Origin of the sequence: Bacillus paranthracis (assembly GCF_024296885.1) — a bacterium.
GTDB lineage: Bacteria > Bacillota > Bacilli > Bacillales > Bacillaceae_G > Bacillus_A > Bacillus_A paranthracis.
Genome location: NZ_CP101135.1, coordinates 5,151,544 through 5,209,214 on the forward strand (window position 1 = coordinate 5,151,544; position 57,671 = coordinate 5,209,214).

General features: G+C 34.4%; 47 protein-coding genes, 3 pseudogenes and 1 riboswitch (2 of these 51 only partly in view). Of the genes and pseudogenes, 19 read left to right on the plus strand and 31 right to left on the minus strand.

What is annotated here, in order from left to right; all coding sequences use genetic code 11:
* From metA to NLJ82_RS26675, 3 genes are all read right to left on the minus strand, one after another.
* Positions 1-899 carry the 5' portion of a homoserine O-acetyltransferase MetA gene (metA, locus tag NLJ82_RS26665; protein ID WP_001121520.1) on the minus strand. Its footprint begins 7 nt before the window's first position, so 899 of the gene's 906 nt are visible here — the first part of the coding sequence; the start codon lies at positions 897-899; its stop codon lies beyond the left edge, outside the window.
* Positions 883-2,181, minus strand: a complete 1,299-nt coding sequence (locus tag NLJ82_RS26670) for a bifunctional O-acetylhomoserine aminocarboxypropyltransferase/cysteine synthase (RefSeq protein WP_000504757.1) — start codon at positions 2,179-2,181, stop codon at positions 883-885. The genes metA and NLJ82_RS26670 overlap by 17 nt, the downstream gene beginning before the upstream one ends.
* A 91-nt stretch (positions 2,182-2,272) precedes the next feature.
* Positions 2,273-2,377: riboswitch (SAM riboswitch) on the minus strand.
* Between the two features lie 273 nt (positions 2,378-2,650).
* Positions 2,651-3,346, minus strand: a complete 696-nt coding sequence (locus tag NLJ82_RS26675; RefSeq protein WP_000760174.1) for a YjjG family noncanonical pyrimidine nucleotidase — start codon at positions 3,344-3,346, stop codon at positions 2,651-2,653.
* Between the two features lie 106 nt (positions 3,347-3,452).
* Here NLJ82_RS26675 and NLJ82_RS26680 point away from each other — a divergent pair, with 106 nt between their 5' ends.
* A complete protein-coding gene (locus NLJ82_RS26680) occupies positions 3,453-4,124 on the plus strand; it encodes a transcriptional regulator YeiL (RefSeq protein ID WP_000868836.1) in 672 nt (223 codons plus the stop codon).
* 61 nt (positions 4,125-4,185) lie between these two features.
* Here the strand turns inward: NLJ82_RS26680 and NLJ82_RS26685 are convergent, their stop codons facing one another.
* The 3 genes from NLJ82_RS26685 to NLJ82_RS26695 all read right to left on the minus strand — a co-directional run bounded on the left by NLJ82_RS26685 (position 4,186) and on the right by NLJ82_RS26695 (position 7,243).
* A complete protein-coding gene (locus NLJ82_RS26685) occupies positions 4,186-4,812 on the minus strand; it encodes an FMN-dependent NADH-azoreductase (protein WP_000170050.1) in 627 nt (208 codons plus the stop codon).
* A 191-nt stretch (positions 4,813-5,003) separates the two neighbouring features.
* Positions 5,004-5,651 (minus strand): response regulator, encoded by a 648-nt coding sequence (locus NLJ82_RS26690; protein WP_000695786.1) that lies wholly within the window; start codon positions 5,649-5,651, stop codon positions 5,004-5,006.
* Positions 5,652-5,671: 20 nt separating this feature from the next.
* Positions 5,672-7,243, minus strand: coding sequence for a GAF domain-containing sensor histidine kinase (locus NLJ82_RS26695; RefSeq protein WP_000485103.1), 1,572 nt, complete (start codon positions 7,241-7,243; stop codon positions 5,672-5,674).
* 135 nt (positions 7,244-7,378) lie between these two features.
* Between NLJ82_RS26695 and pdxK the strand changes: the two genes are divergently transcribed.
* Positions 7,379-8,203 (plus strand): pyridoxine/pyridoxal/pyridoxamine kinase, encoded by an 825-nt coding sequence (pdxK, locus tag NLJ82_RS26700; protein ID WP_000174249.1) that lies wholly within the window; start codon positions 7,379-7,381, stop codon positions 8,201-8,203.
* A gap of 84 nt (positions 8,204-8,287) precedes the next feature.
* On the opposite strand, the gene NLJ82_RS26705 is transcribed toward pdxK, so the two are convergent.
* The 8 genes from NLJ82_RS26705 to NLJ82_RS26740 all read right to left on the minus strand — a co-directional run bounded on the left by NLJ82_RS26705 (position 8,288) and on the right by NLJ82_RS26740 (position 17,796).
* Positions 8,288-9,343, minus strand: a complete 1,056-nt coding sequence (locus NLJ82_RS26705; protein WP_000942883.1) for a GGDEF domain-containing protein — start codon at positions 9,341-9,343, stop codon at positions 8,288-8,290.
* 146 nt (positions 9,344-9,489) lie between these two features.
* Positions 9,490-9,693 carry a YbdD/YjiX family protein gene (locus NLJ82_RS26710; RefSeq protein ID WP_000919887.1) on the minus strand — a complete coding sequence of 68 codons (204 nt, stop codon included), beginning with the start codon at positions 9,691-9,693 and terminating at the stop codon, positions 9,490-9,492.
* On the minus strand, positions 9,686-11,761 hold the full coding sequence (cstA, locus tag NLJ82_RS26715) for a carbon starvation protein CstA (protein WP_001259568.1): 2,076 nt from the start codon (positions 11,759-11,761) through the stop codon (positions 9,686-9,688). Before cstA ends, NLJ82_RS26710 begins: the two co-directional genes overlap by 8 nt.
* A 121-nt stretch (positions 11,762-11,882) precedes the next feature.
* Complete coding sequence (locus NLJ82_RS26720; protein WP_000698247.1) at positions 11,883-12,599, minus strand: LytR/AlgR family response regulator transcription factor; 717 nt, start codon at positions 12,597-12,599, stop codon at positions 11,883-11,885.
* A 265-nt stretch (positions 12,600-12,864) separates the two neighbouring features.
* Complete coding sequence (locus NLJ82_RS26725; RefSeq protein ID WP_000521096.1) at positions 12,865-14,064, minus strand: MFS transporter; 1,200 nt, start codon at positions 14,062-14,064, stop codon at positions 12,865-12,867.
* A 292-nt stretch (positions 14,065-14,356) separates the two neighbouring features.
* Positions 14,357-15,097 (minus strand): WecB/TagA/CpsF family glycosyltransferase, encoded by a 741-nt coding sequence (locus tag NLJ82_RS26730; RefSeq protein ID WP_000290759.1) that lies wholly within the window; start codon positions 15,095-15,097, stop codon positions 14,357-14,359.
* Between the two features lie 21 nt (positions 15,098-15,118).
* Positions 15,119-16,228 carry a glycosyltransferase family 4 protein gene (locus NLJ82_RS26735; protein ID WP_001221232.1) on the minus strand — a complete coding sequence of 370 codons (1,110 nt, stop codon included), beginning with the start codon at positions 16,226-16,228 and terminating at the stop codon, positions 15,119-15,121.
* Positions 16,229-16,323: 95 nt separating this feature from the next.
* Positions 16,324-17,796, minus strand: coding sequence for an O-antigen ligase family protein (locus NLJ82_RS26740; protein ID WP_000880771.1), 1,473 nt, complete (start codon positions 17,794-17,796; stop codon positions 16,324-16,326).
* Positions 17,797-18,290: 494 nt separating this feature from the next.
* On the opposite strand from NLJ82_RS26740, the gene NLJ82_RS26745 reads away from it, so the two are divergent.
* The 3 genes and pseudogenes from NLJ82_RS26745 (at position 18,291) to NLJ82_RS28960 (ending at position 20,355) form a co-directional block, all read left to right on the plus strand.
* Positions 18,291-18,923, plus strand: coding sequence for a trimeric intracellular cation channel family protein (locus NLJ82_RS26745; protein ID WP_000924376.1), 633 nt, complete (start codon positions 18,291-18,293; stop codon positions 18,921-18,923).
* Between the two features lie 250 nt (positions 18,924-19,173).
* Positions 19,174-19,551: pseudogene (locus NLJ82_RS28955) on the plus strand (protoglobin family protein); the annotation flags it as partial.
* Complete coding sequence (locus NLJ82_RS28960; RefSeq protein ID WP_370657705.1) at positions 19,549-20,355, plus strand: methyl-accepting chemotaxis protein; 807 nt, start codon at positions 19,549-19,551, stop codon at positions 20,353-20,355. The pseudogene NLJ82_RS28955 and the gene NLJ82_RS28960, both read left to right, overlap by 3 nt.
* A 92-nt stretch (positions 20,356-20,447) precedes the next feature.
* Here the strand turns inward: NLJ82_RS28960 and NLJ82_RS26755 are convergent, their stop codons facing one another.
* A complete protein-coding gene (locus tag NLJ82_RS26755) occupies positions 20,448-21,761 on the minus strand; it encodes an ArnT family glycosyltransferase (protein ID WP_001015647.1) in 1,314 nt (437 codons plus the stop codon).
* Positions 21,762-22,059: 298 nt separating this feature from the next.
* Here NLJ82_RS26755 and NLJ82_RS26760 point away from each other — a divergent pair, with 298 nt between their 5' ends.
* The 3 genes from NLJ82_RS26760 (at position 22,060) to NLJ82_RS26770 (ending at position 23,881) form a co-directional block, all read left to right on the plus strand.
* Entirely contained in the window at positions 22,060-22,572 is a 513-nt protein-coding gene (locus tag NLJ82_RS26760; RefSeq protein WP_000412125.1) for an acyl-CoA thioesterase, read from the plus strand.
* A gap of 211 nt (positions 22,573-22,783) precedes the next feature.
* Positions 22,784-23,512: a glycosyltransferase family 2 protein gene (locus NLJ82_RS26765; RefSeq protein ID WP_000110208.1), complete on the plus strand. Its 729-nt coding sequence runs from the start codon at positions 22,784-22,786 to the stop codon at positions 23,510-23,512.
* Positions 23,513-23,518: 6 nt separating this feature from the next.
* On the plus strand, positions 23,519-23,881 hold the full coding sequence (locus tag NLJ82_RS26770; protein WP_001121766.1) for a DUF2304 domain-containing protein: 363 nt from the start codon (positions 23,519-23,521) through the stop codon (positions 23,879-23,881).
* A gap of 93 nt (positions 23,882-23,974) precedes the next feature.
* Here the strand turns inward: NLJ82_RS26770 and NLJ82_RS26775 are convergent, their stop codons facing one another.
* Positions 23,975-25,246, minus strand: coding sequence for a glycosyltransferase family 39 protein (locus tag NLJ82_RS26775; RefSeq protein ID WP_000939654.1), 1,272 nt, complete (start codon positions 25,244-25,246; stop codon positions 23,975-23,977).
* A 209-nt stretch (positions 25,247-25,455) separates the two neighbouring features.
* On the opposite strand from NLJ82_RS26775, the gene NLJ82_RS26780 reads away from it, so the two are divergent.
* Together NLJ82_RS26780 and NLJ82_RS26785 are read left to right on the plus strand one after the other, a co-directional pair.
* Entirely contained in the window at positions 25,456-26,436 is a 981-nt protein-coding gene (locus NLJ82_RS26780) for a glycosyltransferase family 2 protein (RefSeq protein ID WP_000977628.1), read from the plus strand.
* 97 nt (positions 26,437-26,533) lie between these two features.
* The gene (locus NLJ82_RS26785) at positions 26,534-27,946 is read left to right on the plus strand and encodes an oligosaccharide flippase family protein (protein WP_000856141.1); all 1,413 of its coding nucleotides are present in this window, start codon (positions 26,534-26,536) and stop codon (positions 27,944-27,946) included.
* On the opposite strand, the pseudogene NLJ82_RS26790 reads toward NLJ82_RS26785, so the two are convergent.
* Positions 27,935-28,468 (minus strand): annotated as a pseudogene (locus tag NLJ82_RS26790) (Rossmann-fold NAD(P)-binding domain-containing protein); the annotation flags it as partial. The gene NLJ82_RS26785 and the pseudogene NLJ82_RS26790 overlap by 12 nt on opposite strands.
* A gap of 97 nt (positions 28,469-28,565) precedes the next feature.
* Here NLJ82_RS26790 and NLJ82_RS26795 point away from each other — a divergent pair.
* Positions 28,566-30,119, plus strand: coding sequence for an ABC-F family ATP-binding cassette domain-containing protein (locus NLJ82_RS26795; protein ID WP_000055410.1), 1,554 nt, complete (start codon positions 28,566-28,568; stop codon positions 30,117-30,119).
* 53 nt (positions 30,120-30,172) lie between these two features.
* Here NLJ82_RS26795 and NLJ82_RS26800 read toward each other — a convergent pair whose 3' ends face one another.
* Positions 30,173-31,048: a TetR/AcrR family transcriptional regulator gene (locus NLJ82_RS26800; RefSeq protein WP_000659611.1), complete on the minus strand. Its 876-nt coding sequence runs from the start codon at positions 31,046-31,048 to the stop codon at positions 30,173-30,175.
* Between the two features lie 142 nt (positions 31,049-31,190).
* Here NLJ82_RS26800 and NLJ82_RS26805 point away from each other — a divergent pair, with 142 nt between their 5' ends.
* Complete coding sequence (locus tag NLJ82_RS26805; RefSeq protein ID WP_001033532.1) at positions 31,191-34,307, plus strand: efflux RND transporter permease subunit; 3,117 nt, start codon at positions 31,191-31,193, stop codon at positions 34,305-34,307.
* Positions 34,308-34,335: 28 nt separating this feature from the next.
* Here NLJ82_RS26805 and msrB read toward each other — a convergent pair whose 3' ends face one another.
* The 6 genes from msrB to lytS all read right to left on the minus strand — a co-directional run bounded on the left by msrB (position 34,336) and on the right by lytS (position 40,527).
* Positions 34,336-35,301, minus strand: a complete 966-nt coding sequence (gene msrB, locus NLJ82_RS26810) for a peptide-methionine (R)-S-oxide reductase MsrB (RefSeq protein ID WP_000290164.1) — start codon at positions 35,299-35,301, stop codon at positions 34,336-34,338.
* Between the two features lie 99 nt (positions 35,302-35,400).
* The gene (locus NLJ82_RS26815) at positions 35,401-36,435 is read right to left on the minus strand and encodes an AI-2E family transporter (protein ID WP_001166015.1); all 1,035 of its coding nucleotides are present in this window, start codon (positions 36,433-36,435) and stop codon (positions 35,401-35,403) included.
* Between the two features lie 325 nt (positions 36,436-36,760).
* Positions 36,761-37,453, minus strand: coding sequence for an antiholin-like protein LrgB (gene lrgB, locus NLJ82_RS26820; protein WP_000168869.1), 693 nt, complete (start codon positions 37,451-37,453; stop codon positions 36,761-36,763).
* Positions 37,454-37,487: 34 nt separating this feature from the next.
* The gene (lrgA, locus tag NLJ82_RS26825) at positions 37,488-37,919 is read right to left on the minus strand and encodes an antiholin-like murein hydrolase modulator LrgA (RefSeq protein WP_000104902.1); all 432 of its coding nucleotides are present in this window, start codon (positions 37,917-37,919) and stop codon (positions 37,488-37,490) included.
* A gap of 132 nt (positions 37,920-38,051) precedes the next feature.
* Positions 38,052-38,780, minus strand: a complete 729-nt coding sequence (locus NLJ82_RS26830) for a LytR/AlgR family response regulator transcription factor (RefSeq protein ID WP_000921832.1) — start codon at positions 38,778-38,780, stop codon at positions 38,052-38,054.
* Positions 38,758-40,527, minus strand: a complete 1,770-nt coding sequence (lytS, locus tag NLJ82_RS26835) for a two-component system sensor histidine kinase LytS (protein WP_000933576.1) — start codon at positions 40,525-40,527, stop codon at positions 38,758-38,760. The genes NLJ82_RS26830 and lytS overlap by 23 nt, the downstream gene beginning before the upstream one ends.
* Before the next feature lie 328 nt (positions 40,528-40,855).
* Here lytS and NLJ82_RS26840 point away from each other — a divergent pair.
* Positions 40,856-42,153, plus strand: a pseudogene (locus NLJ82_RS26840) (MFS transporter).
* 112 nt (positions 42,154-42,265) lie between these two features.
* Here NLJ82_RS26840 and NLJ82_RS26845 read toward each other — a convergent pair.
* Positions 42,266-43,834 carry a BCCT family transporter gene (locus NLJ82_RS26845; RefSeq protein WP_001242457.1) on the minus strand — a complete coding sequence of 523 codons (1,569 nt, stop codon included), beginning with the start codon at positions 43,832-43,834 and terminating at the stop codon, positions 42,266-42,268.
* Positions 43,835-44,197: 363 nt separating this feature from the next.
* Positions 44,198-45,268: a nitric oxide synthase oxygenase gene (locus NLJ82_RS26850; RefSeq protein WP_000038353.1), complete on the minus strand. Its 1,071-nt coding sequence runs from the start codon at positions 45,266-45,268 to the stop codon at positions 44,198-44,200.
* Between the two features lie 215 nt (positions 45,269-45,483).
* On the opposite strand from NLJ82_RS26850, the gene sodA reads away from it, so the two are divergent.
* Entirely contained in the window at positions 45,484-46,110 is a 627-nt protein-coding gene (sodA, locus tag NLJ82_RS26855) for a superoxide dismutase [Mn] (protein WP_000094046.1), read from the plus strand.
* Between the two features lie 88 nt (positions 46,111-46,198).
* On the opposite strand, the gene NLJ82_RS26860 is transcribed toward sodA, so the two are convergent.
* The 3 genes from NLJ82_RS26860 to NLJ82_RS26870 form a co-directional block, all read right to left on the minus strand.
* Positions 46,199-47,080: an NAD-dependent epimerase/dehydratase family protein gene (locus NLJ82_RS26860; RefSeq protein ID WP_012644745.1), complete on the minus strand. Its 882-nt coding sequence runs from the start codon at positions 47,078-47,080 to the stop codon at positions 46,199-46,201.
* Between the two features lie 105 nt (positions 47,081-47,185).
* Positions 47,186-47,776 (minus strand): AmiS/UreI family transporter, encoded by a 591-nt coding sequence (locus tag NLJ82_RS26865; RefSeq protein WP_000542569.1) that lies wholly within the window; start codon positions 47,774-47,776, stop codon positions 47,186-47,188.
* A gap of 435 nt (positions 47,777-48,211) precedes the next feature.
* Entirely contained in the window at positions 48,212-49,030 is an 819-nt protein-coding gene (locus NLJ82_RS26870; RefSeq protein WP_000454998.1) for an endo alpha-1,4 polygalactosaminidase, read from the minus strand.
* A 290-nt stretch (positions 49,031-49,320) separates the two neighbouring features.
* Here NLJ82_RS26870 and NLJ82_RS26875 point away from each other — a divergent pair, with 290 nt between their 5' ends.
* Genes NLJ82_RS26875 through pelG form a run of 5 tightly spaced genes read left to right on the plus strand, consistent with a single transcriptional unit; the run spans position 49,321 to position 56,147 of the window.
* Positions 49,321-50,544: a GAF domain-containing protein gene (locus NLJ82_RS26875; protein WP_000559344.1), complete on the plus strand. Its 1,224-nt coding sequence runs from the start codon at positions 49,321-49,323 to the stop codon at positions 50,542-50,544.
* Positions 50,544-51,464 carry a tetratricopeptide repeat protein gene (locus tag NLJ82_RS26880; protein WP_000601986.1) on the plus strand — a complete coding sequence of 307 codons (921 nt, stop codon included), beginning with the start codon at positions 50,544-50,546 and terminating at the stop codon, positions 51,462-51,464. Before NLJ82_RS26875 ends, NLJ82_RS26880 begins: the two co-directional genes overlap by 1 nt.
* Positions 51,448-53,280: a DUF2194 domain-containing protein gene (locus NLJ82_RS26885; protein ID WP_000715314.1), complete on the plus strand. Its 1,833-nt coding sequence runs from the start codon at positions 51,448-51,450 to the stop codon at positions 53,278-53,280. Before NLJ82_RS26880 ends, NLJ82_RS26885 begins: the two co-directional genes overlap by 17 nt.
* 3 nt (positions 53,281-53,283) lie before the next feature.
* A complete protein-coding gene (pelF, locus tag NLJ82_RS26890) occupies positions 53,284-54,705 on the plus strand; it encodes a GT4 family glycosyltransferase PelF (RefSeq protein WP_001219503.1) in 1,422 nt (473 codons plus the stop codon).
* Positions 54,693-56,147, plus strand: coding sequence for an exopolysaccharide Pel transporter PelG (gene pelG, locus NLJ82_RS26895; protein ID WP_000907290.1), 1,455 nt, complete (start codon positions 54,693-54,695; stop codon positions 56,145-56,147). The genes pelF and pelG overlap by 13 nt, the downstream gene beginning before the upstream one ends.
* Positions 56,148-56,197: 50 nt before the next feature.
* On the opposite strand, the gene galE is transcribed toward pelG, so the two are convergent.
* Positions 56,198-57,214 (minus strand): UDP-glucose 4-epimerase GalE, encoded by a 1,017-nt coding sequence (galE, locus tag NLJ82_RS26900; RefSeq protein ID WP_000996533.1) that lies wholly within the window; start codon positions 57,212-57,214, stop codon positions 56,198-56,200.
* Positions 57,215-57,400: 186 nt separating this feature from the next.
* Positions 57,401-57,671, minus strand: the 3' portion of a protein-coding gene (gene trhA, locus NLJ82_RS26905; protein WP_001099729.1) for a PAQR family membrane homeostasis protein TrhA. The gene runs 377 nt beyond the window's last position; the window shows 271 of its 648 coding nt (coding positions 378-648); the start codon falls outside the window, past its right edge — the gene reads right to left on this strand; its stop codon occupies positions 57,401-57,403.

Here is a 57,671-nt window from a genome sequence, read left to right on the forward strand (position 1 = left end):
ACATAAGGGGTTTCTTGATACACGTAATAATTCAGCCAATTAGAGAATAATAGATTCCCATGGCTTCTCCACCTTACAAGCGGCTTCTCATTTGGATTATTATGCTTAAAATAGTTTTTCGGCACATCAATATTTAACCCTTTTTGGCGGTCCCGTTCGTATTCTTGCTTTAACGTATCACAACTATATTCACTATGCCCGAGCGCAAACACTTGTCTTCCTTCTTGCCCAATAACAAGGTGAACACCTGCTTCCTCAGAGTTTGCTAATAATGTTAATTCTTTCACCTCTCTAATATCACTCTCTCGTACTTCTGTATGACGCGAATGCGGGGCGAAAAACAATTCATCAAAACCTTGTAACAGTTTCACATGTTGCTCACGGACTTCATGTTCAAATACACCAAACATTTTTTCCTTAAGAGGATACTTTGGAACGCCATAATGATGATACAAACCAGCCTGTGCCCCCCAGCAAATATGAAGCGTAGATGTTACATTCGTTTTTGAATACTCCATAATACGTTTAAGCTCTTCCCAATAATCTACCTCTTCAAAAGAAAGGGTTTCAACTGGTGCTCCTGTAATAATGAGTCCATCAAATTTCTCATTCTCAATATCACGGAATGTTTTATAGAAACTCGTTAAATGTTCCTGTGCAACATTACGAGACAAATGCGATTCCATATGAAGTAAATGAACATCTAATTGCAACGGTGTATTTCCAATTAAACGAAGTAATTGCGCTTCTGTTTCTTGCTTTGTAGGCATTAAATTTAATATAGCAATTTTCAATGCCCGGATATCTTGTGTTTCTGCTCGCTCTTTTGTCATTACAAAAATATTTTCCTCCTGCAACACTTTGCGAGCTGGCAAATCTTTATCAATTATGATCGGCATGTTGTTTGCCTCCGACTAGCGCTGCTTCTAAATCTGCAATAATATCCGAAACATCTTCTATGCCAACTGATAAACGAATTAAATCTGATGTGACGCCAGCTAAGCGCTGATCTTCGGCACTTAATTGTCTATGCGTTGTACTAGCAGGATGTATAACGCAAGTTCGCGCATCAGCCACATGCGTTACGAGAGTTGCTAGTTTTACATTTGAAATAAATTCTTTTGCTGCTTCTAATCCTCCCTTAATGCCGAATGTTAAAACACCACTAGCACCTTTTTTCAAATACTTTTGTGCTAACGAGTAATTTTCATTACTATTTAATCCCGGATAGTTCACCCATTCAATACGTTCATGATCAGCAAGCCATTTAGCAACTGCAAGAGCATTTTCACTATGACGCTCCATTCGTAAATGCAATGTTTCTAAGCCGATATTGCTAATATACGCATTAAATGGGCTCATACAGTTTCCGTAGTCTCTTAATAATTGAACACGTGCCTTCACAATATAAGCTGCTGCACCAAAATTTTGAACGTAACTTACGCCGTGATAACTTGGATCCGGTTCAACTAGTTCAGGATATTTCCCGTTTGTCCAATCGAAGTTCCCTCCGTCAATTACAATGCCACCTAACGAACTTGCATGACCATCAATATATTTTGTCGTAGAATGAACGATAATATTTGCTCCATGTTCAAATGCTTGGCATAAATAAGGAGTTGCTAATGTATTATCCACGATAAAAGGTACTTCCAACTCTTTCGCTGCATCTGAAAGTTCTTTGAAATTTAAAACGTTCATCGCCGGATTTCCTAGCGATTCTGCATAAACGAGTTTCGTCTTATCATTAGCAAGGGCCACAATTTCATCAGCAGTTAAATTCGGATTAAAGAATGTAACATCGATACCAAGTTTACGCAAACTCACTCCAAATAAATTAAACGTCCCGCCATAAACTGTGGAAGAACAAAGCAAGTGGTCTCCGCTACTACAAATATTTAAAACAGCAAGCATAATAGCAGCTTGCCCAGAAGCCGTTGCAACAGCACCTACACCACCCTCTAAATCCGCTAACTTTTGCTCAAATGCAGCTAAAGTAGGATTTCCAATACGCGTGTAGATATATCCTTCTGCCTCTAAATTAAATAGCGCTGCTAAATCATCTGAAGTATCGTATTTATACGTTGTACTTTGATAAAGCGGTAAAACACGCGGTTCACCATTCTTTGGCGTATAGCCACCTTGCACACAAATCGTTCCTTTCCCCCATGATTCTCCCATTTCTCATTCTCCTTTCTTTTATACAAAATAAAAAACTGCCCCTTTCCTGAAAACAAGAAAGGAGCAGTTTGAAACACGCTCTAAAGGCTCTTTCTTATCTCTCAGGGTTATTACCTGCAGGATTTGGCACAATTCCGTTATACGGCTGTTGCCAAGGTTTCATCGGGCCTGTCCCTCCACCTTTTCTTGATAAGACTATGCAATTACCGTTGATTTTATAGCAATAATTTCCTCATGTCAATTAGTTTTTCTGAATGTTCTAAATTAAATACAAAGAACTTAATGTACATAACAGAAGAAATATATTCTATATCCATTTGAAAAAGACCTTTTAAAACCTCCGCTTAATTTACTATTACCAATGCTTGGGGCAGCTACTATCGGAAATGCATTTCCACTTCCAAAACATAACGAAACTACAAATAAAAAAAATAGGCAGTGTGGACAAAGGTTCCACTGCCTATTCTCATTACACATGTTGCTTCAATAATGCATATAACTCCTCAAAATTATGCACTTCATATGTCGGTATAATCCCACTATCATTTAATTTCCTTTCTGGATTAAACCAACAAGTATCAATTCCCGCTACATATCCACCTTTCATATCAGCGCTTAATGAATCCCCAATAATGAGCCCTTCTTCAGGAACAAAGTTAGGAATCCTTTCAAAAACATAATCAAAATACTCTTTCATCGGCTTTTGATAACCTGTATCTTCAGAAACGAAAATATCTTGAAACAAGGCATGTAACCCTGCATTACGTAATCGTTTATCTTGCGTCTTAGAAATACCGTTTGTCACTATATATAAATCGTACTCACTTTGAATTTGATTTATAAATTGTAAGGCACCTTCCATGAGCTGATTTCCTTCTTCTAAGTAACTGCGATAATTATTTTCGAATAATATCCCATCTACTTCTTCCCCGTATTCTTTAAACAAAATTGAAAATCGTGTATTTACAACTTCATCACGATTTATTTTACCTTCTTCAAAAGCAGTCCAAAGACTTTTATTAATTTTTTTATATTGCGCTTCAATCTCGCTAGTGAGAGACATCCCTTTCTCTTCAAAAAGCATACGTAATGCCGATTTTTCTGCCTTTTGAAAATCCAACAATGTATCATCTACATCGAATAATAATGTTTTATATTTTTTCATAAGCCCTTCACACTCTCTTTTCTACAAAAACAAATTTACGTAAATCGTATCATTCTTTCTTGTAAAAATAATAGGAGATATCTCATACTAAACATGAGGTGAAAACATGAAAGTCAGCAGAAATAGCGAAGAAATCTCTCATTACATACAAACTTACAATTTCCATACTCTTTTTTCTTTTGATATCTTACCGTATGCTGAACTACATTCCTTTCAGAAGAGAGAAAAGATATGTAATGAAGGGGTCGATGTTCCTTATCTTTATTACTTAATTTCTGGGAAAGCAAAAATATATATGAGTCACAAAAACGGAAAGGTCTCCTTGATTAACTTTATTCAGGCACCTTCGTTCATTGGGGAATTAGGATTAATTGGCGTAGAATCTGTTACGAAAACGGTGGAAGTAATGGAAGATTGTATATGCTTAGCGCTTCCTCTTAAAGATTGTCAGCATCTTTTGTTACAAGATGCTACCTTTCTACAGAAACTATGCAAATTTATCGGTGAGAAAACCATTACCCGAACAGAAAGTTATGCTAAAAATAATAGTTATCCGTTCGAAAATCGATTAGCGGCGTTTATTCTATTAACAGAACAAAATAACAGTTATATAGAAAAACATACTGAGGTTTCGGAATACTTAAATGTTAGCTACCGTCACCTTTTATATGTATTAAACCAATTTTGCCAACAAAATTACTTAAAGAAAGATGGAAGAACCTATTACATACAAGATCGAATTCAGTTAGAAAAACTAGCTGACGAACTTAAAATATAAAAAAGTAGCATTAACGTTTATCTGTTAATGCTACTTTTTTGAGTGACGATTCTATTTTCAATTAAAATTTACTTGCTACTTTAGCTGCTTCTTCAAGACCAGCTGTAATGATTTCTTCTGCTTTATCTGGGAATTGGTTATGTCCTTCAATAACTACTGTTTCCATGTTTGTTGCGCCGAAGAAGCCCATCATGCTTGCTACATATTTAACAGCCATTTCTACTTCTGCTGCTGGACCTTCAGAGTATACACCGCCGCGCGCGTTTAATAATGCAATCTTCTTATCTCCAATTAGACCAACTGGACCTTCTGGCGTATATTTAAACGTTTTACCAGCACGGTTTAAATAATCAATATATGTGTGTAACACTGCTGGAATCGTTAAGTTCCATAATGGGAAACCGAAAACGACTTTATCAGCTTCTAGGAATTGATTTAAATACTTATCAGCAACTGCTACTGCTTTTGCTTCCTCTTCAGTTAAATCAAACCCTTTACCAGCTTTGAATGTACCATTAATCATATCTACGCCTACATATGGTAATTCTTCTTTATATAAATCAAGTTCTACTACTGTATCGTTTGGATGCGCTTCTTTGTAACTTGCTAAAAACGCTTCATATAATTTTACACTAACTGCTTGTTCCGCTGGACGGTTGTTTGCTTTTACGAATAAAACTTTTGTCATTATGTTTTCCTCCTAGTACTAACTCTTCTGTTGTTATATGCTTTCAAAAAAGGTATCCCTTGTAATTGTTGTTTTGTTGCTTACAAACATATTTTATCTTTATATCAAGACAATTTCGTCCTCACATAGACGTATTTTTCCATAAAAAAAGTCCACCTTCTAAAGGCGAACTAGGTCTTACGACTTTCGTCTTATACAACTCCATTTTTTACTGCATATAATGCTGCTTGCGTACGATCAGATAAATTCAACTTACTCAAAATACTACTTACATGAGCTTTTACCGTTTTTTCCGTAATAACTAAAACAGAAGCGATTTCTTTATTACTCATCCCTTTCGCTAATAGCTGCAATACTTCATTTTCTCTCGCTGTTAACACATCCACTTGAATAGAAGGCTCTTCTTCCTTTTCTTCTACAGGTAATGTTTGAGAGAGAAGAGCATTTGCTATATCAGGATGTAATTGAATATTACCTTTATATGCACTTCGAATAGCCTCAACAAGCTGATCCGGTTCTACATCTTTTAAAATATACCCGCTTGCTCCAGCCCTTAATGCTGGTAACACATGCGCCTGATCAGAAAAGCTAGTTAATACAATTACTTTCACATTCGGATATTCTTTTTTAATACACGCTGTCGCCTCAACACCATCCATTTCGGGCATATATAAATCCATTAGTACAACATCAGGATTCGTCTCCCCTACTTTCATTAGTGCCTCTTTCCCATTACTTGCTTCTCCAACTAACTCTATATCTTCCTGTGTACTTAAGAAAAATGCTAATCCTTTTAAAACGACTGTATGATCATCAACTAACAATACTTTTATTTTCACAAACTTCCCTCATTTTCACATCATAATGGTACGTTTACTTTTACACTTGTCCTTTTCTTATCACTTACAATTTTAATTGTTCCACCGACTAATTCTACTCTTTCTCGCATCGTAGTCATGCCAAGTGATTTCTTCTCTTTTATATCCTTTTCTACGAAGCCGGTTCCTTGATCGACTATTTCTAACGATACATTCTTCTCCGTCACTTTGAAATAAATCGTCGCTTCTCTAACATTTGCATGCTTACTTACATTATTTAAAGCTTCTTGTCCAATTCTCCATAGCGCTTCCTCTACTACGCGTGGCAAATCACGGACACCTGTAACTTGTTCTCGAATTTTCAAACCCAAACTTTCACCATATTGCTTTAAAGCTGGTAATAATCCTTTCTCCAAACCCGCTGGACGTAATTGCCAAATTAACGTCCTCATTTCTTTTAAAGCTCCTTGCGCTAGTTCACGCATGTCATGCAAAGATCGATCCACTTTTTCGTTTTGACCTTTTAAAACCGCCTCAGCGCCTTTTGTCATAAAGGTTAACGAAAATAACTTTTGTGAAACAGAGTCATGTAAGTCCCTTGCTAATCGATTTCTTTCTTCCATTCGTACGAGTTCACGTCGTTGCTCATTTAACCTTAAATTTTCTATCACGAAAGAAATATGATTTGTTATTGCTTGAAGTACATCTAACGTATTTACATCAAATTCACCATTATTTGAACTAACACATAAAACACCAAATATGTGAGTTTGAATCTGTATTGGGGTGGCGATAACCGTCCTATTAGAGGCAATCTTATGACTGATTTGATCGTTTAATAAAATAGGTTCACCTTTTTCTAACGCTTCTTTCGCCGCTTCTTTTATATCCTCCTGCCATTCTTCCTGGCAATAAGATGCCCGCAAGGATAATTCTTTCTCTTCCCTAATAAAGAATGCGACTTGATTCCACTGAAACACTTCACCTAATTGATCTACAACTTTTTCAGGCAATATATTAAATTGATGAATCGTTCTTAAAACTTGAATGAACCGTTCTAATTTCACATAATAATGTGCTCTTCGCTTTTCATTTTCATATAACTTTGCTCGTTTTAAAGCCGTTCCAATTTGGAAGGCAACTGATTGAAGCAATACTAATTCTTCTTCTGAAAAATGTGTTTTACCTGGGCTTGCCACATTTAACAAACCAAATTTTTCTCCTCCAGCCTTTAAAGGAACCGTAGCATGATGAAGAATTCCTTCTGTATCTCCCCAATTATATTCAATTGCATTATTAATTCTTTTACATTCAATAATATTAACAGCTCGCTCTAGTTTTCCTTCCACAAAGCCACGTAAACACCAACATTCCCCTTCACACATCGGGCGTTTGTTTTCATATGTAAGTGCCTCTGGTAATTGATAATCAATTAATTTTGTATATCTACCATTTTCATCCGCAAGAAATATCCATCCTGTCGTTAAACCTGTTACACTAAGTAATTTTTCTAGCACTGCTTGCAATACATGATATGTATCATTTGATGTATTTAGTGTTTCTGCAATTTCTTTTAATATAACTAATTCATTTGTACGATTCTCTTGAAACATAATTCGTCTCCTACATACAAGATTTTACATAGTTCCTAACATAAATCATCTACTTTTCACTTTGTACTTATTCGTAACATTGATATAATGGTGAAAACATAGTTTTCATTATATCACCTGAGGGGGCTTTTCATAATGACATTAAATAAAGCACTTACTATCGCTGGTTCTGACACAAGTGGCGGTGCTGGTATACAAGCAGATTTAAAAACATTCCAAGAACTTGGTGTGTACGGAATGACATCTCTTACGACAATCGTAACGATGGATCCACATAACGGTTGGGCACATAACGTATTCCCAATCCCAGCTTCTACATTAAAACCACAATTAGAAACGACAATTGAGGGCGTTGGCGTAGATGCTTTAAAAACAGGTATGCTTGGATCGGTAGAAATTATTGAAATGGTTGCAGAAACAATCGAAAAACATAATTTCAAAAATGTAGTAGTTGACCCTGTTATGGTATGTAAAGGTGCTGATGAAGCATTACATCCTGAAACGAATGATTGCTTACGTGACGTTCTTGTTCCAAAGGCATTAGTTGTCACACCAAACTTATTTGAAGCTTACCAATTAAGTGGCGTAAAGATTAATTCTCTTGAAGACATGAAAGAAGCAGCGAAAAAAATCCATGCTTTAGGTGCGAAATATGTCCTAATTAAAGGCGGTAGCAAGCTTGGTACCGAAACTGCAATCGACGTCCTATATGATGGAGAGACATTCGACATTCTAGAATCAGAAAAAATTGATACGACAAATACACACGGCGCAGGTTGCACATATTCTGCTGCAATTACAGCAGAACTTGCAAAAGGAAAACCTGTGAAAGAAGCAGTAAAAACTGCTAAAGAATTTATCACAGCTGCTATCCGTTATTCATTCAAGATCAACGAATACGTAGGCCCAACACATCACGGTGCATATCGTAAATTCGTTGTATCAAAAGAGCTTGTCTAACCTATAAATAAAAACACCCACAGAGTGTGTATTTTCCCTCTCTGTGGGTGTTTTTATTTATAAGCTCTTCTGGTCATCTTATCTTTAAGATGCAGAACTGACCTGATTTCTACCATTTCTTTTGGAGTAATATAATGCATCATCAGCTGCTTGAATAAATTGCTCTGGTGATTGTTCATATACTGAAATTCCTACTGAAACTGTAATTTTTATTTTTGTTCCATCTAACAATTGGAATGAATGTTTTTCAACAGCTGCGCGAACTTGTTCCCCCATACGCATTCCGTAAGCTAATCCCTTCTGTGGTATAAGAAGCGCGAACTCCTCTCCACCCTTTCGAAAAGCCAAATCTGGAAACGTTGAAACTTCTCGTAAAATACGCCCTATTTGTTTTAATACTTCATCTCCTGCAGGATGCCCGTACGTATCGTTTACAGACTTAAAATGATCAATATCTATAAGTAGTAAACAAAGTGAATCATTTTTCATGCGCTTATTACCAATATGATGATTCATTTCTAAATCAAACTGCCTTACGTTTCCTAACCCTGTCAATGCATCTATCGTTGCATATTGCTTCATCTTTTGAAATAACTCATTGGATTGCAATACATAATTTGCGCTTATAAATGTGATATATGCCGCTACACTACTACAAACTAAATATAATGCTACTATAGACATATCTTTAAATAACATAGAAAGTGGCACTATTAAAATAGATAAACTATATACATTAAACCAGATCCACCTTATAAATATAGAAGCTTTCATCCGCCAAATAAAAATAATTCCAACACCTATCAATACAATAGTATAACAAGCCAATTCAGAGGCTAAAGAGTACTCGGTTAAAAATAATCGGGTAATTAAAATAATCGTAACTGTTATACTACTAGCTATCGGACCTCCAATTATAATTGCCAAAATAACAGCTAAATAGCGTAGATCTAACATAATATTCTCAATATGTACGCCAAAGTACATCAACAGTACACTTAATATTCCAGTAAAAATACCTACTACACATTTCTGCCAAAAAGAGAACTCTTCTTTTAACGGTTTATCTCTTAAAAGCTGACCTCCAATAAAAATAAAGGAAAGAATAATTGTTGTGTTTACAAATAAGTCCCTTAACATAAAATAATCTCCCTACTTTTCTATCTATCCCTTTCCTTATTTTATTGTATACGACATCCCTATAATTCCCAAAGATTTTTATTTATTTTTTGCTGTTCCACGTGAAACAGCAAAAAAATAAAAAGGACGAAAATTCGTCCTTTTCACTAACAACAGCGCGATATCTTTCCACCCTTTGCATTAAATCTAGCTTCTTGCGCTTCTGCAAAAAATTGTTTTTGACATACAACTTCTTTTTCTGGATGATGCTTTTTCATATGCTCTACATATGTTTCATAGCTTGGTACTCCAACAAGTAAACTAATAAAGTGTTTCCTTTGTCCCCATACTTGCCATAGTCTTTTAAGCATAGTTCCTCGACTCACTTTCATCTCTAGGGATATATGGTGCCTCTTTTAGCGGCATTGGCTTATTTCTTAATACTTGAATCCAAATTCGAATTGCAGAAATTAATACAGCGATTACAACGATCATAAAAATTCCACAAAGTGCCGCATCAATATAATCATTGAAAATAATTTGCTTCATTTGAGCCACATTTTTAGCTGGCGCTAACACTTTCCCCTCATCTAATGCTCCTTGAAACACCTTTGCGTGGGATAGAAATCCTATTTTAGGGTTTTCATGAAATAGCTTTTGATAACCCGCCGTCATCGTTACAATAAGCAATCCGACAGTTGGAATAAGCGTCACCCAAACATATGCCTTTTTTCCCATTTTGAACAAAATTGTCGTTCCAAGTAATAACGCAATACCTGCTAACATTTGATTTGCAATACCGAAAAGTGGCCATAATGTATTAATTCCACCAAGCGGATCAACTACCCCTTGATATAAGAAATAACCCCATCCTAACACACATAACGTTGTAGCTATTACATTCGCTAATGTAGAATCCGTTTTCCCAAATGGCTTATATACATGCCCTAAAATATCTTGAATCATAAATCGACCTACGCGCGTTCCAGCATCAATCGTTGTTAAAATGAATAACGCTTCAAAGAGAATCGCAAAATGATACCAAAATGCCATCATGGCCGTTCCACCTATTACTTTTGAGAAAATATATGCCATACCTATCGCTAACGTTGGTGCACCACCTGTACGTGATAAAATCGTTTGCTCTCCAACGTTTACAGCGAGATCTTTTAGTTCATTTGGTGTAATAGCAAATCCCCATGAGGAAATAACTTGAGCTGCCTGCGAGACATCTGTACCGATAAGTGCTGCAGGACTATTAATTGCAAAGTACGTTCCCGGTGTTAATACACAAGCTGCAATCATCGCCATGGCTGCTACAAACGACTCCATTAACATTGCTCCATAACCGATTGGCTGTGCGTGTCCCTCTTGCTCAATCATCTTCGGCGTCGTACCTGATGAAACAAGAGCATGGAATCCAGACACTGCACCACAAGCAATAGTAATAAATAAGAACGGGAATAAATTTCCAGAGAACACAGGACCAGTTCCATCAATAAATTTCGAAACTGCTGGCATTTGTAAATCTGGTGCTACAATTAAAATACCGATTGCTAATCCTACAATTGTTCCGACTTTTAAAAATGTACTTAAATAATCACGTGGTGCTAAAAGCATCCAAACTGGTAATGCCGATGCGATAAATCCATATACAATAAGCATTATAGCAATTGTTTCTCCGCTAAACGTGAACATGCTTGCAAGCGCTGGATTTTCCGCTACATACTGCCCTCCAATAAGAGACAGTATAAGTAGGATAATTCCAATTACTGACCCTTCACCAACCCGTCCAGGCCTAATGTAGCGCATATATACTCCCATTAAAATAGCAATAGGAATCGTTGCTGCTATCGTAAACATTCCCCAAGGGCTTCCGACAAGCGCCTTTACTACTACTAATGCTAATACTGCTAATAAAATAATCATAATGCCTAAAATACCAATCATTGCAATAAGTCCTGTAACAGGACCAATCTCATCTTTAATCATTTCACCGAGAGATTTACCATTACGTCTCATCGAAGCAAATAAAATGACAAAATCTTGCACAGCTCCAGCGACAACTACCCCTACAATAATCCATATTGTCCCTGGCAAATATCCCATTTGTGCCGCCAAAATCGGTCCTACTAAAGGACCAGCCCCAGCGATTGCTGCAAAATGATGCCCAAATAATACCCATTTATTTGTCGGAACATAATCTTTTCCATCATTTAATGTATGAGCTGGCGTTTGTCGATTATTATCTAAACCGAATACCTTTCTCGCTATAAATCTACTATAAAAGCGATAAGCAACTGCATACACACATACCGCAGCTACTAAGAGCCATACAGCATTAATAGTTTCACCTTGTGATAAAGCTATTACACCAAAAGCCCCGGCTCCTACTGCTGCAATAACTCCCCAAAGTAAAATCGACTTCAATGTTCTCACATACAATCCCCCCAATACTATTTCTTAGTGGGATTGTACTAAATTTTCTGAATATTTAACTTGAATCCTCCCTATCATGAAGGATTTTTAGTTTATCATGTTAAAAAATTCGCATTATCTGCTATAATTCAATTTTATTTCGAAGTCGTTTCACATAATTACGACTTACTGGAATCGGTTGCTCATCATATTTATCTAAATATAGATTATATGTGCCATTATAGTAAGGCTTTAACTCTTGTACATATGACATATTAATTAAATAACTTTTATGCACACGTAAAAAATCATATGCATTTAGCTTATTTTCTAGCTCCTGGAGTGTATATGTTGAAATATACTGATTATTTGTTGTATAAATTGAAACTGTTTTGTTTTCCTTATTTTTGCTTACATATACAATATCTTCAGGGAAAATATACCGAATCCCCTCTTGACCTTCTATCGGTAGTTTACGCAAATAGCTCTTTGCTTTCTCACCTTGCTCTTTAGCCATTCTATATAAAAGGAATTGCAAATCTTCCTCGCGAAATGGGCGTAGTAAATAATAAACTGCTTGAAAACGAAATGCTGTAATGGACTCTTCTATATCTTCACCCATAAAAATAAATTTCGTATAACAATTTACTTCCCGTAATAAACTCGCATATTCAAAACCCGTTCCATCTAGTAATTTTGAATTTAAAAAAACAAAATCTGGTGTATGCTTCTTCATCATAAATAATGATTCTGTTCCTGTATTTGCTTCAAAACATTCTACATTCCTTATATTTTCAGTAAATTTTTCAACTAAACCTCTTCGCTCTTCTGCATCTTCCATGATCAGTAAAATTTTCATTTCTTCAACCACCTAATTCTTTTGTCCGTATGTCCTGTTGTATACATTCGCTTTTATAAGGAACATTCCCTTTTTCTTACTATACCATTATTTATCTAAAAAAACAGAAAAAAGGGAACCATCATGGTTCCCCCTGCCCTTTTTTCCGTTATTTGTAGGCAGTAAAACCCACTGAATGAGAAAACATGGGCTCTTAGTTTTACTACTCTAAAACATAATTGGTACGGACCAATAATTGAGATCACTTACCGATTAAAGTTTTACCTTATACTAATTCTCGTTGTTTCGTTTCTTGCCCAAGTATAATTACAGCAAATACGCCTATTAAAATTGATCCACAGAAAATCGTAAATATTAGTGATAGTGAAGCCTGTAAAGCAACTAAATATCCTACTAATAGCGGTCCAAGAATACCACCAATACGACCGAATGCTGCCGCCATCCCTGCACCTGTACCACGAATAACTGTTGGGTATTGTTCAGGTGTATAAGCATATAATGCACCCCAAGCACCTAAATTAAAGAATGATAGTAACATGCCTGCTACGATTAATACCGTTAATGACTCTGCCACTCCAAATAAGTAAGCACTGCAAGCTGTACCAATTAAATACGTAACTAAAACAAACTTACGACCAAGACGTTCAATAAACCAAGCAGCTGTGAAATAACCTGGTAATTGAGCTAACGTCATAATAAGTACGTATTGGAAACTTTTTATTAAACTAAATCCTTTTAATACCATTACACTAGGTAACCAAAGGAACATGCCATAATAAGAGAAGACAACAGAAAACCATAAAATCCATAACATAATTGTTGCCTTACGATATTCCCCAGACCAAACTGACTTTATATTTTCGATAACGGATGGCCTTTTTTCAACCTTTTGGAATCTTGGAGAATCTGGTAAATTCCATCTTAAATATAAAGCGTATAGTGCCGGAACCGCACTCAATATCATCGCAACTTCCCAACCATATTTCGGTATAACAAAATACGAGATAAGAGCTGCGATTAGCCATCCACCTGCCCAAAAACTTTCTAATAGCACAACTATTTTGCCACGTTCATGTGCTTCAACACTCTCCGATACTAATGTAGAAGCAACTGGAAGTTCTCCACCAAGCCCCATACCAATTAAAAATCGTAAAACAAGGAACATAGCAAGTGTCGTCGTTAAAGCCGTTAAACCACTACCGATAGAAAATAATAATAATGTAATAATAAAAACTGATTTCCGCCCTATTTTATCTGATAGTATTCCAAAAACGAGCGCCCCGACCGCCATACCAATTGAATTAATACTGCCTATCCAGCCCATTTCTTGGGTACTTAATCCCCAATCTTTTTGCAGCGCTACCATTACAAATGAAAGCATTCCAACATCCATTGCATCAAATAACCATCCAAGCCCCGCTATACCAAGTAGCTTTCGCTTCGAAATTTCTTTCACCTTGCCCACAAGAAGTCCTCCTTACACAGCTGTCTTTACACATCATTTTACATGTGTGAATTGTATAAGTAAAATACTTTCGGTAAAAAATTCTCCTTCATCATTCCCAAAAAGTAAAATACTTATCCGACTATTTGAGGGCAGTAAGACCCCTCACCTCAAAATTCAGCTGAAGCAAAGAGCGATAGATAAAAAAACCATGGCCATTAAACACCCGATTAGTGAGTATCCGCAATCGGTAGTAGATGAATAAAAACGCACTTTATTAAAAATGGACAAATAAAAAAGTAGCGATAGAACGCTACTTTTTTGAACGCATGACTTCTTTTAAAAATTCCGCTAATACTAACTGACGACGCCAACGCGTTGGATTGCTACACAATCTATAAAACCACTCTAAATGGATCGCTTGAATCCATTTTGGTGCACGTTTTACCTCTCCAGCCCATACATCTAAACTTCCGCCTACTCCAACGGCCATTTTCGTTTCTAAACGATGCTTATTCGTTTGGATAAAGTTCTCTTGTCTCGGGAAACCAAGTGCAACAAGCAATAGGTCTGGTTTTGCCTTTTGAATACGAGAAACAATATTCTCTTCTTCTTCTTGTTTAAAATACCCATCTTGTATACCCACAATAGATACAGCTGAATACGTCTTCGTTAAATGATCTGCTGCAGCTTGTACAACATGCGGTTTTGCACCTAATAAGAAAACTGATACTGGTTTATTGTCTTCTGATAACGCCGCAAGTAAATTACACATTAAATCAAAACCTGCTACACGTTCCTTTACAGGTGTACCTAACATACCACTTGCTTTTACGACTCCAATACCATCAGGTGTAATTAAATCTGCATTTAATAATGTTTGATGGAATGCTTCATCCTTTTTTGCACACATAACAATTTCAGGATTTGCTGTTACTACCTGAAAAGTATGTGTTCGCTCCACTTCTAGTTGTTCTTTTAAATATTGGACCGTTTCATCCATTGTCATTGTAGAAAAAGGAACGCCTAGAATATCAACTGTTTGTACTGCCATAGTTAACTATCCTCTCTATCATTACAAGTTTTTCGCTATTAATTGCTTATATGTTTCCTTTGTATCTTCATATAGTTTTTGAAGTGAGAAGTTCATAATAGCATGCTCATAAATATGTTTCCCCATTGCTGCTAATTCTCCAGTTTTCCACTTATCATACGCTTCTTCTAATGCTAATGCTAATGCCTTTCCATCATCTGTTGGCACAATCCATCCATACGTTTCATCTACAATTAATGGTTCAATCTCTCCAGCCCTAGTCACAATTGATGGTACGCGTTGATTTGCCGCTTCTAATAAAACTAGTGGGAACCCTTCACTATGGGAGGTTAATAAATTCACATGTGATGACGCAAATAATTGTTTTACATCTTGACGATGCCCTAAAAACTCGACTTTATTATTAATCCCTTTTTCAGTAGCCAATGACTTTAGATTTTCTTCTAACGGGCCATCGCCAACTAACAATACTTTAATTTTCTCTAATTTTGTTCGTTGTAACGCATCAAATAGAACTTCATGTCCTTTCACAGGATGCAATCGTGCTACTTGGATTGCCGTAAATACATCTTCATCAATATTGAACATTTCTTTTTTATTATAACCTTCTGCTTTTTCCTTATCGTATTCAATTCCATTATAAATAACATGCATCTTTTCATTAGAAATACCTAAAGCAGCTAAACTTTTCTTTAATCTATTTGTTACAACAAAAAATAAATCTATATTTTTTAAGGCTTTCAAATTCAATTTCGTAAAAATCCAACCTTTTAAGCCTTGTTTAGTAAAGTCTTCAAATGGATCACTATGAATAGTCGTTACCCATTTTGCCGTTATTCTCTTTTTCATTAAAGAAACATAGAAATTAGCCCTAGGACCATGCGTATGAACTATATCAAATTTTTCATTATTAATGAATTCGCTTATATTCTTTAAAATAGATAAATCATAGCGGGATTTTTGTGAAAACACATGGACTTTTATCCCTAACTCTCTTGCTTCTTTCGCAACAATTCCATCTTCAAATACCGCTAATTCTACTTCACCAGTTGGAAACTGATCGAGAAGTGAAATAATATGTGTTTTCCCTCCCCCATCTTCTGCTCCTGCATTCATATGCAATATCCTCATATTTTTTCCTCCTTTAAATCCTCGCCACATTTCCATCTATCTTTATTTTACTGTACTAAAAAATAAAAGCTAACAAAAGTTAGCTTTTATTTTAATCATTCAATTTCTAAGTCTACAATTAGATAAGCTAACACCACTACAAAGTAGATCCCAACTCCTGGTGCTGTTAAAATATGTCCTGCAATATAAGCAATACCTAATGCTAACAATAAGCTTGCTGCAATCATTCCATATTTTATATTAAATATCTCTTTAAACCTTGTAATAAATACTAGTAGGATTCTTAAGCCGTAATAAATAAATGGAATCATTAGTAATGCAAAACCAATAATCCCAAAGTCATAAAACCAATCATGGAAGTCCATTTCAATTAGCTTTGGATCTGGCTGCTTTTGTTCATTATATTTAAAATTACCTGCATAACCCATTCCTAATAACTTTTGTGACATTGGCGCTTCTTTAAAGAACTGCTTATGTCTTTCTTCATATACTTGACGTCCGCTGAAAATAAGATTTTCTTGATTTTCTTTCTTTTGCTCTTTCTCAAGCTCTTTCTTAACTTCCTCTTCTATCTTCGCCTTTTCTTCTGGCTTTTCAACTTTATGATGCTTTTCTTCTTTTGCTTTAAGTTCTTGCTCTTTTTTCAGCTTTTCTTTAATTTCTTTTTCCTTTTGACCTTGCTGTGCCACATTTTGCTCTGATAAATAGTTATTGTGAATGCCCATATTTTGTGCTAATGGCGTTTGTTTAAACGTTCCAACTACACCAGCTAATAGGACAATAGCAATTACCGCATTAAACGCAAGGGATTTTTTGTTCGGATTTTTTCTATCAAATAATAATTGTAGTACAATGATTCCGATTGCTGCCGCTAACGTAGCACCAATTGAGCCCATTCCTACTTTCGTACCGACCTGAATTAATGAATAAATCATTAAAAGCGATGGAATCCAATATAAAACGTGTTTCCAGCTCTTTGTTTTTTGAATAGAATATAGTACCACAATAGGGAAAATAATAGCTAAGATTGAACCTAGTTCATTCCCTGCATAGAACCAACCTCGAGAACCTACCTTCATCCATTCATAACTACCAAAATCAGTAGATGTTGAAATAGAAATAACCATAATTGCGTTAATGATTAATGTAGCATATACAATACTATTTCGAACCTTATCACTAATATTAACTTTCTTTTTCAATGATTTTAAAGCTAAAATGTATGATCCCAGCATGATATATATATATAATGCTTTCGCAACGAATTTAACTTCTTCACTAAGTACAATAGGATTCTTAACTAGTTTATTATTAATAAATCCTACCCCTAAAACTCCGGCTAATAATATAAGATAAATTAAAAACTTTCTATTTCCCTTCTCTTTTGCCTGAATTAAAATATAAATGCCACCAACAGCCATAATAAGGAATCTTACTAAAATTCCAACGGTAGCACTTGACTTTAATAAAGTGATGCTAAGAGACGTTAATAAATCTAAAACAGGCTGTAAAATAATAAAAAAGAGCAAAAAACGCTCAAATCTAACCCTAGCTTGATTTGCTAACATTCCAAGACCTCCATACAAAATCTCAACATTATCTTTTAATCATAATTTTTTATCATTCAAACACACCTAGCAATTATAACATAACTCATATTCAAATCGAGAACTATTTTTCCAGCTAAAACTAGCCAGGATAAGTATTAATCAGTAATAGAAATTACTGTTCTTTCGCTATACTCCTTATTTTTACAAAAGCTATCTAACAACCATCCCCTTATTTTTGTCAGTATATACATATTTTTTTATCATTTTATACAGATGTAAACAACATACCTACCATTGTAACATTTTACCAACTAGGTAACATCAAAAAAATGTAAAATTAATCTTTTCATATCTTTTTCAAATTACTTTATAGCTATTTTCCAAACATTTTCAAACGCTTTCTTTATGTATTTTATCCGTTTTTCTACATGTAGCGAAAAGTAATTGTTATTTCCAATACTTTAGTGTATATTTTTTCTCTGGAACATCTTTAAGAGGAAGGGATTAAGGCCATGTTATTAATCGATATATTTACGTTTCTTGGCATTATCGCCGCTGCCATTTCTGGTACATTAGTTGGTTTAAAAAAAGATTTAGATTTATTCGGTGTCCTTTGTTTAGCTGTAGCTACTGCGCTCGGCGGCGGTATTATTCGTGATATTATGATCGGTAACCTGCCTCCCGTCGCATTTGTTAAACCCATTTACTTTTTCGTAAGCGTATTATCAGCATTATTTACTTGTATGTTTTTTGAACGTATCAATAAACTTCAAGTTGTTATTATGCTTTCTGATGCTGTTGGCTTAGGCGTTTTTACAGCTATTGGTGCAAATGCGGCAATGTCACATCATGTTGACGCCTCATTTTTAGTTGTTTCAATGGGAGTCATTACAGGTATTGGAGGCGGTATTTTGCGTGACATTTGCGCTCAAGATATCCCCTACGTATTCCGAAAAGAAATTTACGCCATCGCTTCTATTTTAGGGGCAATTAGTTTCCTAATCACATATGCAATGGGGGCACACGTATTGGCTTTCTATGTTTGTTTACTAGTAACATTCATTATTCGTGTTGTCACTGTCATATATAATGTACATTTCCCAGTTTTCTTTAAAACACATGCTAAAATTAATAAAGGTCATTAAGAGAATTCTATATGGAATTCTCTTAATTTATATACTATTCTACACACTAATATAGAGTAATTGCATATAAAAATATATAATTATATTAGAACTAAAAAATGAAAACGCTTTACAAACAGGGGGAAGAACGATGCTTGGGGTTTTTAAAAAACATAACAATAAAACAAACGTCAGTATACTTGAATTAAGTAAGAATCAACAAATCACTTTTAACGTTCCTACTAATTCTGAACTGAAAATTCAAATGGATATGCTACATATTTCAAAAGAAGATTTACAAATCGTAAAGGTACTACAGCCCTTTATTTATGAAGAAATTGATTGGATTACTGAAAAATTCTATTCCAATATTACAAAACAGCCTAATTTAATTACGATTATCGAACGTTATAGCTCTATTCCAAAACTAAAGCAAACTTTAAAAACACATATAAAAGAATTATTTAGCGGAGATATGCATGAAGACTTTATTGAACAACGTGTTAGAATTGCCAAAAGACATGTACAAATCGGGTTACATAGAAAATGGTATACTGCCGCTTATCAAGAATTATTCCGCTCTATCATGAAGATTTTAAAAACGAAAATTACAACAATTGACGATTTTTCTTATTCCATAAACGTAATAAACAAATTATTTACTCTTGAACAAGAACTCGTTATCGCGGCTTATGAATCTGAATATGAAAGAATGCAAAAAGAACTTGAAAAAGAAAAAGAAATAACAGCTATGACCATTACGCATATTGCAACAGAACTAGCATCTGTATCTGAAAAAACAAGCGCTTCTATTCAGCAGTTAACCGCTAGATCTGAAACGATTGTAGAAATTGCTAAAACAGGTACGTCATTAGCTACAACATCAGAAGAAAAAGCAAATAAAGGTAAAGAACAATTAAATGAGCAAAATAAACGAATGGAATACATTCAAACGAACATGGAAACGATTATTACAGATACGCATGAACTTCTCGATATTTCTAACAAAATTAACGAAATTATAGATATTGTAAAATCAATTGCAGAGCAAACAAATTTACTCGCACTAAATGCTGCAATTGAATCTGCGCGTGCTGGGGAATTTGGCAAAGGCTTTTCTGTTGTAGCTGGAGAAATTAGAAAGTTATCAGAGCAAACGAAAGAATCTATATTTAACGTTACAAAGCTCGTTGAAAAAACAAATGAACAGATTGTTCGTGTCTCTTCTTCCGTGAAACAAATTAGCTCTCTCGTATCTGAAGGAACTGATAGTATGTCTGCAACGGATCAATACTTCCAAGAAATCGTAAAAGACATGTCTAACTCGAAAGAACAGAATAAAAAAATTGAGAATGAGTTAGAAACCATTTCACAAGTAATGAAAGGAATTCAAGACGATTCCTCAAAAATGGCTCTAACAGCCGATAGTTTACAACTGGAATTAAATCGATAGAGTGAAGTTTATGTCAGTAGAGATATTTTATCCCTGCTGACTCTTAGCTTTCATCTTCTATCCATAAAAAAAGAATCCAAACTGGATTCTTTTTATTTTCTGAAAAATATTTTTTGACAATACACATAACTCATATAAACACCAAAGCTCTGCAAAATAAACAATGCTGGCATAATTACATTGTAATATGCCATATCTACTTGGAAGAGCTTTAACAATACGTAGCCACTAGTTAAAAATAAGAACAACATATATCCCTCATTTTGTTGTTTCTTAATAAGGAAGTGTAATAGCGCTATAGTCATAAACAATGTTACGGCTATATATATCAGTTTTTCACATTTAAAAAGAATAGAATTTATTCCCTCATCTGAAAACTGATTTATCATCGGTTCTAAAAGTTTAAATCTTTCTCCCTCAATCTCTTTTAACTTTTGATCAATATGCTCTGTTACACTTTGATTTTTCGATACTCTTTCCTCATGTTGTGTTTTTCCAATTAAGACAGATTGAACATACGTCTCATTCGTAATCGTATATTGTGACAGTCCCATTGTCTTAATTCCATAATTCACACTAAAATGAGCACTATAAAATAGAATAAGTATCCCTATCATCTTTAGTAACACTTTTTGTTTCGTTGCTGATTGAAACACTTCAATTAATAATACATATATCGTGATAAAAATAGGAAGAAATAATCCCATTGGGAAAATCATATTACTACATGCAAATAAAATCGCTGAAAACACCCACATATAAGGATGATCTAATCCTTTATATAAAAGTATGTAGCAAGCAAAATAAAATAAAAATATTGCAAGTGACTCAGGAGTTAATACGGAACTCATGAATATATTTGGAATATACAGAGCATAAAATGTGGAAGCAATACGACCGCATTCTTCTCCAAAAACTATTGCCGCAATACGATAAATAAAAAATGCAGTTCCTGCGCAAAATATCACATTAAATAGTTGTAAAGCGAATAATGTATCACCAAATATGCGAATAATTACTGACTCATATATAATAAACGGCAAATGAGTTACAGTCCCTATATTATTACCAATTGCAATCTCCTTTGCAGACTCATACATCACTTTCATATCACCAATTATTGGAGCGTCTACAAATAACAGCATACTAAGCCTCACAACTATAGATATACTTATAAGAAAAATAAGAAATTGTTTGTCTGTAAAACGATATTGTAGAATTGTTGCCACTAACAAAATGAGTATGACGAAAATTGCCAATATGATTGTTACACTTGTTGTACTTCCCCCAAAAAATTGCTTACTTGTCTCAAATGCTGTCCAACAACTATAAACAAAAAATGCAAGCATCGCACCAATCGTAATTTTATTGAAGAAAGATGAAAAATTTGTTTGTATATGATTCATATGTCCATTGCACCTCTATTTCCATTCATAACAAAACGATTCTATCATGAATGGGTACACGGCTGATAGGGAATTTCTATGACAAATACATAGTCATTACTTTTTGCTTGCAATGTAAGCGAATCCTCTTTTACACTACATTTTAGATAAAATAAATTTTCTTTCAGTTACATGAATACAAATACAGAAGTTTAAATAATCCTCTTTTGGAATACGCTTTACTTTATTAAATATCTAATATGAGTAATCCACTTACACATATTATTCTGATTGAAAACAGACTATAGGGGCTGAATATATGGAAAAGAAATTCATGCGAGAATCTAAAGCAATTAAAACAACACGTGTTTTTCCTAACGATTTAAATAATCACCAAACACTTTTTGGAGGGAAATTATTAGCAGAAATTGATAGTATTGCTTCAATTGCGGCTGCAAGACATAGTCGTAAACATTGCGTAACAGCATCTATTGATTCAGTTGATTTTTTAACTCCAATTCACCAAGCTGATTCTGTTTGTTATGAAGCATTTGTATGTTATACAGGGAAATCTTCAATGGAAGTTTTCGTAAAAGTAATCGCAGAAAATTTATTAGCAGGCGAGCGTAGAATTGCTGCTACTTGCTTCATTACATTTGTGGCAATAAAAGATGGAAAACCTTCGTCCGTACCACAAGTACTTCCTGAAACTCAGGAAGAACATTGGTTACACACAACCGGTTTAGAACGCGCGGAAAATAGAAAAAAAGGACGTTTAAAAAGTAAAGAAATGGCTGAGGTTTTAACTTTAAATAAACCTTGGAATATATAATGTTATTTAGCACAGGTAAGCATTCTTTTATCTTCACCTGTGCTTTTTTATTACAAATTAAATTATAAGTTACATATAGCTATCTAAGCATAACGTCTATTCTTAAAATCCCCCACTAACTTGTCCTTTATTTTTTTATACTATTAGTGGTATAGTAGATAATGTTTACTAAACAAGAATGATGCCTATTATTTGTAAAGGATGGTGCAATATGTCTGTTGAAGTACCAATTGTAATACCTAAAACCTTGATTATTATTCCCGCTTACAATGAAGAGGAAGCGATTGCAGATACATTAACAAGACTTTTAGAATTAAAAGAACATTTTGTAGGATTAGATATTTGTGTAATTAATGATGGATCTATGGATAAAACATCTGAAATTGTTACAACATTCCCAGTCCATCTTGTAAATCTACCTTATAATTTAGGAATTGGATCAGCTGTACAGACTGGATATAAGTATGCTTATGAAAATAGTTATGATATCGCTATTCAATTTGATGCTGATGGACAGCATAACCCCGATGATTTATATAAAATCATCCAACCTATAGCTGAAGATCAATGTGATATGGTACTAGGGTCTCGATTTACGGAAAAAACCGCATATAAAGGCAGTCTTTCAAGAAGAATTGGAATATTTTATTTTACTGCCCTACTAAAATTACTAACAAAACAAACATTTATGGATCCAACATCTGGTTATCGTTCTATTAATCGCAAGGTAATTGAAATTTTCGCACAAAATTATCCGAAAGATTATCCAGAACCCGAAGTACTCATTCACTTAAAAAAGAAAAGTCTTCGCATTAAAGAAATATCTGTAAATATGCAAGAGAGACAAGGTGGACAATCTTCTATTACACCGTTAAAGTCTGCATATTACATGATTAAAGTCAGCTTGGCTATATTAATGCAAAAAATTGTGAAAGGTTGATAATCCATGCCCATAATTACCTTTTCATTCATCTTTATTCTATTATTATTTTTCCTGATTATTAACTCGATACGTAAAGGAACTTTAGAAACAAAATACGCCATTCTTTGGATTTTTGTTTGTATCGCAATGGCGATTTTAAGCTCTACAGATAAGATTATAAATTGGATTGGGAAGCTATTGCACGTAGAATACCCACCATCTGTTTTATTCCTGTTCGGACTTTTATTCTGCTTTATTTTAATTTTTGATTTAACTCGTAAGGTTTCTAAACAGCATCACCAACTTGTAACATTGACACAAGATTATGCGTTGCTAAAACAAAAATTAAATAATAAAGAACAAAATGATTCTTTACACGATGCATAATTAAAAATGACCTACTTTCTAAAATAGAAAGTAGGTCATTTTTATATACCATTTAAATGTAAATTCTTTGATAGATTTAATGAGATTATTTACTTACTTTAGAAATGGCCTGCTAATCCTCATAACAGTTGCGACAATACCTACACCTATCATTATAAATAGCATTGGCATCAATGGGAGCGCATATCGATCATATGCAAAGTATAAGCTATTGAAAAAGGTTTGGAATAAAACATTTATCCATAAGAATGAATACTCTCTCCACCTTCTCCAACAGAATGCAAATGCTAGGATAGAACAAATTATGAAGCCTGTTTTAATTGTGTCATAAATCTTCTTCATATCTTCTCCAGATATATCAAAAATACTAATTGTGGTGCCTGGATAATAATATGCTTTTTCCCAGAAAATTTGTGGTTTTAAAATTAAATAACTCTTTATCATTGACGCTTTATCTGTATGCCACCATTCCTTAATACGGTCCATCGCTACTTCTTGCTGCTTCGCCATTAACTCATGCGCTTCTATACCTGGATATTTTGCAAAGATTTCTGCATCGATTTCTTCCACACTTTTCCCAGATGGATAACCTTCACCTTGATATGTGCCAAGTAGTAAAGGATTACCTGAACCAGCTGTAAGCGGAATAAACTTGTTAAACTGAACATAGTTACGTGCCCACCAAGGACCAAGTACAACAAATAGTACCAATACACTAATAAGGGCTTGCTTTACCATTAAACGAGCCGGATAGCGTTTTGCTACAAGATATATAAATAATAGAATTGGATATAAAGCGATTTGTACCCTGAAATATAGTGTTACAAAGTAGAATAATAAAATAATATAAAAATCTTTCATTGAATGCGTATCTGCTAACTTTAAGCTCCAATATAACAGCCCTAGTGATAGAAAGAGATAAGGACTTTCTGTCAACGTTAAGTTCTCCACCACCACTTCAGGTGGATATAGAGCTAATAACAATGCAGCAATCAATCCTACCGCCGGATTTAAAATATATGTACCAATCTTATAAGTCATATAAATACTTAAAATACCAAAAGCTATCATAACTAATTTTGCACATAAAACACCTAAACTTCCATGTCCGAATATGAAAAATATGCCCGCTAATAAAAATACTTGTCCAGGCATGATATGAATAGTTGGTTTTGTCGGATCATGATACGTTAACATACCAGTTTCCAAAAAATTCACGGCATTTTTTTGATACATTAAGTCATCGCTACCAAGTGTCAAATCACTACCATATGTTTTTAAAGTCATTAACCGAAAGATTAGGCCAATAACTAGAATAATACCCAATATTATCAATTCAGGTCTTCGCATATACTTTTGTAACATTCTAAAGTTTCCTCCCTTTTATTACAACACATCTCTCTATTATAACCACCTTTCATATCTAACTTCTATACCTTTAATAATAATTATTATATACATAAAGTTGATTTACAAAGTTTATATGCGGTAAACTTATACAGATATTCTTTTAATCTTATTCCTTATAAAATGAGTTAATTTAAAAACATAAAAATTTGAGGAGTTAAAATTCTATGATGAAACAAAACCAGCTTGTCTCAGTTGTTATCCCTCTATACAATGCAGAGAAATATATTGAAGAGACGATGCAGTCAATACTAGATCAAACATATAAAAATATCGAAATTGTAATTGTAGATGATGGAAGTAAAGATCAATCACCTTCTATCGTAAAAAATCTTGCTGAAAAATACCCAGGTCAAGTAAAATACGTTCATCAAAAAAACCAAGGCGTTTCGGTAGCTCGTAATACAGGAATTGAAAACGCTAGTGGAGAATATATTGCTTTCCTTGATAGTGATGACTTATGGCATCCAACTAAAATTGAGAAGCAAGTCAAAAGTATACATAAAAACAACATGGACGCGTGCTATTGTGGTTATATGAATTTCTACGAAGAAACAGGCGAGAAGGTTGAACATACAACAAATTTTATTAAAGGCGATATGTCAAAAGCATTCCTAACACATCAAGTTGTTGCTCAAACAAGTACTTGGATTTTCAAACGAGCCATCGTAATGGATCATAACATTCGTTTTACACCAGGATGTAGTTGGGGCGAAGATTTGGAGTTTTTATTTAAACTTATGAGTGTGACAAATGTATGTTATGTCGATGAATACTTAACTTATTATAGAATCTTATCAGAAGGGAATCTTTCTTCTAAGTATAAAGATTATGAATTAAAAACAACAAAAGAGCTGGAAGTATTCAATCGTATGAAGGACTGGGTACATAACAAATCTCAAGATTTCATTACAAAAGACCCTCAGTCACTTATTGAGATTCTTGAGACTTATTTATTCCCTTATACAGTCATCAATAACGCTTGTATATATATTAAGGGAAACTCTCAATTAGATAAATCACAAGTTCAATTAATCAAAAAAGATATCAAGAAATATTGCCGTAAAATCTATTCAAAGAATGGAAAGCGTAGTAAAAAACTATATGCAATGCTTTGGTTTGTACGAATTAAATTTCTGTTTTCTTAAACTGAAAATATAACTATACTCTCTCTTTCTGTGAACAAATCAAATTTACAAATAGGACAAGCTAACCGGGTCCTAAAGAATAGAAAGGTCTTTTCTCATGAAAACAAATAAAATTCTAAAAAACGCATCCTACCTCTTTGTAGGAAACATTACTGTTCGTTTTGTACTGGCTATTGCAACAATTCTCTTTGCAAGATATGTTTCACCAGATGAGTACGGGATGTTTACAGTTGCATTAGCAGTTTCCGCTGTCATTTGCTATTTTACGGATGCAGGTTTGACACATACGTTTATGCGTGAAGGAACAAGAAGCAACGCTAACATTAGCGTATTAATAAGCAGTTATTTACGAATTCGTTTAGTATTAGCTATCGTAATTTCTGTGCTCTTCGCCATTTTCGCTCAGTTCTTCTACACTGATGCTTACTTACGTGCCATGGTATATTGGGTCGTACTACCAACCATGTTTGGAGCTACTTTACAAGGGGTTGGGATGGCCTATTTCCAAGTAACAGAGCGTATGCAATTCACAGCGATTATTTCTGTACTACAAGGTGTGACGGCCGCAGCCGCTCTTCTGCTAGGGATGTCATTTAAATGGTCACTTATGATGGTTGCTGCTATGTATGGAATATCTAGCCTTATAACAGGAGTCATTGCCTTTATAATGACAATCCGCTATACAACAATTCATAAGGGTTGGAATAAAGGCATTTTAGATCAATTACTTATTTTCACAGTCAATGGCGTTATCATTATGCTTTTACCGCAGTTAGGTCCTATTATCTTAGAAAAAGTTTCAACGAAAGCACAAGTTGGATTCTTTGGGGCTGCCTATAAAATACCTGCTGTACTTTACCAAATACCTGGTGTAATTGCAGCAGCCTTCTATCCAAAATTGTTTGCTTTTGGAAACGAAAATAATATTGATGAACATAGAAAGCTATCTCAATTCGAATTAAAGCTTATGTCTTTCTTAGGGATGGGAATTTCTATCCCGTTTATTGCCGATCCAAGTTTTTGGATTGTAACTCTATTAGGTGAAAAATATGCGCCAGCTGGTAATGCACTTGCAATTTTAGCCTTTATGGTCATTTTACAATCTATCAACTATCCGCTTGCTGATAATTTAACAACAGCTGGTCAACAATGGAAACGTGCGACAACTATGGCAATTGGATTAGCTGTTGCTATCATAAGTTACATCATATTAGGTAGCCAATTTGGAATGATGGGAGCTGCTGTAGCTGCTATCCTTACTGAGATTACATTATTAATCGGATTTTCATTATTCGTTCGTAAAGGATTTTCATTGCTATTCAAAGGAATAATATTCAATACACTAGCATTTATAATTAGTTATGCAATATATCGCACAGTATTAATTAGCTTACCACCACTAGTAGCTTTAGTACTTACTGGTATATTGTATGGCATTATTGGCCTTGCAATTGATCCACAAATACGTGGATTAATTTTAGGGTTTGTAAATAAAAAGCTAGGTAGATAAACAATAACAAGGCAAGCTTCTAAATTGTAAATAGAAGCTTGTTTTTTTACTTATATACAATTCCCCTTCATAATAAAAGGTTCTAGGTACAACCCCAATATATTTCTCGTACTTCTCTCCACTTAATACAACTGGTTTTTCCGTCAAATATAGTATTTCCACAAATTCATTGATCTGCTTATCAAACAGACCAAAGAACTGGATTATTCCTCTCTTTACAGTTATTACTCATTTGGTATATCACGTTAATTCTCGTATGTGTTCAATCAATTCCTCACCTGTAATGGCACCATAACCTGATATGTTCCAATTTTGTCCATAGGCCTCATCATGTGAAGCTAATTCAACTATTGCTTTTGCACCATCTGGTGTAAAACTATATTCACGGACAATCTTTTTACCTCCAATAAAGCTAGACATTTTATTTGCAAGTATTCCTTTTAATGTATGATGGACAAGTGTGTTTTCTGCATTTGGACCATAAAAGTTTGGGAAATGAGCAATAAACATTCGTACATTAGCTTATTTTGAAAATATATACATTTTGAAATGATGGCATTATATGAAAGAATTTAGTATCATGATTCAAGGTACTATTTCAAGTTGGACGGAGGATACTATGAGCTTATTAACAGTTGAAAAATTAGGACATACATTTGGCGATCGTACATTATTTAAAGATGTATCTATGCGATTACTAGCAGGTGAGCACGTTGGATTAGTTGGTGCAAACGGTGTTGGTAAATCAACATTCATGAATATCATTACTGGTCAGCTTATTCATGACCAAGGTCGTGTAGAATGGACACCGGGCACACATTACGGTTACTTAGACCAACATACGGTTTTAACACCTGGACGTACAATTCGTGACGTACTAGCGGATGCATTTTTACCGCTATTTGAAAAGGAAAAAGCTTTAAATGAAGTTACAGAAAAAATGGGAACTGCTACACCAGAAGAACTAGAAGAACTTCTTGAGCAAATGGCAGAAATACAAGATGCACTTGAAGCAGGTGGTTTCTATTTACTAGATATGAAAATTGAAGAGGCTGCACGTGGTCTTGGAATTGATGCAATTGGTTTAGATCGTGATGTTTCAGCACTAAGTGGTGGACAACGTACAAAGGTATTGCTTGCAAAGCTATTACTTGAACAACCAGAAGTATTATTACTTGATGAACCTACCAACTATTTAGACGTTGAACATATTCATTGGTTAACGAATTATTTAAAAGAATACCCACATGCGTTCCTGTTGATTTCCCATGATACGGAATTTATGAATAAATGTGTTGATGTTATTTTCCATCTAGAATTCACAAAAATGACGCGTTATACAGCAACATATGAAAAATTCCTAGAGCTAGCAGAAATCAATAAAAATCAACATATAAATGCTTATGAAAAACAACGTGAGTTTATCAAAAAGCAAGAGGACTTCATTGCAAAGAATAAAGCTCGTTATTCAACGACAGGTCGTGCAAAGAGTCGTCAAAAACAACTTGATCGTATGGAGCTTATTGATCGCCCAGAAACAGCAATTAAACCGGAATTCTCATTTAAAGAAAGTCGTGCAAGTAGTCGCTTCGTCTTTGAAGGTGAAAATGTAGAAATCGGATATACACATCCGCTACTACCAAAGTTATCAATGACGATCGAACGTGGTGAAAAAATTGCCATTGTTGGATGTAACGGTGTTGGTAAATCCACGTTACTAAAAACAATCTTAGGTAAAATTAAACCTTTAAGCGGTAAAACAAGCCTTGGTGACTTCTTAGAGCCTGCATACTTTGAGCAAGAAGTTAAAGCTGACAATATAACACCAATTGATGATGTATGGAATACATTCCCTGGCCTAGACCAACATCAAATTCGTGCGATGTTAGCAAAATGCGGATTAAAAAATGAACATATTTCTCGTCCATTAAGTCAATTAAGTGGTGGAGAACAAGCAAAAGTTCGTTTATGTAAACTAATGGGTGAAGAAAGTAACTGGCTACTATTTGACGAGCCGACAAACCATCTTGATGTTACAGCAAAAGCGGAACTTAAGAAGGCTATGAAAGCATATAAAGGAACAATTCTTCTTGTATGTCACGAACCAGACTTCTATGAAGATTGGATCACAAAAGTTTGGGATGTTGAAGAGTGGTCTCAAAATAGTAAGTAGTCTTATCTTAAAAAAACTCCTTGTATGGACAAGGAGTTTTTTGCTTGTTTTTATTAAGAATTTTTTATATTGTAATATCCCATAAGTCGCAATTTAAATTCTTTTAATTCCGAATATGTCTCTAAATTTGCTAACATTCCTCTAATGACCGGAATTCTTGGATTAGACAATCTCATCTCCGCCTCTAAAACATCTAATGTAACAAGTAATTCATCATTTTCTAATTGATCCGCTAAAGTACGTTTAAACACAATAATTTCTTTTAAAAAATGTTCCTTAACCTGTTCCTTAATAAGCTCTGATTTACAAAGAAATTCTCCAAGCTTTTCTTCATGTAACACAGGTTCTTCTGAAGATTCTACCAATCCATCTACTAAATCGTCTACTCTTTTCAAAATAAAAGCAGAGACGTAAGATAAGTCTATTTCTGGCGCTTGTAAAATAATTAGTTCTAAATATCCACGGCATATGCCTTCTACCATAATGACTAAATCTAATAAATATGGCATAACCTTATCACCATAGATAGACAGTAAACTATTCCGATAAAATGCGTGAGACTCTAACTTCATCCGCATCATAAATTCTTCTACTTCTTTATTAAAAGGAATCGCATTTTCCCTTGCATGCATAATAATAAATTCTTTATGCTTTTGTATATCATTAAACTGGCAATGCAATTGTTTTGCAAATTTTTCACGTGGCAATAACGACTCTTTTTCAATATCCATCATTTTATTTTGAATCTTGTCATAGTAATATCGAAGTGTCGCTAATAAAAGTTCCTCTTTTGATTTAAAGTATAAATAAAAGGCTCCCTTAGATATGCCACAAGCTGTCACAATTTCCTGCACCGATGTCGCATTTACACCCTTAGTCGCAAATAACTTCATAGCCATCTCTATAATTAAGCGCTCTTTTTCTTTCATATCATGTCTCTCCTAAATTTAATCTCGCATCTTATTATGAATGTATTATACCATCCCTTTTCATTGACGGCTGACCAATCAGTCAGTTATATTATGTATTAGACTGACCAGTTGGTCAATATAATACAAAGGGAGCGCAAACATGAACAAAATTATTAATTTTTCGTTAAAAAATAAGTTCGCAGTTTGGCTACTAACCATTATCGTTACCATTGCAGGTATTTATTCTGGGCTGAATATGAAGCTGGAAACAATTCCTGATATTACAACACCTGTTGTAACAGTAACCACGGTTTATCCTGGTGCTACACCAGAAGAAGTAGCTGATAAAGTTTCAAAACCGATGGAAGAGCAACTGCAAAATTTAAGTGGTGTAAACGTTGTTAGTTCATCATCTTTTCAAAATGCATCTTCTATTCAGGTAGAATATGATTTTGATAAAAATATGGAAAAGGCTGAAACAGAAATAAAAGAAGCTCTCGCAAATGTGAAACTGCCAGAAGGCGTAAAGGACCCGAAAGTTTCACGTGTAAACTTCAATGCCTTTCCTGTTATTTCATTAAGCGTAGCAAGTAAAAATGAATCTTTAGCTACCTTAACTGAAAATGTAGAAAAAAATGTTGTGCCAGGATTAAAAGGACTTGATGGAGTCGCATCTGTTCAAATTTCAGGTCAACAAGTAGATGAAGTACAACTTGTCTTTAAAAAAGATAAGATGAAAGAATTAGGTTTAAGTGAAGATACTGTAAAAAATGTAATTAAAGGATCGGACGTATCTTTACCACTTGGCCTATATACATTTAAAGACACAGAAAAATCAGTTGTTGTAGATGGAAATATTACAACAATGAAAGCATTAAAAGAATTAAAAATCCCTGCTGTTCCTTCATCAGCAAGCGGTCAAGGTAGTCAAACTGCTGGAGCTGGTGCACAAATGCCACAAATGAATCCAGCTGCTATGAACGGGATTCCGACAGTTACATTAGACGAAATTGCTGACATTAAGGAAGTCGGAAAAGCAGAATCTATTTCTCGAACAAATGGAAAAGAAGCAATTGGAATTCAAATTGTCAAAGCTGCTGACGCCAACACAGTTGATGTTGTAAATGCAGTGAAAGATAAAGTAAAAGAACTTGAGAAAAAATATAAAGACTTAGAGATTATTTCAACATTCGACCAAGGTGCACCTATTGAGAAATCAGTAGAAACAATGCTGAGCAAAGCCATTTTTGGTGCTATTTTTGCGATTGTTATTATTATGCTGTTCCTACGAAATATCCGAACAACATTAATCTCTGTCGTTTCCATACCACTTTCTTTATTAATTGCTGTATTAGTCATAAAGCAAATGGATATTACACTTAACATTATGACACTCGGAGCAATGACAGTCGCTATCGGGCGCGTTGTGGATGACTCCATTGTTGTTATTGAAAATATTTACCGACGTATGTCGTTATCAGGAGAGAAACTACGCGGGAAAGATTTAATTCGTGAAGCTACGAAAGAAATGTTTATTCCGATTATGTCTTCTACCATTGTAACAATTGCTGTATTTTTACCGCTTGGACTAGTAAAAGGTATGATTGGTGAAATGTTCTTACCATTCGCCTTAACTATCGTCTTCGCTTTATTAGCATCGTTACTAGTAGCAGTTACAATCGTACCGATGCTAGCTCATTCTTTATTTAAAAAAGAGAGCATGAGAGAAAAAGAAGTACATCATGAAGAAAAACCAAGTAAATTAGCAAACGGTTATAAACGTATACTTGCATGGGCTTTAAATCATAAAATCATCACATCAAGTATTGCTGTCCTTCTATTAGTTGGTAGTCTTGCACTTGTTCCAATTATCGGTGTAAGTTTCTTACCATCTGAAGAAGAAAAAATGATTATTGCAACGTACAACCCTGAACCAGGTCAAACGTTAGAAGACGTTGAAAAAATTGCAACGAAAGCTGAGAAGCACTTCCAAGATAATAAAGACGTCAAAACAATTCAATTCTCATTAGGTGGCGAAAACCCAATGAGTCCTGGTCAATCAAATCAGGCAATGTTCTTCGTACAATATGATAACGACACGAAAAACTTCGAAAAAGAGAAAGAACAAGTCGTTAAAGATTTACAGAAAATGTCTGGAAAAGGCGAATGGAAAAACCAAGACTTCGGAGCAAGTGGCGGTAGTAACGAAATCAAGTTATACGTTTACGGAGATAGCTCAGAAGACATTAAGCCTGTCGTAAAAGATATTCAAAACATAATGAAGAAAAACAAAGACTTAAAAGATATAGACTCTAGTATTGCAAAAACATACGCAGAATACACTTTAGTCGCAGATCAGGAAAAGCTAAGTAAAATGGGTCTAACGGCTGCACAAATTGGAATGGGACTTTCTAATCAACATGATCGCCCTGTTCTGACAACAATTAAAAAAGACGGTAAAGATATCAATGTATATGTAGAAGCTGAAAAACAAAATTATGAAACAATCGATGACTTAACAAATCGTAAAATTACAACCCCGCTTGGTAGTGAAGTGGCTGTAAAAGATGTGATGACTGTAAAAGAAGGAGAAACTTCGAATACAGTGAAGCACCGCGATGGCCGTGTTTATGCGGAAGTAAGTACAAAACTAACATCTGATGACGTTTCAAAAGCATCCGCCGCGGTTCAAAAAGAAGTAGATAAAATGGATCTTCCTTCTGGCGTAGATGTTTCTATGGGAGGCGTTACAAAAGATATTGAAGAATCATTCAAGCAACTTGGCTTAGCGATGTTAGCTGCGATTGCTATTGTATACTTCGTTCTTGTCGTGACATTTGGCGGTGCTCTTGCACCATTCGCAATTTTATTCTCGCTACCATTTACAATCATTGGAGCCCTTGTTGCCTTATTAATCTCTGGTGAAACGTTAAGTGTCTCTGCAATGATCGGTGCCCTTATGTTAATCGGTATCGTTGTAACAAACGCAATCGTGCTTATCGACCGCGTTATTCATAAAGAAAATGAAGGTCTATCAACACGTGAAGCTTTATTAGAAGCTGGTGCAACACGCCTTCGCCCGATTTTAATGACTGCAATTGCAACAATCGGTGCTCTTATCCCGCTCGCATTAGGATTTGAAGGTAGCGGCTTAATTTCTAAAGGACTTGGTGTAACAGTAATTGGTGGATTAACAAGTTCAACATTATTAACACTTCTTATTGTTCCAATCGTTTATGAAGTATTAAGCAAGTTTAAAAAGAAAAAAGTAAAGTAACAAAAAAATAACCTCGCTAACTCCGAGGTTATTTTTTATTTCCAAACAAGATTAGGAAATCACCATAGCCTTCCTTTTCTAATTCCTCTGTTGGAATAAATCGAAGAGCTGCTGAATTTATACAATAGCGAAGTCCATTTGGTCCTGGACCATCTGGGAATACGTGGCCGAGATGTGAATCTCCTTCCTTACTTCTCACTTCTGTACGCGTCATATTATGACTCACATCCATTTTTTCCTTCACACTAGCTGACATAACTGGCTTCGTAAAACTAGGCCATCCACATCCACTATCAAATTTATCTAGAGAAGTAAACAAAGGTTCACCTGAAACGATATCTACATAAAGACCTTCTTCTTTATGATTCCAATACTCATTTCGAAATGGTGGTTCTGTACCATTTTCCTGTGTTACATAAAATTGCATCTCACTGAGTTTTTCCTTTAAATGAGCATTATCCTTTGGCCAATGTTGCTTAATAAACGCATCTCGCCCTGAGCCCTTACGGTATAACTCGTAGCGGAATTCATTTTTCTTATGATATCCTTGGTGATATTCCTCTGCGGGATAAAACGTAGCAGCTGGCAATATTTTTGTCGCAATCGGCTTTGAAAAGCGCCCACTCCTTGCAAGCTCTTCTTTTGAAGCCTCTGCTTTTTTATGTTGTTCTTCATTATGATAAAAAATCACTGTTTCGTAAGACTGTCCGCGATCGTGGAATTGCCCGCCTACATCAGTCGGATCAATTTGTCTCCAATATATATTTAATAACTCCTCATACGGCATTTTATTTGCATCAAATGTAATTTGTACTGCCTCATAATGTCCCGTCGTTTCTGAACATACTTCTTTATATGTTGGATTCTCTTTATGACCACCTGTATAGCCAGAAACAACCTTTATAATTCCTTCCATCTCTTCAAATGGCGAAACCATACACCAGAAGCACCCTCCAGCAAATGTAGCTAATTCTACCTTTTCATTTACAGCCATTCTTTCACCCCTATTCTATCTTCTCCTTACAGTATGGCATAAGAAACATCATGTTATAAAAGAAAAAGCATCGAACATCGATGCTTTTTTCTCTTCACTTTATTTTTTCCCAGCGTCCTTCTCCATTTCATCACTTGTCACATCTAAGACATCTAATAAGAAAATGAAGATTGGAATACCGATAATTAATCCCCATACACCTAAGAAGTGTTCCGAGAAGATTAATACCATAAACGTATAGAAAATTGGTAAGTTTGTTTTTTGTGACATAAACTTCGGATTTAACACGTAACTTTCAAGCGCATGAATGACTGTTACGATAACTAAAATATAAACAACGTACATAATACCACCGATATTGTAAGCAATCATACAAAGCGGGAATAACGAAATGATAACCCCAGCTACTGGAATTAAACCAAGTAAGAAGATCATTAACGCTAAACCTAATAATTGTGGGAATCCTAATATCCATAATGCAATAACGGATAAAACGCAGTTAACAACTGCAATTAAAAATTGTGCCTCAATTACTTTTCCGAATGAACGTGCAAATTTCTTACCGAAGTACTCGATTTCAGTATAGAAAATTGCAAGTCTGCTCTCTTTAAATTTTGCAGTAAAAGCAACGATACGAGCTTTCTCCAATAAGAAAAATAAACTTAAAATTAAAGAAAGTAACACTTGAAGGCCAAATTTCCCAACATTCGTAATCGATTTATACAAAATGTCAACGCCTTGTCCTACATACTTCGAAAGTTCCATATGATTAACAGCATTAACTGCATACTTAATTAATTCACTGTCCGGTGGGTTTCTTAAAAATACGTTAAATTGATAAATCAATTGTGAAATTTGTATCGTTAATACTGGTAAATATTTAAATAGCGTAATAGCAATTCCACCAATTAACATGACATATAGAAATGCTATAATGAGTTTTCGATTAATGGGCATGAAATGATCTAATTTGCGGGAAATAAACTTTTGGAATCGATCCATTAAATACGTAAGAATAAACGTAATTAAAATTAAATTCAACATACTTTGCAGCCCGTATAACACGAGGGCAAGTATTACTAATACGAGTAACCTCTGAAATCCTTTGCTTTGAAACAGGTTTTTTATTTGCATAATCGACGAGTACTCTCTCCTGTCCTATAAAGTAAAACGTTAATAAGTAGATTTTTCTCTCTTTTCTACTTTTAATTATTCATTCATATTAAGATTTTTATAAGCTCATTATACGCCTACCTTAGCAGATCTATAGTAGCTTACTTCTTATTTTACAATACAATGACCTAATTCAAAACGTATTCTACACAGTATTAATGAAGATTTAAGGAAACTTACATTTTGTCACAATAGGTCTTACCACTACTGTAACATAAAAAGCAAGCTATCAGTAGAAATCTGTCCTACAAATAGCTTGCTTTTCTCATTTTTTAAGTAAGTTTTACTATCCAATGAATGGCATGAACATCGGTATGACAACTACCGTTACAACTCCAACTACTGTTACAGCAATACTTGCCATAGCTGCCTCTACTTCACCCATTTCAATTCCTACTGCCACTCCTAATGCATGACCTGCTGTTCCAAGTGCTAAACCTTTTGCAATTGGATGTTTCACTCTAAATGTTTTTAAGAATAACGCTCCTAATGCGTATACGATGACTGCGTTAAAGATTACTGCAAATGATGTAATTGCTGGTATACCACCAATACTTTCAGAGATTGGTAATGCAATTGCTGTTGTTGCCGCTTGTGGTAACATTGAATTCATTACTGCTGTATCTAGGCCAATTGCTTTTGCAACAATGAACACGACAATTACTGAACAAATAGATCCAACCACGATAGCTGATAAAATTTGCCACCAATATTTTTTCAACTTATCCACTTGTTTATATAATGGAATTGCAAACGCGATTGTTGCTGGCTCTAAGAAAAAGCTAATCATTTTTCCACCAGTATTATATTCTTCGAAAGTAAAGTTACCTACTTTTAAAAAGACAATCCCTAATACCATCGCTACGAATAATGGTGTGAATAAGAAGAACCCTTTTGAATGCTTGAATAATAATGTTCCGATTCCGTATGCGATTAATGAAACGACGATTCCGAAATATGGAGTCATTGTGCTTGCCATGTTCATTCCCTCCTAACAATATATACTAAAATGGTTACGCAACTTTTCCGTGCTTGCGTCCTTTATTTACTACTTTCAATTCTTTTGTATCTTCTGTTTCTTTTTTATCTTTTCCTAAAATAAATTGTGCAAATAATCCTGTTACAGCGAGTAAAATAACTGTTGCAACAACAATTACAGTTAAAATTTGTACAAAATATTGTCCCATTACACCAAGAGAATTAATAACCGAAATACCTGATGGGACGAAAAGGAATCCGATAATACCTGTTAAAGCTGTTCCAAGTGATTCAACTTGTTCCAATTTAATAACCTTTAAACATAATAGACTAAATAAAATGACTAACCCGATTACCGATGAAGGCATCGGAATTGGTAAATGTGTTGCAATAATATTAGAAATTAACATAATAGCTGAGAATATGAAGGCTTGTGATAAGAAACTATATACTTTTTTCGTACTCATTTTTGCCACCTCTTTCGATTTGGTACCTTTATTGTATAGGATATAACCGCATTAGTAAGCGTTTACATAACAGAACGTCAAATATACAGAATCAGTTACAAATATAAAAGGATGAAATACAAAAGCTGCTTCTTAAATACGAAGCAGCTTCTTGAGTTCTTTTGCATATGTACGACTAACAGGTACTTTTGATCCTTCTTTCATAATTAAATTATAAGTAGAATTGAACCATGGCTGAATTTCAGTAATGTGATTAATATTTGCAATAAAACTACGATGAACACGCATAAAACTTGCTTGTGGCAACTTCTTTTCCAAAATCACAAGTGTATCGTGTGTTATATATGTGTCCCTCATTGTTTTTACTGTTACTTTTCCATCCACAAGTCCTACATATATAATATCTTCAATATTCACAAGTACGATTGATTCTTCAATTGGTAATGCTAATTTATGCATATCTGCCCCTTTTATTTCTTGCTTCGTTTCTATTTGCGACTGCTTTTGTTTTTTATACTTCTTTAATGTTTGTACAATACGTTCTTCATCAAATGGCTTTAAAATATAGTCTAACGCATCTACTTCAAATGCTTGCAACGCGTATTGATCATAGGCAGTCGCAAATACAATGGCAGGTGGATTTTTCATCTTCTTTAATATATTCGCGATTTCAAATCCGTTATCATCAGATAACTGAATGTCTAGGAAAACAATATCTGGTTTGTTTTTCATTAACTCTTCTAATGCGTCCTCTACACAATCAGCCTCACCAATTATCTCAACTTCCTTCGTTCTCTCTAATAAATACTTTAGTTCATCACGTGCTAACATTTCATCATCAACTACTAGTACTTTTAACAATCTGCTCTTCCTCCCCTACTTTTTTCGGAATAACAAAAGTAACCTCTGTCCCCTCATTTAATTCACTTTCAATATGAAGCATCGTTTCTTTCCCAAATAACCCAATAAGACGTTCATTAATATTATATAAAGCTGTTCCAGTCCCTTTCTTTGACGAAACTACCATCTTTCCTAATTGTTCTAAACGTTCTTCCTCAATTCCCTGCCCATTATCTTTTACTTCAAAATGAACCATACCCTCTTTTTCAAAAACATGCACTTCCACTTCGCATACTGGTTGCTTCTTCGGAAAGGCGTGTCGCAACGCATTTTCAACCAATAGTTGAAGAACAAATGGTGGTACTAAAGTTGTCTTTAGCTCATCCTCAATATACACCTTTACTTCATACTTATTTGGAAACCTTGCTTGTTCTAGCGATAAGTATGCTTGTACATGGTTTAATTCTTGTTCTAGTGGAATCAATAACTGACGTGCCCCTTGTAAATTACAACGGAAATACACACTAAGCTGTAATAATAACTTCCTTGCTTTTTCTACATCTGTTCGGCATAAAGCTGATACTGTATTAATCGCATTAAATAAAAAGTGTGGGTTAATTTGTGCTTGTAATGCCTTTATTTCCGCATCTTGCAATAATTTACTTTGCAACTCAGCTTCCCCTAATTCAAGTTGTGTAGAGAATATTTTTGCTAACCCTTCTGCTAATTCCTCTTCCACACGACTTAACTGGTTAGGGTTTTTGAAATACAGTTTTAATGTCCCTATCGTATTTCCATGTGAAGTTAGTGGAATAACAATCGCCGCTTGCAAAGGGCATCCTTCATGTTGACAATTAATAACCTCACGTGATTTTGCTTTCATTATTTTTCCTGTGTGTAACACTTCTTTCGACAAACCAGTTATTAAACTATGTGAAGGAATATGGTGATCTGATGCTAATCCAACATGAGCTAATATTTTCTCTGTATCTGTTAAGGATACCGCATCAGTTCCTGTAAAGCGGTGAATAATTTGTGCCACATGCTTACACGATTCTTCTGTTAAGCCTTGGCGAAAATACGGTAACGTTTTATCTGCAATACGTAATACCTTATGAGTCTGAAGTGCCTTTGCATTCTCTTCCTGGCGCAAAATAGCTTGTATCATAGAAAGTAAAATAAAACTTCCAAAGCTATTTACAAGGATCATTGGTATCGCAATTGTTTTCACAATACTCATTCCATCCTCTACAATTAATAAGATCATAATCATTTCTAAAGAAACGATAAACACACTTAAAACCGCTGAAAATTTAGGCGTAATTGTACGATTATACTTTTTGAAAATGTATCCAATATAACCTGTTATAACCCCCGCTAAAATTGAAGAGATTGCACAACTTAGTGCAGTCGTCCCGCCAAGCATATAACGGTGAATACCAGCAATCGATCCTACTCCAATTCCAACGATAGGTCCGCCAAGCAATCCACTAATTCCAACACCCATAATACGTGTATTCGCGATTGTGCTCGATGAAGAAACACCCTGTAGCCAATTTTCATTCATAATCGTATTACCCGCTATTTCAATCCCAGTGTAATTGCTTACAATTGTAAACACCGAAAAAATACAAATAAGCTTAAGCTTATCTACATAACCATCTTGCTTATGAAGGAGGCGCCTAAATGTTTTAATATGCGAAAGTAAAAATCCTAAAATAACAATAAGTCCGACGCGTTCAATCATCATAAGTACTAAATTTAGCATCTGTGATTCATTCCTTTTTATAGTAGTTAGTTTTATTATCGGAAAATAGTGAAGTGGGCGTCAAGAAGAATGAAATACCTTTTGCAATATTTTACACATAACAATTCCCTCTTTATTTGACAATCTAATAGAAGAGTGCTAAAAATAAAGTAATATAATACAGTCCTTTAACCCAACCCCGTGAGGTTGAGAAGGAAGTCGGAATACAATATACGTATGTTCTTTTCTAGGAATACGTATGCTTTTTTGGCCTTCTCATCATATCAGGTGAGAAGGCCTTTTGTTATTCTTCCATAGCGACTGTAGAAGAAAATAAGGAGGAATAATGATGAACGTCACTACTGATGTACAATCAACAACAGAGGAAACGAAAGAGAAAAGATATAAAACATTATTTGGGTCTGCGCTAGGATATGCAGCAGAAGGCTTAGATATGTTGCTCTTATCTTTCGTACTCGTCTACATTTTAAAAGAATTTCATTTAAGCCCTGTTGAAGGTGGAAACTTAACTTTAGCTACCACAATAGGAATGCTAATCGGGTCTTATTTATTTGGATTTATTGCTGATTTATTTGGGCGTATCCGTACGATGGCCTTCACAATCTTACTATTTTCACTCGCAACAGCACTTATTTATTTCGCAACAGATTATTGGCAATTATTAATTCTTCGCTTTTTAGTGGGAATGGGAGTTGGTGGTGAATTCGGGATTGGAATGGCCATCGTAACTGAAACATGGTCTAAAGAAATGCGCGCTAAGGCGACATCCGTTGTTGCACTTGGATGGCAATTTGGCGTACTAGTCGCTTCACTCCTTCCAGCATTTATCGTCCCGCATTTTGGATGGAGAGCTGTTTTCCTATTTGGACTTATTCCTGCTTTATTAGCTGTTTATGTACGAAAAAGTTTAAGTGAACCGAAAATATGGGAACAAAAACAACGATACAAAAAAGAATTGTTACAAAAAGAGGCTGAAGGTAGTTTAACAACTACTGAGGCTGAACAACTAAAACAAATGAAAAAGTTCCCACTTCGAAAGCTATTTGCAAATAAAAAAGTAACGCTAACAACAATTGGTCTTATTATTATGTCATTCATCCAGAACTTCGGATACTATGGAATCTTTACATGGATGCCAACTATTTTGGCGAATAAATATAACTACACATTAGCAAAAGCGAGCGGTGGATGTTCATCTCTACGATTGGCATGCTCATTGGAATTGCAACTTTTGGTATTCTAGCCGATAAAATTGGTCGCCGTAAAACTTTTACAATCTATTATGTTGGTGGTACTATATACTGTCTCATTTACTTCTTCTTATTCACAGATTCAACATTATTGCTATGGGGAAGTGCATTGCTTGGATTCTTTGCAAATGGCATGATGGGAGGATTCGGAGCAATTTTAGCTGAAAACTATCCCGCTGAAGCTCGTTCTACAGCAGAAAACTTTATTTTCGGTACTGGACGTGGTTTAGCTGGCTTTGGACCTGTTATTATCGGATTACTTGCTGCAGGTGGTAATGTAATGGGAGCATTATCTCTTATCTTCATTATCTATCCAATCGGTTTAGTTACAATGCTATTATTTGTCCCAGAGACGAAGGATAAAGTATTAGAATAGATTGAAACTACACAGTGTACGATCTTCCTTCAAGAAAGATAGTTATATAAATAGCAAAGAGGAAGCATCTCTAATGAAATGCTTCCTCTTTTGATATAAAATATACAATTATTTATTTTGATCTACTAGCTTTTTGGAACAAGAAAGAAGTTTGCTCTTCTTCTTTTACAATACCTTGTTTTAATGCTAGTTCCCCTGCCACTTTAGGGGCTAGCCATAGCATTGGGAACAACAGAACAGATACTGGGACAGCTGTTACTACGATGAATGATTGCAATGCATTAATACTTCCCTCACCCATGTATAAAAGAATTGCCGCAACTGCTCCCATAATAAGCGACCAAAAAATTCGTAAGCTAATTCTAGGATCCCCGTCTCCAGTCACTGCCATCGAAATCGAATAAGCCATTGAATCTCCTGTTGTCACTACAAATAAAATTGTTAATAAAAGAAATGCCGGTCCAATAATATGAGAGAGCGGCAGTTGCTCTGTAATTGCAATCATAGCAGCTGGCATACCAGATGCACTTAATGCGGTCGATATAGAACCAGGATTCATTAACTCATAAAACACACCTGATCCCCCTAGTATAGTAAACCAAAACGTTGTAATAATAGGTGCAATAATTCCAATTGCAACAATGATTTCTCGAATTGTTCTTCCTCTTGAAATGCGGCTAACTAAAATTGCCATCATTGGTCCATATCCAATAAACCATCCCCAGAAAAAGATTGTCCACGACCCTAACCAACCTGTATCACCGCGGTATGTGCTCATTGGAATAAATTCATTTACATAAAATCCAAACGAAGAAACAAATGCATCAATAATAAATCCACCTGGTCCACATAATAATACAAATACCATTAATAAAATCGCTAATTTAACATTTAAATCGCTTATAATTTGAATCCCTTTATTAATTCCTGTTACTGCAGATATAGTAGAAACCGCAACTACACAAATGATAATTGCTAATTGAGTAGTAAACACATCAGGAATTCCAAACAACGCTTGTAGACCATAACTTGCTTGTAAGCCTAAAAATCCGATTGGACCAATCGTCCCTGCAGCTACCGCAATAATGGCAAATGCATCAATCATTGTTCCAAGCAAACTCTTTCGCAATTTCTCACCAAAAATAGGATATAAAAGCGTTCGAGGTTTTAACGGCATACCTTTATGATAATGCCCATACATCATAACTACCGCACTAATTGTACCTAAAATCGTCCAAGCCAAGAAACCCCAATGCATATAACTTTGCGCTAAAGCAGGCATGACCGCTTCTTTCGTTCCAGCAGATATACCTTCATGTATTGGCGGCACCGTCATCAAGTGGTACATTGGCTCTGCAGCTGCCCAAAAAACGCCACCTCCGGCAAGTAATGTCGACATAATAATAGCAAGCCACTTTGCCGTACTAATCTCAGGTTTTTCTAATCCCCCAAGTTTAACTCTTCCATATTTCGAGAACGCCATACACATTGCAACAATAAATGTACCAATTAATAAAACTTGCCAGAAGGCACCAAAATATTTAATTGAAGCTGCAAAACTGCTATTAATGACTCCCTCTATATAATTTTTATTTAAGAAAACCGCAATTACAAATAATAAAAGCGAACCACCACTAATAAGAAATACAGGCCAATCCGTTTTTCGACTCTTCATCCTCATTTACACTTCCTCCTTCCTCAGCAATCTAAAAAAACAACTTTATTATGTTTTATTTTTTACACCCAAAACACAATGATTATATAAGCATAATAATTTATCTATTTCCTACACACTTATGTTGTCCCTAAAAATATGCTAAATCCCTTATTTAAAAGAAAATTTCTATTCCTCTTACATAAAAAAGCAAAATAAAAGACCTTATATTTCTATAAGGTCTTCGAAACAGAAATTTGATTATAACATAAGGAACTCCTTGGTTCAAAAAGCTCCTTCCAAAAATAACCGAGGGTAAAGGCTTCCATTTGCTACGTAACAGTAGTTAAAAAAAATTATATTTTTACAGAAAATGCTCTATACTACAAACTATTTATGAAAAAAATTCGGCTTCAAAATTTCATTCGGATACGGTTTATGATAAATATGAGTGGTAGCTGGAGATAATGGCGGAATGAGCCACACCCAATTGCCCGTTACAACACGACCGGAAGCAGCTTCTTGCTTCTCAAATTGCTGAAATTGTTGCGCTGCAGTATGATGGTCAACAATACTGACTCCTTGTTTTTTAAAGGAATGTAAAACAGCCACGTTTAATTCAACTAATGCCTTATCTTTCCATAACGTACCGTTTCTTGATGTATCCAAATCCATCATTTCCGCAACTGCTGGAAGTAAATTATAGCGATCATGATCCGCTAAGTTACGTGCCCCAATCTCTGTTCCCATATACCATCCATTAAACGGAGCTGCTGTATAGGAAATACCGCCAATTTCTAAGCGCATATCTGAAATCATTGGAACCCCGTACCATTTTACTCCAAGTGACGAAATTGGGTATTCTGGGTGTTCAATTGGCACCTCTTTTACTTCTTCTTTCGGAATTTCTTTATATATCGGCGCTTTTCCATCTATAGAAAACACAAGTGGCAATACATCGAAATTCGTACCTTCTCCTTGCCAGCCAAGTTCTTGACAAAAATCTGTAAACACAGCGGAATGAGAGTCACCAATCACTCCCATTTCTGTTTTATATCCTGCATACCGAATCAATTGGTGATTATAAATTCGTATATTATTTTCTTCACCTTGATATTGCTTAAAAATTGTAATGGTCGGTTTCACTTTTCCGTCGTTCGTTGCATATTGAATATGATGAATTAATGCATTATATACACCTTCCTCATCATTTACTTCACGTGCATCTAATATGTGCATCTTACTCCAAAATAGTCTTCCGATACATCGATTACTATTGCGCCATGCCATTCGCGATCCGTGAACAAGTTCTTCAAATGTATGTTCATACGTCCCCGTCTTCTCTATTTCAACTCGAATTCCTTTCATGCGTTCTTCTATGAATTGTTCTTTATTAAGCTCTTTATAGCAAATCGTAATAAAATGACTCGCTTCCTCTATTAATTGCTTCTTTTTACTCATAAGCGATCTCCTTCTATTTCAACAAAACGTTACTACTTTACAGTATAAGCAAAAAGAATAAGAGTCACAAACGAAAGTCGAAGTGTTACTTTTATTGTACTATCTTTCAGAAAATTAAGAGATTACTATTGACTTTCATGAAAAATAGGTGTATTTTTTACTCAGGTAAATTATTTTTACCTAGACCAACTTTTAGAGAGAAAGGAGGAAATGTCATGTCTTCATTTCAATTGCCAAAGCTTTCATATGACTATGATGAACTAGAGCCATATATCGATAGCAATACACTTTCTATTCATCATGGAAAGCACCATGCGACATACGTAAATAATTTGAATGCCGCATTAGAAAACTATTCGGAATTACATAATAAATCTTTAGAAGAGTTACTATGTAATTTAGAAGCTTTACCAAAGGAAATTGTTACAGCTGTCAGAAATAACGGTGGTGGACATTATTGTCATAGTCTTTTTTGGGAAGTAATGAGCCCACGGGGTGGCGGCGAGCCTAATGGAGACGTTGCAAAAGTAATTGATTATTATTTCAATACCTTTGACAACTTAAAAGATCAACTGTCTAAAGCAGCAATTAGCCGTTTTGGAAGTGGTTATGGATGGCTTGTCCTTGATGGTGAAGAACTTACTGTAATGAGTACACCTAATCAAGATACACCTTTGCAAGAAGGCAAAATTCCATTACTTGTCATTGATGTATGGGAACATGCCTATTATTTAAAGTACCAAAATCGTCGCCCAGAATTTGTTACCAACTGGTGGCATACAGTGAACTGGGACCGGGTAAATGAAAAATATTTACAAGCAATTCAATCACAAAAACATTAGTCGTGCGTATAAGGTAAGTTTGGTAATGTAAAATTAGTATTGTCGAAATCCTCCAGAATCCCCCGGATTGCCACCGGGGGATTTATGATCATTTCATTGCATGTATGTAATAACGTAATACTTTTTCTATTTCTATTTTCAACCCTCGGAACGGGAATCCTAATTCATTAGCTTTTCCATTATGTAATGTACAATTAGTCAATTCATTATAAGGTGCTACATGATCTCCTACTTCTTGAATGAGTGATTTTATTCCCGTATTTTCTTCTATAAAATGAATAATTTCCCGAGTAGAAACTACCCCGTTGCTACAAGCATTAATTGGCCCTTCTATATCTTTCATCCCACACCAAGCTAAAAATCCCCCGGCTTCTTCTTCATGTATAAACGACAATTTTCCATCTAGATCATTCACTGCGACAGGTTCTTCTCTCACAATATGTTCAACGTAAAATTGTAACCTTTTCGTATAATCGTTTTCTCCAATAACAACCGGAAAACGAGCTGCAACAACTGGGAATGTTGCTTGTTGAAATACAACGGCTTCGGCTAATCTCTTTCCTTCACCATAATTGAAGTCATTCCTATCTCCATACGCAATTGCATACTCGTACGGATTGAAGTTCTCTTCTGATAAACTTAGTGTTGGTTCATAGACAGCCATTGAAGATGTCATAACGTATTTCTTCGTTTTCCCTCGTAACACTTCACATATTATCTTCGCTGCATTCGAGCTATAGCATAAATTATCGTATACAATATCATAACTTTTATCTGTTAGACGCTCTGTTAGTTGTTTTTCATCTTCTCTATCTACAATAAGTCTTTTTACTCTACTCCCAAAAAAATCTTCCGTAATTCCTCTCGTCGCAATCGTTACATCGTGCCCATCTTGCAAAAGTGCTTCTACTAAATGTTTACCAAAAAATCTAGTTCCCCCTAGCACCAATACTTTTTTCAACTTTATCATCCCCATTTCGATAAATTGTAAAATACTACCTCTCTATTATAAATGCTAACATATAAAAAGCATGGAATTCGTTTAACGATTCCATGCTTTTCTACAAAAAATATATTAACGTACTCGATATTTATAAATACAATAACAGAAGTATAAAATAGAAATTACAGATACATAAACCCATAATTCATATACGAATCCCTCTCCCCATACTCCCATAAAATAAAAGAGTGAAGGTAACGTCAATGTTACCCATGATTGTACGAAGGCAATCCTTCCAAGATATTGATTGATGTTCTTTTTTTGTGTATTTAATACAAAGAATAAATACCAAAGTAATGCCCACATAAACCACGTTAACGCATTCACAACATCATGGAATTGAACAAATGAAACAACCATATAGAATAAAGCAATAATTGCTACCCAAATGCAGAACCAACCTAAACCGCTACTATCCATTCCTTTTATAAAAGTAACACCTACATATAAATAGGTTAATCCGAATAAGAAAGTAGCTGCATATGAATATACCGTCCAATTACTTTGATCAGAAATCATGATTAAATAGAACGGAATAATAATTTGTAGTGCACCCACAAATAAATTAAAAACACCTGCACTTTTCATCTCTGCTTTTCCTAATATAACGAGACTATTTAAAAATAAAGCTGCACCCGAAAGTAATAATCCTACGTAACCCATATGTATTCGTGTGAAAGTCTTTCCCTTTCACACTTTTAACCTCCCCACAATATAAAGTAATTCTTTATTATTTTTCTTCCTATTTAAAACTACATACATAATTTTTAATCCAAATAGGTCAGACTTCCTACCTTGAAGAACACCAAATTTAAAACGCTTTCAATCATAAATAACCCTATCAGAACATTAATAGGATTCCTTGATTATAAACGTACTCTAACCATGACACAAGTATTGATGTTATTTTAAATATTACGTTTTTTATTTCTATAAAAGTTAATAGGATAATGCACTTTTTCTATCTTATTCTACTAATTTCTAACATGGAATATTATAAAATGAGCTAGTCAGTAATACATTCATCTTTATAAGATAATCGTATACTGACCTAAACTTTCATATTCAATATTGATAGTTTCTCATCCCTAATAATTGCTATTTATCATAAATATCATTCGGATTAATTGTAGGAATAAATCCATTTATAGAACTATATTTTTTAGATACGGTATTTGGAGTAACGGTAAACGTTACAATCTTATTACTTTGTTGTTTAAAATAGTGCATCCAATTTTGACTCCATTCATCTTTCGTAATAACTTGTTTATTGAAGTCCTCCCACAATACACCATGTATAAAATTCAAGGATGTATTTTTGATTGTGTCAAATCCCCAATTCTGTATAAGAAGCAAATCAGAATTAACACCTTTTATTTCTTTTAATAAATTTACATATGCTTCGCGAAATTTCCCTTGTGTAACTGGCTGATCATAAAAATAGTCGTCAATATCACCAGCGGTATCTAAAAACACACCGTCTATTCCTTTTCCAATAACTTGCTGTTTCACTTTATTTACAACAATCCGTCGGTAATGTTCATTAGCTAAATTCATAATATATGTATCCCACTGCTCAATCTTCATTTTCTTACCGTCTCGATAATAATAGTCTGATTCAACTACTTGCGATTTATGCCACGATTCTAATTCTAAAACACTAACATACCCAAGGACTACTGTTCCTGATTTTTTTAATTGCTGAACTTGCTCTTTCGAAAATGCATATGGCTCTATAATGACCATGTCATACTTTGAAAGTCCCTCAATTACTTGCTCATTTGCTTCACCATAATAAATTTTATAACTTCGTACATTTTTTAAAACTGGTTCCACGACATTTGCTTGGGTGGATGTACTTGAGGAAAAAATAAAAGAAAATATAGCTAAAAAGCATATGGAACGTTTCCACTCCATAATAATATTCCCCCCCTATAAAACTGTAATTTTTTATCATTTTAAATATTAATACAAGTATAGTAATACAATAACATTTTACATTTTTTCAAGCTCGATATTTAATAAAAATCCCAATAAATACAATACATTAACAAAAATTAGAATTTATTTCACTTGAATTTACTACATCTCTGTTGATAAAATGATTTGGGCTTTATATATTTTAAAATAATTCTTTTAAATTATGTATTTTATTTCAGTGTACTATTCCTCAAAATTAAATTTGCAAACGAAAGAAGGGATTTTTTATGCACTATAGACAATCTAATTTATTACAAAAAATGATTGAACCTACGATTCTCTTTATTGCTCTATTTTTTCTCTCAATACTAACTGATTTTCTAACACCAACGTATGAATACTTCTTACTCTTATTTATTACATTAATTATTTCTAGCCGGTATGGCATATCTATCGCCCTTTTCACCTTTCTAGAAGCAATGATTTATATTTTTGTAAGCGGTATATATAAGGAAGATGATATATTACTGTACTTTTATTCATTAGATTACTGGATTAATTGGATTTTCTTACTTGTTATTAGTTTATGTTGTGGACTAATGAGTACTGCACAAAAGGAACGGTATGAAGATGTACATATGATAAATAATGAGCTAAAAGCCGAAAATAAAGAATTAAAATATGTTGTGAAACAATTGGATGAAACACGTATTACACTACGTTCTCGTGTACTTGAATCAAATAATCACTTATCTAAAATGTATCATATGTTTAAAGCTTTAAATCATACACATCCTGAAATTGTACTCGATGAGGGGATAAATGTATTAAAAATGTATTTCGGAGCAAAAAAAATTGGTATCTATCACGTCGATAACAATAAACAATCACTTCGTATTAAATTAAGAGCAGAAACTGGTAAAAATACCTTACCTCAATCCATTTTTGTTAAAAATGCTTCGCTAGTCATCAAAAATGCTCTAGCACATAATCGACCTTTTTTCCGTACAGAAGAGGATTTTCAAGACGCTCCACTTTTAGTTGGTCCCGTCCTATTCCAAGATGATGTACAATATGTCATTATATTAGACGAAATTGAATTTTCAAAAGTAACTTCTGAGCAATTCGAACTTTTCACATGGTATTTACGCTGGATGGGTGATCGTTTACAAAACGCTTCTAATCTTTGGCTATCAAGTCAAGAGGATCGTACATTCCCTAAAACGAGCATTTATTATGAAGATGAATTTGAACATTTACTAAAAATAGAAAAGAAACGTTACGAAACATTATCTTATCCATATTCCTATTTTGAATTTACTGTTCCACAAGATTCCTTAGAAATGATAAATTCTATTTTAAAAGATCATTTGCGTGATATTGATATATTCGGTTATAACACGACCGAACAAAAAGTTATGATTCTATTACCTGGCACTGAAGAAAAATTTTTATTACCAGTCAAAACTCGTATACAAAACGCTCTTTCTTCTAAAGGAGTGGTATTCTAATGATTTTACTCCTTCTTTACTTTATTTATGCTATTTTGGTTTTTCTTTTATTTCGATTTACGAAAGGTTTGATTACTGAAGATAAGAAAGGAATTATTGAGTTTTGCTTGATTATCTCTCTCCTTTTCCCGCTTGTCGGACTTATTGTATCAGCAATCATGTTATTACTGAATATAAGACGCTCCAAGACCGAGTGGTTACAGCAATACTCTGAGTATGTTTCCTTTCAAGTTGATCATTATGAAGATATTTTGGCATCAGCAAAACAAGATATGGACCTAATTTCATTTTCTTCTGGATTAGAACTAGATAAGCCTGAATTACATAAACAACTCATTGTACAGTTAAGCTCCTCCCCTATTTCCAATGAAGGAGGCTTATTGAAAGAAGCTATTCACCATAAAGATCCTGAAACTGTACATTACGCAGCAACTACTATTAATTTACTAAATGAACGGTACGAAAAACAGATCGAATACTTAAATAAGCAATTTCTACAAAATCCACAAAATGAAATTGCAAAAGAATTGGTTTCTAACTATTTAAGATATGTAGACAGTGGTCTTCTTTCTAATCAGCAAAAGGAAAAAATAATCGCCGAATTTATGAATTTTATTACACAAAGTGTAGAACTATTCCCTACCGAACCTCTTTATCCTTTCCACCTTGGAAATCTGTTTCTACATACAAAACAATATGCAAAGTCTGAAGAACAATTTTTAAATCTTATTCATTTCTATCCTGAATCATATTACGGTTACGTTGGGTTACTTGAAATATATTATGAGCAAAAGTTATGGGACGAGCTCTATAACTTAATCAATAATCTAGCAGCTGCAAAAAGAGTTCATATACTACCGCGTAAATATCAATTATTTGTAAGGCAGTTTGGAGGCGCACACATTGAAAAAGGGGATTAATATATATATCGGAATTGTTAGTATCATTTTATTTCTCTTAATTATATCCATCCTTATATATCGAACAGAAAATTTCTATCAAAAGTTTTCTGTTCCTAAAACTAAAGAAACAGATACTGTTAAAACACTCAAAGCAAAAGATGTAGCCCAAAATGGACAAAAAATGCAATTATACGTTTTAAAAACGGATAATACATTAGGGCAACAAGTCGAATTTAATACGAAAAAGGCAATGGATTACGCACACCTACACTATAAAAATATTACAGCTAATGAAATTAAGGGACTTACTCCCTCTCCCTATACAGGAATTATTATTACAGGTGAAATAATGGCGCAACTTCCACAAGCCGATATTCAAAATTTTGTACAAATGGGCGGAAGGATTATTATCGCAAACCGACTTGATTCAGATTCTTCCTGGAACACATTATTTGGTATTACAAAAAAAGAAGGCTTCAAAGATGTGAAGGGATTAACCTTTGAAGAAGTTTTATTCCCTGGTTATCCTGATCTCTCAAGTTCTTCTCCATTGTTCACTCATAGCTCAATGAATATTACGCTAGATGAGAATACAACTAATACTTGGATTACTGCAGAAGATACTCCCATCCTTTGGACCAATGACTACGGTGAAGGAAAAGTCTTATATTGGAATACAACAGCATTGAACGATAAATTAGGTAGAGGTATGTTCGTTCAATCACTGGGTACTATTTTCCCGACTTTCGCTACAGTACAACTTGGAGCGGAGATTATGTATATCGATGACTTCCCATCTCCAATTCCAAGTGGAGAACTAAAAAACTTAACAACAGAAAAAATTTCTGTTGAAGAATTTTATAAAAAACATTGGTGGAAAAATATGAAGGATATCTCTGAAGAGCTTGATATTAAATATACAGGGGTTGCAATTGGGACATATCAAAATAAAGTAACGCCACCCTTTGAAAATTTTACAGGTAAAAATAGAAATACCTATTTATTATTTGGGAGAGAATTATTAAGTCACGGTGGAGAAATCGGTATTCATGGTTATAACCATCAACCTTTATTATTACCACCAGACCCAGTAGATAAAGCACTTGAATATGTTCCATGGAATTCAAAAGAGGACATGGAGAGATCCTTAGATGCTTTACAAAGACTCGTGTATAACTTCTTTCCAAACGAAAAGCTAAAAACCTATGTACCACCATCCAATATTATAAATACAACTGGATTAAGTGCATTAAACGACGCGGTCCCAACTATGGAAACAGTTGCTTCTCTATATGTGGGAAGTAAAAGTAACGGCAGTTTAATTCAAGAATTTGGACCAGACGAGCACAACAAAAATATTTATCACTTCCCACGTATTACGAGTGGCTATGCTATTTCAGATGAAGAACAATTTATTTTAGCTGATGTTACTGCAAATTTAGGGGTTATCTCACATTTCGTCCATCCAGATGATATCCTTGATGAAAAACGTTCGGGTAATTTAACGTGGGAAGAATTATTTAAAGCTTATAAAACGACAATTAAAGAAATACGAGAAAGATATCCTTATATAAAAAGTATGACACAAAGTGAAGCAACTGCTTCCATGAAAATTTATCAAACCGGTGATTTAGCTGTTTCTTATGAAGATGATGCTGTTCACATTGCATATAAAGGATTACCAAACCACACTGCAACGATTATACGTGTGGAAGAAGGGAAAAAATTGAAAACCGGTTCATTCCCATACGGCACAGTTACAAAGCTAGATTCACAAATTTATAGCGTTATATTAAAACAAGCTAACGCTACAATTCCAATTAAAGGGGTATAGCAGATGAGAATAGGTTTAGTCGTTGAAGGAAGTTATCCTTTTGTCAGTGGCGGAGTAGCAAGTTGGGTACAAATGATTATCCAACAATTTAAAGAACATGAATTCACCATTTTTGCGATCGTACCACAAATAAAAACAGAAGAGGAATATCAATATGAAATTCCTAACAATGTAAAAGATATCATTATGATTCCCTTACAATCAGAAAGTGACTCAAACCATATAAAAACCAATTTAACGACTGATGAAGTACAAACACTTCAAAAATGGTTTACATTCCAAGCTAACGACACAGAAGCATTACAAATATTAGGGAACAAGCAAAAGCTAGGAACACTACATTCCTTCTTCGAAAGTCGTGAATTTTATGAAATAGTGAAAGAAAGCTATTTGTATGAAGAAAGTAGTGGTTCTTTCTTAAATTACTTTTGGATGTGGAGATCTATGTTCACACCAATCATTCAAATTTTACAAATTGATTTTCCTGAATTAGATCTTATCCATTCTGTATCTACAGGCTATGGTGGGCTTCTTGGAGCTGCAATTAGTGCCAAATCTGACATACCATTTATTCTAACAGAGCATGGTATTTATTCTCGGGAACGTGAAGAGGAAATACTCCAATCAACTTGGATACCAATCGAATACAAAAAAAGATGGGTTTCTTTCTTCCATCATTTATCTCACCAAGCATATGAACAAGCTACTGATGTGATTACGTTATTCGGACGGAATAGTGCATATCAAAAAGAACTAGGAGCTCCGGCCCATAAACTAAAAATTGTTCCAAATGGTGTTACTTTATCTGATTATAAAGGGCTACGTAAGCCAAAACATAATTCAGATAAACTCATTATTTCTGCTATTATACGAGTTGTGCCAATTAAAGACGTAAAAACAATGATTTATGCAGCTAAATTATTATTAGAAAAAGATATTCCGTTTATCTTCTACTTATTAGGTCCTGATACAGAAGAACCAGAGTATGCCCAAGAATGTCGTGATTTAATTCAGCAACTTGGATTAAAAGAACATGTAATAATGACTGGCAGAGTAAACATTAAAGATTACTTAAAACAAACGGATATTCTCGTATTAACTAGCATATCTGAAGGGCAACCACTAGCTATGTTAGAAGGAATGGCATCGGGATTACCATGGGTTGTTACAGACGTTGGTTCTTGTAAGGAGTTAATTTATGGACAAGATGAAGATCCTTACGGCCAATGTGGCTTTGTTGTACCACCTGTATCTCCTGAACAAGTTGCCACCCACTTAGAATGGTATTATCGCCACCCTGAATCCATTCAACAATTCGGAAACAATGGGCGTAATCGTATTGAAGCATATTATCAATTATCAGGTGTTGTTGATAGTTATCGTAAGCTTTATTTAGAAAGGGGTGCGAAAACATGGCAGGTATAGGATTTCGATTACAAAAATTATTTCAGGAAGACTACTATTCTTCAAGGGTAAAAGCTTATGGATTTTCGTTATTTGTTACAGCTGGTCCTTGGTTAGTCGTTATTTTAGCAGTAACAACTATTAGATTCATTTTGAGTTTATTTCATTCTATTTCAATTGAAGAACAGCGTCTTTTCACTATTTCAATTTCATATTGCTTTATTTTTTCTCAAATTATTTACGGAGCATTGCAGCTCATTGTAACTAGATATGTAGCTGACCTTTTATACGAACAAAAAGCTGATAAAGTATTTTCTTCATTTTTAGGAATGACGAAGATCACACTTTTTTTAGCTATTATGTTATGGCTTTTGTTTGCATTTTTCACACCGTTAGCTTTATATTATAAAATCGTGATGCTATTTTTATTTTTAGCTTTAAATATCATCTGGATTCAGTCCATTTATTTAACAGCAGCTAAAGATTATCAATCAATTGCACTGGCATTTTTAATCGGATCCATTTTTTCCCTATTAGGAATTATCCTAATAGCTTACTGGCACCCTACACTTGGGTTAGAACACGGATCTGCCCTATTGCTTTTAATTTCTTTTACAATTGGTACTTTCATTACACTAGTATGGTTAAGTATCGTTATTGTACGAATGTTTCCAAATAGCGATGCTACTGAACAATTTACCTTTCTTTCTTATTTAGATAAATATCCAGAGTTATTTTGGTCAAGCCTATTTTACAATGTGGGTATTTGGGTATGTAATTTTGTTATTTGGTTTGGAGACGGTCGGGGAAATATTGAAAACACATTTATTTATCATCAAATTTATGATACTGCTGTTTTCTGGGCGTATTTAAGTATTATCCCAACCTATATTTTCTTTGTAGTATCCATTGAAACCAGGTTTTATGAAAGATATAAAAAGTTCTTCGGTTCGGTAAACAATGGCGGAACATTACATACGCTTTTACAATTAAAAGATTCCATGAACTTTGTCTTAAAGCAGGAAATGGAACGTATACTTCGTAATCAAGGTATTTTTTCCTTACTTATTATTTTTATAATATGGATGTTTAGTTCGCAATCTGGAAACACAACACTTAATTACTCTATTCTGCAACTAACTATAGTTGGTGCTTATGCAAATGGAATGGTGCTCGTTATTACATTACTACTCCTATACTTTGAGGATCGTAAAGGGGCATTTCGAACATCAGCTATTTTCTTTTTTGCAAACTTGTTATTAAGCCTCATCCTGCTTCCATTTGGATTCAATGGTTACGGCATTAGTTTCGCAGTTGGATCTTCTATTACATTCCTATATGCTATTTCTAGACTCTTTACTTACATTAAAGATATTGATTATTATACATTTTGCCAGTCAAATATTCCTATAAAACAGCGGACCTTTTTTACCAAATTAGCTAATAAACTTAACGGGAAATAGATACAAAAATGACCTTTGCTCATGCAAAGGTCATTTTTTATATCTACATATTAAACTTCCAAATAGCCATTTTTATTATTTGATTGCCATCTCCAAGAATCTGCACACATTTCTTCTAATCCACGTTTTGCTTCCCATCCTAGTTCACGTTTTGCCTTTGATGCATCTGCAAAACATATTGCCACATCGCCAGGACGACGCTCTGTAATTTTATAAGGAACCTTTTTTCCTGAAACCCTTTCAAATGCTTCAACCATCTCAAGTACACTATACCCTGTACCTGTGCCCAAATTATAAGCATCTACTCCTGTTGTATTCAGTACTTTCTCTAGCGCTTTTACGTGACCTTTTGCTAAGTCTACAACATGTATGTAGTCACGGATGCCTGTTCCATCTTTCGTTGGGTAGTCATTTCCAAATACACTTAATTCTTTTAGCTTACCTACTGCCACTTGTGTGACATATGGCATTAAGTTATTTGGAATTCCATTTGGATCCTCTCCAATACGTCCACTTTCATGTGCACCAAATGGGTTGAAATAGCGAAGTAATGCGATACTCCATTCTCTATCTGCAAATGCTACATCACGCATAATTTGCTCAATCATTAATTTCGTTTGACCATATGGATTTGTTGCACTTAATGGAAACTCCTCTGTAATCGGTGACGTTTCCGGGATACCATATACAGTTGCGGATGAACTAAAAATCATCTTCTTTACATTATGTTTCTGCATTACTTCACATAGCACTAAAGTGCTCGTAATGTTGTTATGATAATATGTTAATGGAATTGCTACTGATTCCCCTACAGCTTTAAACCCTGCAAAGTGAATAACTGCTTCGATTGCATTTTCTTCAAAAATCGCGTCAAGTGCTTCTTGATTTAAAACATCTTCTTTATAAAACTTAAATTGCTTTCCTGTTATTTCTTTCACTCGATTTATAGATTCTACCGAGCTATTCGAAAGATTATCAACTACTATAATTTCGTAACCGCTATTTAGTAATTCTACACATGTATGACTACCAATATACCCTGCTCCACCTGTTACAAGTATTGCCATAATTATAGTCCTCCATATTTCATTCATTATAAACTTCTCAAAGTATATCACATATTTCTTATCCTATGTTTAATATGCGAACACAGAAACTTACATTTTATCCCATAATAATTTTATAACATATACGATTCCAATCAAGTAATAAGAAAAACGCCACATAATTTTTGTTATGTGGCGTTTTTCTTATTAAATTACGTAACAATATACACTTAGAAAATGTGCAAGACTACCTAATAATACAAAAACGTGAAAAATCTCATGATGTCCCATATATTTAAACTCTAGCCATTTTGGCTTTGTTCCATAAATAAATCCACCAATTGTATAAAAAATGCCCCCAAGTACTAAGAAAACAATGCCCCCTGTACTTAAATTCTCAGCTAACGGTGCAAAGAATAAAACAATTAACCAACCCATCGTAATATAAATTGCTGTCGATAACCATCTTGGACAATTA

What these genes read in the sequence shown, in the direction of transcription:
- NLJ82_RS26670 (WP_000504757.1), bottom strand. Translation starts at nt 2,181, where the DNA reads ATGGGAGAATCATGGGGGAAAGGAACGATTTGTGTGCAAGGTGGCTAT.
- NLJ82_RS26675 (WP_000760174.1), bottom strand. Translation starts at nt 3,346, where the DNA reads ATGAAAAAATATAAAACATTATTATTCGATGTAGATGATACATTGTTG.
- NLJ82_RS26680 (WP_000868836.1), top strand. Translation starts at nt 3,453, where the DNA reads ATGAAAGTCAGCAGAAATAGCGAAGAAATCTCTCATTACATACAAACT.
- NLJ82_RS26685 (WP_000170050.1), bottom strand. Translation starts at nt 4,812, where the DNA reads ATGACAAAAGTTTTATTCGTAAAAGCAAACAACCGTCCAGCGGAACAA.
- NLJ82_RS26695 (WP_000485103.1), bottom strand. Translation starts at nt 7,243, where the DNA reads ATGTTTCAAGAGAATCGTACAAATGAATTAGTTATATTAAAAGAAATT.
- pdxK (WP_000174249.1), top strand. Translation starts at nt 7,379, where the DNA reads ATGACATTAAATAAAGCACTTACTATCGCTGGTTCTGACACAAGTGGC.
- NLJ82_RS26705 (WP_000942883.1), bottom strand. Translation starts at nt 9,343, where the DNA reads ATGTTAAGGGACTTATTTGTAAACACAACAATTATTCTTTCCTTTATT.
- NLJ82_RS26710 (WP_000919887.1), bottom strand. Translation starts at nt 9,693, where the DNA reads ATGCTTAAAAGACTATGGCAAGTATGGGGACAAAGGAAACACTTTATT.
- NLJ82_RS26720 (WP_000698247.1), bottom strand. Translation starts at nt 12,599, where the DNA reads ATGAAAATTTTACTGATCATGGAAGATGCAGAAGAGCGAAGAGGTTTA.
- NLJ82_RS26730 (WP_000290759.1), bottom strand. Translation starts at nt 15,097, where the DNA reads ATGGCAGTACAAACAGTTGATATTCTAGGCGTTCCTTTTTCTACAATG.
- NLJ82_RS26735 (WP_001221232.1), bottom strand. Translation starts at nt 16,228, where the DNA reads ATGAGGATATTGCATATGAATGCAGGAGCAGAAGATGGGGGAGGGAAA.
- NLJ82_RS26740 (WP_000880771.1), bottom strand. Translation starts at nt 17,796, where the DNA reads ATGTTAGCAAATCAAGCTAGGGTTAGATTTGAGCGTTTTTTGCTCTTT.
- NLJ82_RS26745 (WP_000924376.1), top strand. Translation starts at nt 18,291, where the DNA reads ATGTTATTAATCGATATATTTACGTTTCTTGGCATTATCGCCGCTGCC.
- NLJ82_RS26755 (WP_001015647.1), bottom strand. Translation starts at nt 21,761, where the DNA reads ATGAATCATATACAAACAAATTTTTCATCTTTCTTCAATAAAATTACG.
- NLJ82_RS26760 (WP_000412125.1), top strand. Translation starts at nt 22,060, where the DNA reads ATGGAAAAGAAATTCATGCGAGAATCTAAAGCAATTAAAACAACACGT.
- NLJ82_RS26765 (WP_000110208.1), top strand. Translation starts at nt 22,784, where the DNA reads ATGTCTGTTGAAGTACCAATTGTAATACCTAAAACCTTGATTATTATT.
- NLJ82_RS26770 (WP_001121766.1), top strand. Translation starts at nt 23,519, where the DNA reads ATGCCCATAATTACCTTTTCATTCATCTTTATTCTATTATTATTTTTC.
- NLJ82_RS26775 (WP_000939654.1), bottom strand. Translation starts at nt 25,246, where the DNA reads ATGTTACAAAAGTATATGCGAAGACCTGAATTGATAATATTGGGTATT.
- NLJ82_RS26780 (WP_000977628.1), top strand. Translation starts at nt 25,456, where the DNA reads ATGATGAAACAAAACCAGCTTGTCTCAGTTGTTATCCCTCTATACAAT.
- NLJ82_RS26785 (WP_000856141.1), top strand. Translation starts at nt 26,534, where the DNA reads ATGAAAACAAATAAAATTCTAAAAAACGCATCCTACCTCTTTGTAGGA.
- NLJ82_RS26795 (WP_000055410.1), top strand. Translation starts at nt 28,566, where the DNA reads ATGAGCTTATTAACAGTTGAAAAATTAGGACATACATTTGGCGATCGT.
- NLJ82_RS26800 (WP_000659611.1), bottom strand. Translation starts at nt 31,048, where the DNA reads ATGAAAGAAAAAGAGCGCTTAATTATAGAGATGGCTATGAAGTTATTT.
- NLJ82_RS26805 (WP_001033532.1), top strand. Translation starts at nt 31,191, where the DNA reads ATGAACAAAATTATTAATTTTTCGTTAAAAAATAAGTTCGCAGTTTGG.
- msrB (WP_000290164.1), bottom strand. Translation starts at nt 35,301, where the DNA reads ATGGCTGTAAATGAAAAGGTAGAATTAGCTACATTTGCTGGAGGGTGC.
- NLJ82_RS26815 (WP_001166015.1), bottom strand. Translation starts at nt 36,435, where the DNA reads ATGCAAATAAAAAACCTGTTTCAAAGCAAAGGATTTCAGAGGTTACTC.
- lrgB (WP_000168869.1), bottom strand. Translation starts at nt 37,453, where the DNA reads ATGGCAAGCACAATGACTCCATATTTCGGAATCGTCGTTTCATTAATC.
- lrgA (WP_000104902.1), bottom strand. Translation starts at nt 37,919, where the DNA reads ATGAGTACGAAAAAAGTATATAGTTTCTTATCACAAGCCTTCATATTC.
- lytS (WP_000933576.1), bottom strand. Translation starts at nt 40,527, where the DNA reads ATGCTAAATTTAGTACTTATGATGATTGAACGCGTCGGACTTATTGTT.
- NLJ82_RS26845 (WP_001242457.1), bottom strand. Translation starts at nt 43,834, where the DNA reads ATGAGGATGAAGAGTCGAAAAACGGATTGGCCTGTATTTCTTATTAGT.
- NLJ82_RS26850 (WP_000038353.1), bottom strand. Translation starts at nt 45,268, where the DNA reads ATGAGTAAAAAGAAGCAATTAATAGAGGAAGCGAGTCATTTTATTACG.
- sodA (WP_000094046.1), top strand. Translation starts at nt 45,484, where the DNA reads ATGTCTTCATTTCAATTGCCAAAGCTTTCATATGACTATGATGAACTA.
- NLJ82_RS26860 (WP_012644745.1), bottom strand. Translation starts at nt 47,080, where the DNA reads ATGATAAAGTTGAAAAAAGTATTGGTGCTAGGGGGAACTAGATTTTTT.
- NLJ82_RS26865 (WP_000542569.1), bottom strand. Translation starts at nt 47,776, where the DNA reads ATGGGTTACGTAGGATTATTACTTTCGGGTGCAGCTTTATTTTTAAAT.
- NLJ82_RS26870 (WP_000454998.1), bottom strand. Translation starts at nt 49,030, where the DNA reads ATGGAGTGGAAACGTTCCATATGCTTTTTAGCTATATTTTCTTTTATT.
- NLJ82_RS26875 (WP_000559344.1), top strand. Translation starts at nt 49,321, where the DNA reads ATGCACTATAGACAATCTAATTTATTACAAAAAATGATTGAACCTACG.
- NLJ82_RS26880 (WP_000601986.1), top strand. Translation starts at nt 50,544, where the DNA reads ATGATTTTACTCCTTCTTTACTTTATTTATGCTATTTTGGTTTTTCTT.
- pelF (WP_001219503.1), top strand. Translation starts at nt 53,284, where the DNA reads ATGAGAATAGGTTTAGTCGTTGAAGGAAGTTATCCTTTTGTCAGTGGC.
- pelG (WP_000907290.1), top strand. Translation starts at nt 54,693, where the DNA reads ATGGCAGGTATAGGATTTCGATTACAAAAATTATTTCAGGAAGACTAC.
- galE (WP_000996533.1), bottom strand. Translation starts at nt 57,214, where the DNA reads ATGGCAATACTTGTAACAGGTGGAGCAGGGTATATTGGTAGTCATACA.